The sequence below is a fragment of the Streptomyces sp. 3330 genome (assembly GCF_031456635.1).
In the GTDB taxonomy this organism is placed as follows: Bacteria; Actinomycetota; Actinomycetes; order Streptomycetales; family Streptomycetaceae; genus Streptomyces.
This window is the reverse complement of sequence record NZ_JAVDVA010000037.1, coordinates 1-56,012: the sequence shown is the minus strand read 5'-3', so window position 1 is coordinate 56,012 and position 56,012 is coordinate 1. Positions and strand designations below refer to the sequence as shown.

Annotated in this window: 50 protein-coding genes, 2 tRNA genes and 1 pseudogene (1 of these 53 running past the window's edge); 28 read left to right on the top strand and 25 right to left on the bottom strand. The window is 72.2% G+C overall.

Annotation, left to right across the window (positions count from 1 at the left end):
* Positions 1 to 613, bottom strand: the 5' portion of a protein-coding gene (locus J2X68_RS36795; RefSeq protein WP_310436961.1) for an AI-2E family transporter. Its footprint begins 440 nt before the window's first position; only the first 613 of its 1,053 coding nucleotides appear in the window; its start codon is at positions 611 to 613; its stop codon lies off the left edge, out of view.
* Positions 614 to 784: 171 nt separating this feature from the next.
* Between J2X68_RS36795 and J2X68_RS36790 the strand changes: the two genes are divergently transcribed.
* Positions 785 to 1,750 (top strand): Bro-N domain-containing protein, encoded by a 966-nt coding sequence (locus J2X68_RS36790; protein WP_310436960.1) that lies wholly within the window; start codon positions 785 to 787, stop codon positions 1,748 to 1,750.
* Positions 1,751 to 1,830: 80 nt separating this feature from the next.
* On the opposite strand, the gene J2X68_RS36785 is transcribed toward J2X68_RS36790, so the two are convergent.
* Together J2X68_RS36785 and J2X68_RS36780 are read right to left on the bottom strand one after the other, a co-directional pair.
* A complete protein-coding gene (locus tag J2X68_RS36785; protein WP_310436959.1) occupies positions 1,831 to 2,811 on the bottom strand; it encodes a pirin family protein in 981 nt (326 codons plus the stop codon).
* 251 nt (positions 2,812 to 3,062) lie between these two features.
* Entirely contained in the window at positions 3,063 to 3,545 is a 483-nt protein-coding gene (locus J2X68_RS36780) for an SseB family protein (RefSeq protein WP_028806966.1), read from the bottom strand.
* A 206-nt stretch (positions 3,546 to 3,751) separates the two neighbouring features.
* On the opposite strand from J2X68_RS36780, the gene J2X68_RS36775 reads away from it, so the two are divergent.
* The 3 genes from J2X68_RS36775 to J2X68_RS36765 all read left to right on the top strand — a co-directional run bounded on the left by J2X68_RS36775 (position 3,752) and on the right by J2X68_RS36765 (position 7,356).
* Entirely contained in the window at positions 3,752 to 5,593 is a 1,842-nt protein-coding gene (locus J2X68_RS36775) for an acyl-CoA dehydrogenase (RefSeq protein WP_310436958.1), read from the top strand.
* Positions 5,594 to 5,692: 99 nt separating this feature from the next.
* Positions 5,693 to 7,015, top strand: a complete 1,323-nt coding sequence (locus J2X68_RS36770; protein ID WP_310436957.1) for a M18 family aminopeptidase — start codon at positions 5,693 to 5,695, stop codon at positions 7,013 to 7,015.
* Between the two features lie 92 nt (positions 7,016 to 7,107).
* Entirely contained in the window at positions 7,108 to 7,356 is a 249-nt protein-coding gene (locus J2X68_RS36765; RefSeq protein WP_310436956.1) for a DUF6458 family protein, read from the top strand.
* 12 nt (positions 7,357 to 7,368) lie between these two features.
* Here the strand turns inward: J2X68_RS36765 and J2X68_RS36760 are convergent, their stop codons facing one another.
* Positions 7,369 to 9,204 (bottom strand): NHL domain-containing thioredoxin family protein, encoded by a 1,836-nt coding sequence (locus tag J2X68_RS36760; protein ID WP_310436955.1) that lies wholly within the window; start codon positions 9,202 to 9,204, stop codon positions 7,369 to 7,371.
* A gap of 29 nt (positions 9,205 to 9,233) precedes the next feature.
* Positions 9,234 to 9,626 carry a cupin domain-containing protein gene (locus J2X68_RS36755; protein ID WP_310436954.1) on the bottom strand — a complete coding sequence of 131 codons (393 nt, stop codon included), beginning with the start codon at positions 9,624 to 9,626 and terminating at the stop codon, positions 9,234 to 9,236.
* A 51-nt stretch (positions 9,627 to 9,677) separates the two neighbouring features.
* On the opposite strand from J2X68_RS36755, the gene J2X68_RS36750 reads away from it, so the two are divergent.
* Complete coding sequence (locus J2X68_RS36750; protein ID WP_310436953.1) at positions 9,678 to 10,688, top strand: helix-turn-helix domain-containing protein; 1,011 nt, start codon at positions 9,678 to 9,680, stop codon at positions 10,686 to 10,688.
* On the top strand, positions 10,685 to 11,179 hold the full coding sequence (locus tag J2X68_RS36745) for an LURP-one-related family protein (protein ID WP_310436952.1): 495 nt from the start codon (positions 10,685 to 10,687) through the stop codon (positions 11,177 to 11,179). The genes J2X68_RS36750 and J2X68_RS36745 overlap by 4 nt, the downstream gene beginning before the upstream one ends.
* A gap of 64 nt (positions 11,180 to 11,243) precedes the next feature.
* On the opposite strand, the gene J2X68_RS36740 is transcribed toward J2X68_RS36745, so the two are convergent.
* On the bottom strand, positions 11,244 to 12,068 hold the full coding sequence (locus tag J2X68_RS36740) for a carbon-nitrogen family hydrolase (RefSeq protein ID WP_310436951.1): 825 nt from the start codon (positions 12,066 to 12,068) through the stop codon (positions 11,244 to 11,246).
* Between the two features lie 192 nt (positions 12,069 to 12,260).
* Here J2X68_RS36740 and J2X68_RS36735 point away from each other — a divergent pair, with 192 nt between their 5' ends.
* Positions 12,261 to 13,085 carry a maleylpyruvate isomerase family mycothiol-dependent enzyme gene (locus J2X68_RS36735; protein WP_310436950.1) on the top strand — a complete coding sequence of 275 codons (825 nt, stop codon included), beginning with the start codon at positions 12,261 to 12,263 and terminating at the stop codon, positions 13,083 to 13,085.
* Positions 13,086 to 13,167: 82 nt separating this feature from the next.
* Here the strand turns inward: J2X68_RS36735 and J2X68_RS36730 are convergent, their stop codons facing one another.
* Positions 13,168 to 14,070 carry a D-alanyl-D-alanine carboxypeptidase gene (locus J2X68_RS36730; protein WP_310436949.1) on the bottom strand — a complete coding sequence of 301 codons (903 nt, stop codon included), beginning with the start codon at positions 14,068 to 14,070 and terminating at the stop codon, positions 13,168 to 13,170.
* A 256-nt stretch (positions 14,071 to 14,326) separates the two neighbouring features.
* Here J2X68_RS36730 and J2X68_RS36725 point away from each other — a divergent pair, with 256 nt between their 5' ends.
* From J2X68_RS36725 to J2X68_RS36705, 5 genes are all read left to right on the top strand, one after another.
* Complete coding sequence (locus J2X68_RS36725) at positions 14,327 to 14,998, top strand: GntR family transcriptional regulator (RefSeq protein WP_310436948.1); 672 nt, start codon at positions 14,327 to 14,329, stop codon at positions 14,996 to 14,998.
* A 62-nt stretch (positions 14,999 to 15,060) separates the two neighbouring features.
* Entirely contained in the window at positions 15,061 to 16,308 is a 1,248-nt protein-coding gene (locus J2X68_RS36720; RefSeq protein ID WP_399041720.1) for a nitrate/nitrite transporter, read from the top strand.
* A 271-nt stretch (positions 16,309 to 16,579) separates the two neighbouring features.
* Positions 16,580 to 16,652: transfer RNA gene (locus tag J2X68_RS36715), tRNA-Trp, on the top strand.
* A 5-nt stretch (positions 16,653 to 16,657) separates the two neighbouring features.
* Positions 16,658 to 16,729, top strand: a tRNA-Pro gene (locus J2X68_RS36710).
* 3 nt (positions 16,730 to 16,732) lie between these two features.
* Entirely contained in the window at positions 16,733 to 19,054 is a 2,322-nt protein-coding gene (locus J2X68_RS36705) for a hypothetical protein (protein WP_310436946.1), read from the top strand.
* A gap of 277 nt (positions 19,055 to 19,331) precedes the next feature.
* Here the strand turns inward: J2X68_RS36705 and J2X68_RS36700 are convergent, their stop codons facing one another.
* Genes J2X68_RS36700 through pdhA (J2X68_RS36690) form a run of 3 tightly spaced genes read right to left on the bottom strand, consistent with a single transcriptional unit; the run spans position 19,332 to position 23,059 of the window.
* Complete coding sequence (locus J2X68_RS36700) at positions 19,332 to 20,831, bottom strand: dihydrolipoamide acetyltransferase family protein (protein ID WP_310436945.1); 1,500 nt, start codon at positions 20,829 to 20,831, stop codon at positions 19,332 to 19,334.
* A 10-nt stretch (positions 20,832 to 20,841) separates the two neighbouring features.
* Positions 20,842 to 21,834 carry an alpha-ketoacid dehydrogenase subunit beta gene (locus tag J2X68_RS36695; RefSeq protein WP_310436944.1) on the bottom strand — a complete coding sequence of 331 codons (993 nt, stop codon included), beginning with the start codon at positions 21,832 to 21,834 and terminating at the stop codon, positions 20,842 to 20,844.
* A gap of 1 nt (position 21,835) precedes the next feature.
* The gene (pdhA, locus tag J2X68_RS36690; protein WP_310436943.1) at positions 21,836 to 23,059 is read right to left on the bottom strand and encodes a pyruvate dehydrogenase (acetyl-transferring) E1 component subunit alpha; all 1,224 of its coding nucleotides are present in this window, start codon (positions 23,057 to 23,059) and stop codon (positions 21,836 to 21,838) included.
* 352 nt (positions 23,060 to 23,411) lie between these two features.
* Between pdhA (J2X68_RS36690) and J2X68_RS36685 the strand changes: the two genes are divergently transcribed.
* The 3 genes from J2X68_RS36685 (at position 23,412) to J2X68_RS36675 (ending at position 26,015) form a co-directional block, all read left to right on the top strand.
* Positions 23,412 to 24,092: a response regulator transcription factor gene (locus J2X68_RS36685; protein ID WP_310436942.1), complete on the top strand. Its 681-nt coding sequence runs from the start codon at positions 23,412 to 23,414 to the stop codon at positions 24,090 to 24,092.
* Between the two features lie 99 nt (positions 24,093 to 24,191).
* Positions 24,192 to 24,596, top strand: a complete 405-nt coding sequence (locus J2X68_RS36680; RefSeq protein ID WP_310436941.1) for a pyridoxamine 5'-phosphate oxidase family protein — start codon at positions 24,192 to 24,194, stop codon at positions 24,594 to 24,596.
* Between the two features lie 132 nt (positions 24,597 to 24,728).
* Positions 24,729 to 26,015, top strand: a complete 1,287-nt coding sequence (locus J2X68_RS36675) for a phosphotransferase (RefSeq protein ID WP_310436940.1) — start codon at positions 24,729 to 24,731, stop codon at positions 26,013 to 26,015.
* 87 nt (positions 26,016 to 26,102) lie between these two features.
* On the opposite strand, the gene J2X68_RS36670 is transcribed toward J2X68_RS36675, so the two are convergent.
* Positions 26,103 to 27,620 (bottom strand): protein kinase domain-containing protein, encoded by a 1,518-nt coding sequence (locus J2X68_RS36670; protein WP_310436939.1) that lies wholly within the window; start codon positions 27,618 to 27,620, stop codon positions 26,103 to 26,105.
* Positions 27,621 to 28,032: 412 nt separating this feature from the next.
* On the opposite strand from J2X68_RS36670, the gene J2X68_RS36665 reads away from it, so the two are divergent.
* Positions 28,033 to 29,667 carry a protein kinase domain-containing protein gene (locus tag J2X68_RS36665; protein WP_310436938.1) on the top strand — a complete coding sequence of 545 codons (1,635 nt, stop codon included), beginning with the start codon at positions 28,033 to 28,035 and terminating at the stop codon, positions 29,665 to 29,667.
* A gap of 84 nt (positions 29,668 to 29,751) precedes the next feature.
* On the opposite strand, the gene J2X68_RS36660 is transcribed toward J2X68_RS36665, so the two are convergent.
* Positions 29,752 to 30,300: a bacterial proteasome activator family protein gene (locus tag J2X68_RS36660; protein WP_310436937.1), complete on the bottom strand. Its 549-nt coding sequence runs from the start codon at positions 30,298 to 30,300 to the stop codon at positions 29,752 to 29,754.
* Between the two features lie 164 nt (positions 30,301 to 30,464).
* Here J2X68_RS36660 and J2X68_RS36655 point away from each other — a divergent pair, with 164 nt between their 5' ends.
* Complete coding sequence (locus J2X68_RS36655; protein ID WP_310436936.1) at positions 30,465 to 31,001, top strand: hypothetical protein; 537 nt, start codon at positions 30,465 to 30,467, stop codon at positions 30,999 to 31,001.
* A 26-nt stretch (positions 31,002 to 31,027) separates the two neighbouring features.
* Here J2X68_RS36655 and J2X68_RS36650 read toward each other — a convergent pair whose 3' ends face one another.
* Positions 31,028 to 32,020, bottom strand: a complete 993-nt coding sequence (locus J2X68_RS36650; protein WP_310436935.1) for an NAD(P)H-quinone oxidoreductase — start codon at positions 32,018 to 32,020, stop codon at positions 31,028 to 31,030.
* A gap of 149 nt (positions 32,021 to 32,169) precedes the next feature.
* Here J2X68_RS36650 and J2X68_RS36645 point away from each other — a divergent pair, with 149 nt between their 5' ends.
* Entirely contained in the window at positions 32,170 to 33,213 is a 1,044-nt protein-coding gene (locus J2X68_RS36645; protein WP_310436934.1) for an ATP-binding cassette domain-containing protein, read from the top strand.
* Positions 33,210 to 34,058, top strand: coding sequence for an ABC transporter permease (locus tag J2X68_RS36640; RefSeq protein ID WP_310436933.1), 849 nt, complete (start codon positions 33,210 to 33,212; stop codon positions 34,056 to 34,058). Before J2X68_RS36645 ends, J2X68_RS36640 begins: the two co-directional genes overlap by 4 nt.
* A 30-nt stretch (positions 34,059 to 34,088) precedes the next feature.
* On the opposite strand, the pseudogene J2X68_RS36635 reads toward J2X68_RS36640, so the two are convergent.
* Positions 34,089 to 34,787: pseudogene (locus J2X68_RS36635) on the bottom strand (potassium channel family protein); the annotation flags it as partial.
* Positions 34,788 to 34,907: 120 nt separating this feature from the next.
* On the opposite strand from J2X68_RS36635, the gene J2X68_RS36630 reads away from it, so the two are divergent.
* Positions 34,908 to 36,026, top strand: coding sequence for an NAD-binding protein (locus J2X68_RS36630; protein WP_310436932.1), 1,119 nt, complete (start codon positions 34,908 to 34,910; stop codon positions 36,024 to 36,026).
* A gap of 78 nt (positions 36,027 to 36,104) precedes the next feature.
* Here the strand turns inward: J2X68_RS36630 and J2X68_RS36625 are convergent, their stop codons facing one another.
* The 5 genes from J2X68_RS36625 to pdhA (J2X68_RS36605) all read right to left on the bottom strand — a co-directional run bounded on the left by J2X68_RS36625 (position 36,105) and on the right by pdhA (J2X68_RS36605) (position 41,996).
* Positions 36,105 to 37,532: a molybdopterin molybdotransferase MoeA gene (locus J2X68_RS36625; protein WP_310436931.1), complete on the bottom strand. Its 1,428-nt coding sequence runs from the start codon at positions 37,530 to 37,532 to the stop codon at positions 36,105 to 36,107.
* Positions 37,529 to 38,449: an NTP transferase domain-containing protein gene (locus J2X68_RS36620; protein ID WP_310436930.1), complete on the bottom strand. Its 921-nt coding sequence runs from the start codon at positions 38,447 to 38,449 to the stop codon at positions 37,529 to 37,531. Before J2X68_RS36620 ends, J2X68_RS36625 begins: the two co-directional genes overlap by 4 nt.
* Positions 38,450 to 38,530: 81 nt before the next feature.
* Positions 38,531 to 39,850 carry a dihydrolipoamide acetyltransferase family protein gene (locus J2X68_RS36615; RefSeq protein WP_310436929.1) on the bottom strand — a complete coding sequence of 440 codons (1,320 nt, stop codon included), beginning with the start codon at positions 39,848 to 39,850 and terminating at the stop codon, positions 38,531 to 38,533.
* Positions 39,850 to 40,854: an alpha-ketoacid dehydrogenase subunit beta gene (locus J2X68_RS36610; RefSeq protein ID WP_310436928.1), complete on the bottom strand. Its 1,005-nt coding sequence runs from the start codon at positions 40,852 to 40,854 to the stop codon at positions 39,850 to 39,852. The genes J2X68_RS36615 and J2X68_RS36610 overlap by 1 nt, the downstream gene beginning before the upstream one ends.
* Positions 40,851 to 41,996, bottom strand: coding sequence for a pyruvate dehydrogenase (acetyl-transferring) E1 component subunit alpha (gene pdhA, locus J2X68_RS36605; RefSeq protein ID WP_310436927.1), 1,146 nt, complete (start codon positions 41,994 to 41,996; stop codon positions 40,851 to 40,853). The genes J2X68_RS36610 and pdhA (J2X68_RS36605) overlap by 4 nt, the downstream gene beginning before the upstream one ends.
* Before the next feature lie 190 nt (positions 41,997 to 42,186).
* On the opposite strand from pdhA (J2X68_RS36605), the gene J2X68_RS36600 reads away from it, so the two are divergent.
* Entirely contained in the window at positions 42,187 to 42,783 is a 597-nt protein-coding gene (locus J2X68_RS36600) for an Lrp/AsnC family transcriptional regulator (RefSeq protein WP_399041718.1), read from the top strand.
* A 3-nt stretch (positions 42,784 to 42,786) separates the two neighbouring features.
* Here the strand turns inward: J2X68_RS36600 and J2X68_RS36595 are convergent, their stop codons facing one another.
* Complete coding sequence (locus J2X68_RS36595; protein ID WP_310436925.1) at positions 42,787 to 43,377, bottom strand: TetR/AcrR family transcriptional regulator; 591 nt, start codon at positions 43,375 to 43,377, stop codon at positions 42,787 to 42,789.
* A complete protein-coding gene (locus J2X68_RS36590) occupies positions 43,374 to 44,891 on the bottom strand; it encodes a 3-hydroxyacyl-CoA dehydrogenase (protein ID WP_310436924.1) in 1,518 nt (505 codons plus the stop codon). The genes J2X68_RS36595 and J2X68_RS36590 overlap by 4 nt, the downstream gene beginning before the upstream one ends.
* Before the next feature lie 159 nt (positions 44,892 to 45,050).
* Between J2X68_RS36590 and paaN the strand changes: the two genes are divergently transcribed.
* Positions 45,051 to 46,769: a phenylacetic acid degradation protein PaaN gene (gene paaN, locus J2X68_RS36585; RefSeq protein ID WP_310436923.1), complete on the top strand. Its 1,719-nt coding sequence runs from the start codon at positions 45,051 to 45,053 to the stop codon at positions 46,767 to 46,769.
* 50 nt (positions 46,770 to 46,819) lie between these two features.
* On the opposite strand, the gene J2X68_RS36580 is transcribed toward paaN, so the two are convergent.
* From J2X68_RS36580 to J2X68_RS36570, 3 genes are read right to left on the bottom strand one after another with little or no spacing between them, the layout of a single operon-like run.
* Entirely contained in the window at positions 46,820 to 47,596 is a 777-nt protein-coding gene (locus J2X68_RS36580) for a TrmH family RNA methyltransferase (protein ID WP_310436922.1), read from the bottom strand.
* Positions 47,593 to 48,807 carry an HTTM domain-containing protein gene (locus J2X68_RS36575; protein ID WP_310436921.1) on the bottom strand — a complete coding sequence of 405 codons (1,215 nt, stop codon included), beginning with the start codon at positions 48,805 to 48,807 and terminating at the stop codon, positions 47,593 to 47,595. The genes J2X68_RS36580 and J2X68_RS36575 overlap by 4 nt, the downstream gene beginning before the upstream one ends.
* Positions 48,804 to 49,550 carry a DUF5819 family protein gene (locus J2X68_RS36570; RefSeq protein ID WP_310436920.1) on the bottom strand — a complete coding sequence of 249 codons (747 nt, stop codon included), beginning with the start codon at positions 49,548 to 49,550 and terminating at the stop codon, positions 48,804 to 48,806. The genes J2X68_RS36575 and J2X68_RS36570 overlap by 4 nt, the downstream gene beginning before the upstream one ends.
* A gap of 710 nt (positions 49,551 to 50,260) precedes the next feature.
* Here J2X68_RS36570 and paaA point away from each other — a divergent pair.
* From paaA to J2X68_RS36540, 6 genes are all read left to right on the top strand, one after another.
* Positions 50,261 to 51,274 (top strand): 1,2-phenylacetyl-CoA epoxidase subunit PaaA, encoded by a 1,014-nt coding sequence (paaA, locus tag J2X68_RS36565; RefSeq protein ID WP_310436919.1) that lies wholly within the window; start codon positions 50,261 to 50,263, stop codon positions 51,272 to 51,274.
* Entirely contained in the window at positions 51,271 to 51,558 is a 288-nt protein-coding gene (gene paaB, locus J2X68_RS36560; RefSeq protein WP_054242083.1) for a 1,2-phenylacetyl-CoA epoxidase subunit PaaB, read from the top strand. The genes paaA and paaB overlap by 4 nt, the downstream gene beginning before the upstream one ends.
* The gene (paaC, locus tag J2X68_RS36555; protein WP_310436918.1) at positions 51,555 to 52,277 is read left to right on the top strand and encodes a 1,2-phenylacetyl-CoA epoxidase subunit PaaC; all 723 of its coding nucleotides are present in this window, start codon (positions 51,555 to 51,557) and stop codon (positions 52,275 to 52,277) included. The genes paaB and paaC overlap by 4 nt, the downstream gene beginning before the upstream one ends.
* Positions 52,271 to 52,951: a 1,2-phenylacetyl-CoA epoxidase subunit PaaD gene (gene paaD, locus J2X68_RS36550; protein WP_310436917.1), complete on the top strand. Its 681-nt coding sequence runs from the start codon at positions 52,271 to 52,273 to the stop codon at positions 52,949 to 52,951. Before paaC ends, paaD begins: the two co-directional genes overlap by 7 nt.
* Entirely contained in the window at positions 52,951 to 54,012 is a 1,062-nt protein-coding gene (locus J2X68_RS36545) for a 2Fe-2S iron-sulfur cluster-binding protein (protein ID WP_310436916.1), read from the top strand. The genes paaD and J2X68_RS36545 overlap by 1 nt, the downstream gene beginning before the upstream one ends.
* 207 nt (positions 54,013 to 54,219) lie before the next feature.
* Positions 54,220 to 55,365 (top strand): acyl-CoA dehydrogenase family protein, encoded by a 1,146-nt coding sequence (locus J2X68_RS36540; protein ID WP_310436915.1) that lies wholly within the window; start codon positions 54,220 to 54,222, stop codon positions 55,363 to 55,365.
* Between the two features lie 64 nt (positions 55,366 to 55,429).
* On the opposite strand, the gene J2X68_RS36535 is transcribed toward J2X68_RS36540, so the two are convergent.
* Entirely contained in the window at positions 55,430 to 55,759 is a 330-nt protein-coding gene (locus J2X68_RS36535) for a rhodanese-like domain-containing protein (RefSeq protein ID WP_020130613.1), read from the bottom strand.
* Positions 55,760 to 56,012 lie beyond the last annotated feature (253 nt).

Here is a 56,012-nt window from a genome sequence, read left to right as displayed (position 1 = left end):
TGAACCCCTCCACGGCCCGGAAGGCCCGCCGGGCCATGGCCTCCAGGGTGTCGCCGGTGCCGCGCGGAGCGGCGGAGCGCAGCGCGCCGATCGCCCGGTGCGAGTCGCGCAGGAAGAAGAAGACGAGCAGCAGCGCGAGCACGGCCATGGCGATGCTCTCGCCGACGACACCCACTCCGCTGATGACGTTGGAGGCGGCCGTGCCGCCGAACTTGGTCAGCAGCTCCTTCGCGTTGGAGGCGAGGTCGTCGAGCGAGGTCCCGTCGGCCCCGAAGTGCTCGGCGACGCCCCGCGCCGCCGATCGGAGCGCGGCGGCGATCTGATCCCCGCTGTCGATCAGCGCGGCGACGACGATGTACACCGCCCCGCCGACCACGGCGACGACGGCGACGCACGTCAGCCCCGCCGACACCGACCGGGCCACCCCCACGTTGACGAGTCTGCGGTGCAGCGGCCTGAGCAGCGCGGTCCCGAGCAGCGCGAGCAGCACGGGCGTGACGGCCGTGCGCAGCTCGGCGCACAGCCGGATCCCCACGTACCCGACGCCCGCCGCGAGCAGGATCACGGCGCACCAGGCGGCGAACCGGCGGGCGGGAACGGGGAGCAGGTGCACGGGTTCAGCGGATCACGGCCCGTTTCCCCTGTCCTGCGCGGCGGTCCACCCGGGTGACGCCCCGTCAGGGGCGAGCAGAATCGATGCGTCACCTCCTTCGGATGAACATCCTTGCTCCGCACGTGCGTTGCCCCTGCATATGCCTATTTTTCGTGGCGGAGGTGATGCTCGATGCACGGGCAGAACAACACACGGCCGCCGGACCAGGCGACGGCACAGCGGGACGCGATCGACGTCGACGACTTCGTGTTCGCGGCGACGGGAGCGCGGCTGCGGAGGCTGACCACACCGGGCGGTGAACACTGGTTCGTGGCGGCGGACGCGGCCACGCAACTCGGGTACGCAAACACGCGTCAGGCGCTCCTCGCGCATGTCACAGCAGATTGCACAAGGTCACTGGCCGAGATTGCACAAGGCGTCTGTACAGCAGACATCTCGCGCAAACTTGCAGCTCACAGGCTGCAGAAGTCGATGAAGATGGTGAATCTGAAGGGGCTCGTCAGGCTCGTCAACGGCTGCACCAAACCCGCCTGCGAGCCCTTCAAGGCATGGGTGTCCGATGTCATCCAGACCGTGCAAGAGCAAGGCTCCTACACCCTGGAACCAGCCCCCGTGCAACCCGCCCCCGCTCCCGCCCCCGCCGGCGGTACCGCGTACGTCATGCCCGAGCAGGTCGTCGACGCGATCGTGCGTCTCGAAGCGAGGAACATCCAGGCCGACGAGCTGCTGGCCGCCGCCCGGGAGGAGCAGACCTTCCTCCTCCGCCGGATCAGCGACAGCCAGGACATGATCGCCCAGGCGCTCGTGGAGATCGCCCAGACGCTCAAGAGCCACCGTCCGCGATCGGAGCCGGCGCTCGAGAGCCACGACGCGGGACCGAGGCTGACGCCCCGGCAACTCCTGGCCCGCTGGCAGGAGAAGAATCTCGTCTTCACCGAGGACATCCACGCCGTGGCCGCCTACCTGGCGCCCGCGCTCGTCCGGGGCGAGGCCCGTCACCGGATCGAGGTGATCGCCACGCGCACGGGCATCACCCAGGCCCGGGTCCACGACTGCCTGCGCACCCTGCTGAAGCGCGGGTGCATGCGGCAGACCGGCTGCGCCGCCGACGGAACGCCCATCTACGTGCTGCCGTAGCGGCGTCGCCCCGAGACGGGGCAGGCCCGAAGTCGCAAGACGAAATTGCGGCTTCGGGCCTTCTCGTAACATACCGGAACTCAGGCGGTCTTCGGGCCACCCGCCGTCATCCCGTGCACCGCCGGGACCGTGCCCAGCCGGCCCTTCTGGAAGTCCTCGAAGGCCTGCTGGAGCTCGTCCTTGGTGTTCATCACGAACGGACCGTAGTGCGCCATCGGCTCCCGGATCGGCTGCCCGCCCAGCAGCACGACCTCCAGGTCGGGCGTGTGCGCGTCCTGCTTCTCGTCCGCGCGGACGGTCAGCGAGGAACCCGCGCCGAAGACCGCCGTCTGGCCCAGGTGGATCGGCCGACGCTCGGCGCCGACCGCGCCACGGCCCGCCAGGACGTACGCGAGACCGTTGAAGTCCTCGCGCCACGGAAGAGTGAGTTCCGCGCCCGGCGCGAGGGTCGCGTGGACCATCGTGATCGGGGTGTGGGTGATGCCGGGCCCGGCGTGACCGTCCAGCTCGCCCGCGATGACCCGCAGCAGCGCGCCGCCGTCGGGGCTGGTCAGGAGCTGCACATGGCCGCCGCGGATGTCCTGGTACCTCGGCGCCATCATCTTGTCCTTGGCCGGCAGGTTCACCCACAGCTGGAGGCCGTGGAAGAGACCGCCGGACATGACCAGCGACTCCGGCGGCGCCTCGATGTGGAGCAGGCCCGAGCCGGCCGTCATCCACTGGGTGTCGCCGTTGGTGATGGTGCCGCCGCCGCCCTGGCTGTCCTGGTGGTCGAAGATCCCGTCGATGATGTAGGTGACGGTCTCGAAGCCGCGGTGCGGGTGCCAGGGGGTGCCCTTCGGCTCGCCCGGCGCGTACTCCACCTCACCCATCTGGTCCATCATGATGAACGGGTCGAGGTGACGGTAATTGATCCCGGCGAACGCTCGGCGTACCGGGAAGCCCTCACCCTCGAAACCGCTGGGCGCGGTCGTGACGGTGAGCACGGGACGTGCGACCGCGTCGGCCGATGCCGTGACGCGCGGCAGGGTCAGCGGGTTCTCGACGGTCACTGCGGGCATGTCCGTACCTCCTTGGGCGATGTGCGACCCAGTTTAGTTGAGCATTGAACTTTCTGCTACCCGTAACGAGGGAAGCCCGGAGGGCATTCCCGTGGAGAGGCGACCACGCAGGGGCGATGACGCGGGGGAACCCTATGGCATGGCTGTGAAGGGAAAAGGACGATCCCCGGCCGCCCGAAGGCCCGCCGGGGATCAGAAGAAGAGGGAGGAGGGAGGGAGAAGGAAGGGGAGAGGGAGCGGAACGAAGACCCTCAGCCGTACATCCGCCGCATCGCGAACTCGACCATCTGCTCGACCGCCTTCGCGTCGAACACCATCCGGTGCTCACCCTCCATGTCGAGGACGAAGCCGTACCCGGTGGGCAGCAGGTCGATCATCTCGGAGCCGGTGATCACGAAGTACTTGGACTCCTTGCCCGCGTACCGGCGCAGCTCCTTGAGCGAGGTGAACATCGGGATCACCGGCTGCTGGGTGTTGTGCAGGGCGAGGAAACCCGGGTTGTCACCACGCGGGCAGTAGACCTTCGAGGTCGCGAAGACCTGCTGGAAGTCCTCCGCGGCCAGCTGCCCGGTGGTGAAGGCCCGCACCGCGTCCGCGAGGGACGGCGGGGACGGCTCCGGGTAGAGCGGCGGCTGCTGACCGTACCCGCCGTGGCCGCCGGGCATCTGCTGCTGCGGCGGGGCGTACTGCTGCTGTGCAGCACCGCCGTCCATGGGCTGGCCGTATCCGTACATGGGCGCAAGCGTACCGAGCGCGCCCGGCGGCCGGGGCGGTACGGGGGCCCCTTCCGCGGCGCGGGAGACGCGTCACGCGTCACAGATGGCCGGTTCGGGGTTGCGACTTATTACCGACGGGTAGCATCATCGGTAGCTACTTGTTGGTACGTGAACTAGCGCGAGGATCCAGTCCCTCGCCGATCTCTCTTTACGGAGCCGTCGCCATGGGGCACTACAAGTCGAATCTCCGCGACATCGAGTTCAACCTCTTCGAGGTACTCGGGCGCGACAAGCTGTACGGCACCGGCCCGTTCGGGGAGATGGACACCGAGACCGCGAAGAGCATCCTCGAGGAGCTGACCCGCCTCTCGGAGAACGAGCTGGCGGAGTCCTTCACCGACGCCGACCGCAACCCGCCCGTCTTCGACCCGGAGACGAACACCGCGCCGGTCCCCGCGTCCTTCAAGAAGAGCTACCAGGCCTTCATGGACTCCGAGTACTGGCGTCTGGGCCTGCCCGAGGAGATCGGCGGCACCACCGCGCCGCCGTCCCTGATCTGGGCGTACGCGGAGCTGATCCTCGGCGCCAACCCGGCCGTGTGGATGTACTCCTCCGGCCCGGCCTTCGCCGGCATCCTCTTCGACGAGGGCAACGACGTCCAGAAGAAGATCGCGCAGATCGCCGTCGACCGGCAGTGGGGCTCCACGATGGTCCTCACCGAGCCGGACGCCGGCTCGGACGTGGGCGCCGGCCGCACCAAGGCGGTCCAGCAGGAGGACGGCTCCTGGCACATCGAGGGCGTGAAGCGCTTCATCACGTCCGGTGAGCACGACATGTCGGAGAACATCCTCCACTACGTGCTGGCCCGTCCCGAGGGCGCCGGACCCGGCACCAAGGGCCTGTCCCTCTTCATGGTCCCGAAGACGCTCTTCGACTTCGAGACCGGCGAACTGGGCGAGCGCAACGGCGTCTACGCCACCAACGTCGAGCACAAGATGGGCCTGAAGGCCTCCAACACCTGCGAGATGACGTTCGGCGACCGGCACCCGGCCAAGGGCTGGCTGATCGGCGACAAGCACGACGGCATTCGCCAGATGTTCCGCATCATCGAGTTCGCCCGCATGATGGTCGGCACGAAGGCGATCTCCACGCTCTCCACCGGCTACCTCAACGCCCTGGAGTACGCCAAGGAGCGCGTCCAGGGTCCCGACCTGGCGAACTTCATGGACAAGGCCGCCCCGAAGGTCACCATCACCCACCACCCCGACGTGCGCCGCTCGCTGATCACCCAGAAGGCGTACGCGGAGGGCATGCGCGCCCTCGTCCTCTACACGGCCTCCATCCAGGACGCGATCGCCGTGAAGGAGGCCGACGGCGAGGACGCGAAGGCGGAGCACGCGCTCAACGACCTGCTCCTGCCGATCGTCAAGGGCTACGGCTCCGAGAAGGGCTACGAGCAGCTCGCCCAGTCGCTCCAGACCTTCGGCGGCTCCGGGTTCCTCCAGGAGTACCCGATCGAGCAGTACATCCGCGACGCCAAGATCGACACCCTGTACGAGGGCACCACGGCGATCCAGGGCCAGGACTTCTTCTTCCGGAAGATCGTCCGCAATCAGGGCGCCGCGCTGAACTCCCTCGCCGAGGACATCAAGAAGTTCCTGGCGCTGGGCACCGGCGGCGAGGAGCTGGCCGACGCCCGCGAGCACCTGGCCAAGGCCGCCGTCGAGCTGGAGGCCATCGTCGGCCTGATGCTGACCGACCTCGCGGCCACCGAGCAGGACGTCAAGAACATCTACAAGGTGGGCCTGAACACCACCCGCCTGCTGCTCGCCTCCGGTGACGTCATCGTCGGCTACCTGCTCCTCAAGGGCGCCGCGATCGCCGCCGAGAAGCTGGAGTCGGCCGCCACCAAGGCCGTCTCCGCGAAGGACGTGGCCTTCTACACCGGCAAGATCGCGGCGGCGAAGTTCTTCGCGGCCGACGTCCTGCCGGGCGTCACCCTGGCCCGCAAGATCGCCGCGGGTGTCGACCTCGACCTGATGGAGCTGGACGAGGCCGCGTTCTAGGACGCATCCGCACAACCGCGCAGCACTCCACATTGTCCTCACGAGAGCCCGCTCCCCATCACCGGGAGCGGGCTCTCGTACGTCGTTAAGGTGAACCCCATGAGCGCACCCTCCCGCTTCGACCGCGGCCACACCGACGACCTCATGACGTTCCTGACGGCGAGCCCGTCGCCGTACCACGCCGTGGCGAACGCGGCCGAGCGCCTGGAGAAGGCCGGGTTCCGGCAGGTCTCGGAGACGGACGCCTGGGACGCGGAGACCTCGGCCGCCTCGGCGTCGGGGAGCGGTGGCAGGTACGTGCTGCGCGGCGGCGCGATCGTGGCCTGGTACGTGCCCGAGGGCGCCGCGCCGCACACGCCGTTCCGGATCATCGGCGCGCACACCGACTCCCCCAACCTGCGCGTCAAGCCGCTGCCCGACACCGGAGCGCACGGCTGGCGCCAGGTGGCCGTCGAGATCTACGGCGGTCCGCTGCTCAACTCCTGGCTCGACCGCGACCTGGGCCTGGCGGGCCGGCTGACCCTGCGGGACGGCTCGACGCGCCTGGTCGACGTGGCCCGGCCGCTCCTGCGGGTCCCCCAGCTCGCCATCCACCTGGACCGGGCGGTCAACACCGACGGCCTCAAGCTCGACAAGCAGCGCCACCTCCAGCCCGTGTGGGGCCTGGCGAACGACGTGCGCGACGGCGACCTGATCGCGTTCCTGGAGCAGGAGGCCGGGCTGGCCGCGGGTCAGGTCACCGGCTGGGACCTGATGGCGCACTCGGTGGAACCGCCCGCCTACCTGGGCCGCGACGAGGAGCTGGTGGCCGGCCCCCGGATGGACAACCTGCTGTCCGTGCACGCCGGTACGGCGGCGCTGACGGCCGTGGCGACCGGCGGCGAGGGCCTGCCGTACATCCCGGTGCTGGCCGCCTTCGACCACGAGGAGAACGGCTCGCAGTCGGACACCGGCGCGGACGGGCCGCTGCTCGGCAGCGTGCTGGAGCGTTCGGTGTTCGCGCGCGGCGGGTCGTACGAGGACCGGGCGAGAGCCTTCGCGGGCACCGTCTGTCTGTCCTCCGACACCGGTCACGCCGTCCACCCCAACTACGCGGAGCGGCACGACCCCACGCACCACCCGCGTGTCAACGGCGGCCCGATCCTCAAGGTCAACGTCAACAACCGCTACGCGACGGACGGTTCGGGTCGCGCGATCTTCGCCGCCGCGTGCGAGAAGGCGGGCGTGCCGTTCCAGAACTTCGTCTCCAACAACTCCATGCCGTGCGGCACGACCATCGGTCCGATCACCGCGGCCCGGCACGGCATCCGCACCGTCGACATCGGCGTGGCCATCCTGTCGATGCACAGCGCGCGGGAGTTGTGCGGCGACGCCGACCCGTACCTGCTGGCCAACGCGCTGACGGCGTTCCTGGAGGGGTAGCAAGTCGGCCGCCGGGCATGGGAGTCGGGCGTCGGGGTACCCGGATCCGGTGGTGACCGGAGTGGCCGGTACACCGGACAGGAGACAACATCATGGGCCTCGGCGGATGCATCCTCCTCATCGCCGTGGGAGCCATTCTCACGTTCGCGACCGACTGGGACATGCAGGGCGTCAACCTCGATCTGGTCGGCGTCATCCTGATGATCGTCGGGCTGATCGGCGTGACGACGTTCAGCAGCATCGCCCGGCGCCGCCGGGTGATGGTGCCTCCGACCTCGACCACCGTGGTCGAGACGGAGCGGCACCAGCGTGACGGCTACAACGGCGGCTACGGCGTCTGACCATGACGCGGGTCAGTCGTCCCTCACGGCAAGGACCAACGGCAACCGGTCCGCCCCGCCTTCGGTGAGGCGGACCGGAACACCCCAGTCCTGCCGGTGGACATGGCAGGCGGGGTACTCCGCGGCCGGATCGTCGTCGCACGAGGCGGCCATGGCCGAGACGTGCAGCACGCCGTCCGCGACCGCCGGATCGAGTTTGAGCGTGCGGGAGAGGTCCGTGCCCGCGCCCCCGCCCTCGAGCAGCAGCTCGGGCGGAGTGGCGGAGACCAGCAGCCGGGTCGACGGACCGTTCCTGTCGTCCGGCTTCCGGCCGGCCGGCGCCCGGAAGATCACGTCCAGCCGCAGGGTTCCCGGCGCGACCTCGGTGGCGGCGCGCCCGGCGCGGTGGGCGACCGCGGCCCCCTCGACGGTCTCCCGCGGAAGCCGCAGCCGGGTCAGCCGGTGCCGGGCCGACTCGACGACCACGATGTCCTCGCCGGCCAGCACGGCGCCGCTGGGCTCCCTCAGATCCGTCGCCAACGTGGTGACCTCCCCGGTCGCCGGGTCGTAGCGGCGCAGGGCGTGGTTGTAGGTGTCGCTGACGGCGACCGAGCCGTCGGGGAGGGCGGTGACGCCCAGCGGGTGCTGGAGCAGCGCCCGGCCGGCGGCGCCGTCCCGGTACCCGAAGTCGAACAGGCCGGTTCCCACGGCGGTGTGGACGGCCCCCGCCCGGTCGACCCAGCGCAGCGCCGAGGTCTCGGAGTCGGCGAGCCAGAGCCTCTCCCCGTCGCGGGCCGCCGCGAGGCCCGACGGCTGGGCGAACACGGCCTCGGGGCCCGGCCCGTCGAGCAGCCCCTCGTCGGTCGTGCCGGCGACGACGCCCACGGTGCCCTCGGCCGGGTCGTACGCCCACAGCTGGTGGACACCGGCCATGGCGATCCACACCCTGCCGCCGAAGAGCGCCACGTCCCAGGGCGAGGAGAGAGCGATCTCGCGGGCCGGGCCGGAGGCCGGCGACCCCGGCCACCACTGCTTCCCCGTACCGGCCAGGGTCGTCACCTCTCCCGAGCCGAGATCGAGGCGGCGCAGGGCGTGGTTGACGGTGTCCGCGACGACCACGGCGCGGTCGTCGAGCAGGGCCAGTCCCTGCGGCTCGTTGAAGGCGGCGGTGTCCGCCGTGCCGTCGGCGAGGCCCCGCGCCCCGGACCCGATCCGCCGCACCACGCTCTCCGCGTCCCGCCCCAGCTCCACCAGCTGATGCCGGGTGGTGTCGCTGACCAGGAAGTTCCCGCTCGGCAGGAGAAGCGCCCCGCCGGGGAAGCGCAGCGCGGTCGGCTCGGGCTCGGGCGCCACGTACGGCCCGTCGCCGCGCCGCAGGGTGCCCTTGGCCCCGTGCTCGGCCTCCAGCTCGGTCACGAGCCGGTCGATGGCGCGCACATACCCCTCACCGGAGTGCTGCGCGACGACGTACCCCTCCGGGTCGACGACGACGAGGGTCGGCCAGGCGCGCACGGCGTACTGCTTCCAGGTGGCGAGCTCGGGGTCGTCGAGGACGGGGTGGTGCACGCCGTACCGCTCCACGGCGTCGACGACCGCCCGGTGCTCGGCCTCGTGGACGAACTTCGGCGAGTGCACCCCGAGGACGACGACCGTGTCCCGGTGCTTCTCCTCGAGCTCCCGCAGCTCGTCCAGGACATGCAGGCAGTTGATGCAGCAGAACGTCCAGAAGTCGAGTACGACAATGCGTCCCCGCAGGTCGGCGAGGGTGTACTGGCGCCCGCCCGTGTTCAGCCAGCCGCCCTTGCCGATCAGCTCGGGCGCGCGGACGCGGGCGCGGCGGCGGGTCGGGGCCGGGGCGGGGTCGGTCATGACCCAAGAGTGCCACCGGCCGCCGGCCGTCACGCCAGGGCGTGGCCCGTGGTGGCGTCCACGTGGTCCGGGACCTCCTCGTGGCGGTCGCCGACCGTCGAGGTGCCGGTGGGCTCCAGGAGGAGGATCTGGCTGGGCACGGGCGCGTACGGCTTGTGTTCGGTGCCGCGCGGGACGGTGAAGACGGAGCCCTTGGAAAGCGTCACGGTGCGCTCGCCCGCCGGCTCGCGCAGGGAGATCCGCAGCTCCCCCTCCAGGACCAGGAAGAACTCGTCCGTGTCGTCGTGGACGTGCCAGAGGTGCTCGCCCTCGACATGGGTGACGCGCACGTCGTAGTCGTTGACGGTGGTGACGATGCGCGGGCTCCACCGGTCGGTGAAGGAGGCGAGCGCGGCGGGGAGGGAGACGGGTTCGTTGGTCATGCCCTCATCGTGGAGTGGGCCGCACGGCCGTGCGAGTGCTAGGAATCGCACATGACGCAAGAATCCTCTCAGCGGGCCGTGGGCGCGACGCACAAGGTCGCCGTCATCGTGGACGAGGGCACCAACCCGTTCGAGGTCGGCGTCGCCACCGAGCTGTTCGGGCTGCCCCGGCCCGAACTCGGGCTGGCCCGGCCGCTGTACGAGGTCGTGCTGTGCACGCCCGCGCGCGAGGTGCGGATGAACCACGGGTTCTTCACGATGACCGGCGGGCACGGCCTGGAGGCGGTGGACTCGGCGGACACCCTGGTGGTGCCGGGCCGGCCGGACAACGTCGTGCCGCGCGGCCCCGCCGTCCTGGACGCCATCCGCCGCACCCACGCGCGCGGGGCGCGGGTCATGAGCTTCTGCACCGGCACCTTCGCGCTCGCCGAGGCCGGGCTGCTCGACGGACGCCGGGCCACCACCCACTGGATGTGGGCCGAGGCCTTCCGCGCGCTGCATCCGAAGGTGCGGCTGGAGTCCGACGTCCTCTTCGTCGACGAGGGCGGCATCCTCACCGCCGCGGGCAGCGCCGCCGCGCTCGACCTCGGGCTGTACGTCGTGCGGCGCGACCACGGCGCGGAGGTCGCCAACGCCGTCTCGCGCCGGCTGGTGTTCGCCGCGCACCGGGACGGCGGCCAGCGGCAGTTCGTGGAGCGCCCGGTGCCGGACGTGACCGACGAGTCGCTGGCGCCGCTGCTGGCGTGGGCGCAGGCACGGCTGGGGGAGGCGCTGACGGTGGCGGAGCTCGCGGCACGGGCGGCGGTGAGCCCGGCGACCCTGCACCGGCGGTTCCGGGCGCAGCTCGGCACCACCCCGCTCGCCTGGCTGACGGCGGAGCGGGTGGCGCTCGCCTGCCGGCTGATCGAACGGGGTGAGCAGCGGCTGGACGTGGTGGCGGCCAGGAGCGGGCTGGGGACCGCCGCGAACCTGCGCGCACGCGTGCGGCGCGAGACCGGACTCAGCCCATCGGCCTACCGGCGGCGTTTCGGACCGGCCGCCGGGGAAGCCGTAACCCCATGAGATTCCTCGTACGCGACCGGCTCCTCGGCTTCGGTGACGACTACTGGATCGAGGACGACCACGGCAACAAGGTGTACCTCGTCGACGGCAAGGCGATGCGGCTGCGGGAGACCTTCGAGCTGAAGGACATCCAGGGGCGGGTCCTGATCGACATCCACCAGAAGATGTTCGCCCTGCGGGACACGATGGTGATCGAACGGAACGGCGAACCGCTGGCCACGATCCGGCGCAAGCGGCTGTCGCTGCTGCGCAACCACTACCGGGTGGCCCTGGCGGACGGCCGCACCGAACTCGACGTCAGCGGCAAGATCCTGGACCGGGAGTTCGCGGTCGAGTACGACGGCGAACTGCTGGCCGTCGTGTCCCGGCGGTGGCTGCACGTGCGGGAGACCTACGGCGTCGACGTCGTACGGGAGGACGCGGATCCGGCGCTGCTGATCGCGGTGGCGGTGTGCGTCATCCACCTCGCCGACAAGGACGACGAGGACTAGGCCGAAACCGGGAACGCCCATACCTGGGAGCCGGGAGCGCCCGTACCGGGAAGGCCGGGGGCGACTAGGCGCGGCGGCCAGGGGTGGGCAGGCCGAGCACCCGGTCCTTGAGGGCCGGGAACTGCTCCCGGGTCGTGGCGACCCTCGACGGGTCGAACTCGACCGTCAGGACCTCCTCGCCGGAACCCGCCTCCGCCAGCACCTCGCCCCACGGATCCACCACGATCGAGTGACCCGCCTGCGGAACTCCGGCATGCGTCCCGGCCGTTCCACAAGCGAGCACGAACGCCTGGTTCTCGACCGCCCGCGCCCGGGCCAGCAGCGTCCAGTGCCCCCTGCGGCGCTCCGGCCAGCCCGCGGGGATCACGAGGGTCTCGGCGCCGGCGTCGACGAGACCGCGGAAGAGTTCGGGGAAACGGAGGTCGTAGCAGGTGGCGACACCGACGGTCGTCCCGGGGAGGCGGAAGGTCACCAGTTCCTCGCCCGCGCCCATCAGCACGGCCTCGCCCTTGTCGAAGCCGAAGCGGTGGATCTTGCGGTAGGCGGCGGCAAGCTCACCGGAGGGGGAGAAGACGAGCGACGTGTTGTACAGCGCACCCGCGCCCGCGGAACCGGAGCCGGACGGCGCGCGCTCCGGGATCGAGCCCGCGTGCAGCCACACGCCCGCCTCGCTCGCGGCCTTGGCCATCGCCTCGTACGTCGGCCCTTCCAGGGGCTCGGCCTCGACGGCGAACTCCTCGTAGGCGAACGCGCCGGTGGTCCACAGCTCCGGCAGCACCACGAGGTCGGCCGCACCGGCCTGCTCCCGCACCAGCGAGGCGACCCGGACCCGACGCGATTCGACCGATTCGCCCTCTTCTACAGCGATCTGGATCAAAGAGGCGCGCACACTACCACCGTCCTGGCATTCGAGTCGTCCACACGGGCCTACGATCGTCACACGAAAGCACTGCCGGGGTGCCTCACAGCAGCGTAACTTAACGTTCCGAGACACCCGCCGACAGCTGCCGACACCGCCACCTCCCGCTGGCAACGCCGCCACAACCCACCCGAGTACCGACCGCCGAGGGGTCCCGTTTCCGTGAGTCTGCATCCCACCCTCCAGCCCTACGCCGACGCCTGGACCCACTCCATCGAAGCGATATCCGAGCTGGTGCTGCCGCTGGTGGAGGCGGACTGGAACCGCCGGACGCCGTGCCCCGGCTGGTCGGTGCGCGACATCGTGTCGCACGTCATCGGGCTGGACTGCGAGATGTACGGCGACCCGCGGCCCATCCATACCCTGCCGCGCGACCTGTACCACGTCACCAACGACATCCAGCGCTACATGGAGATGCAGGTCGACGTCCGCCGCCACCACACGGCGCCGGAGATGACGTCCGAGCTGGAGTACACGGTCATCCGCCGCAACCGCCAGCTGCGCAACGAGTCGCGTCAGCCCACCACGATGGTGCGCGGCCCGCTCGGCACCGAGCTCACGCTCGAGGAGTCCATGCGCAAGCACGCGTTCAACGTGTGGGCGCACGAGCAGGACCTGCGCGCCGCCCTCGGCCGCCCCGGGAACCTCGACTCGCCGGGCGCGCACATCGCCCGGGACGCGCTGCTCGCCGAGCTCCCGGCGGTCGTCGCCGAGAAGGCCGACGCCCCGCGCAGCTCCGCGGTCGTCTTCGACGTGCACGGGCCGATCGAGTTCCTGCGCACCATCCGCGTCGACATCCAGGGCCGCGGCACCCTGGAGACGGCGCCGGCGCTCGGCCCGGCGGCCGCGTTCACCCTCGACTGGGAGACGTACGTGCGGCTGGCCTGCGGCCGGGTGTCGGCGGAGGCGGTCGCCGACCGGGTGAAGGCGGAGGGCGACCCGGAGCTGACGGCGGCGATCCTGCGGAACTTCGCGGTCACCAGGTAGCGGGCGGCACCTCTCGGCAGAACGGGCCCGTCGTGACGATCACGACGGGCCCGTTCCATGGGCGCTACCGGCCGAGCGGGTGTCAGCCCAGCTTGGCGAAGCCGAAGTTCAGCAGCTTCGTCGCGTCGGCGGCACGCACCGACGCGCTGGTGGAGGCCAGCACCGTGCCGACGACGGTCTTGCCGTTGCGGGTGGCGGCGAAGACGAGGCAGTACTTCGCCTCCGGGCCGGAGCCCGTCTTCACACCGATGGTGCCGCTGTAGCTGCTCAGCAGCGTGTTGGTGTTGGTCCAGGCCGCCATGGTGCGGGTGGAGCCGGTCTTGGTGATGGTCTTGGCGGTGTACGACTTCGTCTTGACGACCGCACGGAAGTTCGCGCTCTTCAGCGAGTTGCTGGCGAGCTTCGTCAGGTCCTTGGCGGTCGAGTAGTTCGAACCGTTGCCGATGCCGTCGAACGAGTCGAAGTGCGTCCGGGTCATGCCGAGCGCCTTCGCCTTGTTGTTCATCTTGGCGATGAAGTTCTTCACGCGCGCGGCCCGCGTCGAGCCCGTGCCGAACTTGTCGGCCAGGGCGTACGCGGCGTCACAACCGGACGGCAGCATCAGCCCGTAGAGCAGCTGACGGACCGTGACCTTGTCGCCGACGATCAGGCGCGCGGACGAAGCGCCCTTGGCCACGATGTAGTCGCTGTAGGCCTTCTGGATGGTGACCTTGGTGTCGAGATTCAGGTTGGACTGCGACAGCACGACGTTGGCCGTCATGATCTTCGTCGTGGAGCCGGTGGACAGCTTGGTGTCCATGCCCTTGTTGTACAGCGCGGCGCCGTTCGCGTTGTTCATCACGTAGCCGGTCTTGGCGGCGATCGTGGGCGTCGTGACGGCTTGTGCGGGCGCCGCGGTGAGAGCTCCGGTCGCGAGCACAGCGCCGACCGTGACGGCGACGGATGCGGCCCTGCGGACTCGGATGCCCTTGGTGGCGGTTATCAACTGAAATACCCCGATTACGTCGAATGCCCCTGCGATGCGGCCAAGTTGAAGGGGAAAGAAGAAGGGGCCGCATGTGTGTGACACGTAAGTAGCACAGAAAGTTGTGCGCTTGCTGGGCCGAATTTCCGATTACTTGACCCGCCCGTTGCCCGGCCTCCGCCCGGCCCGCTCCCCGCACCCTTCCCCGCCCTCGCGCCACGGGTCCGCATGCTGGACCGGTCCCCCCTTGCGTACGTGTTGTATCTATCCTGTGGGCATGCCTTCGTCCGCCCCGCCCGCCCCCGCTCCCGTGAAGCAACCGCCCGCCGCCGACCGCGTGTACACCCACGTCAAGCAGGGTGTGCTGGACCGCCGCTACGAGGGCGGCACCCTCCTCACCGAAGGCGAGCTCGCCGACGCCGTGGGCGTCTCGCGCACCCCGGTGCGCGAGGCGCTGCTGCGGCTGGAGGTGGAGGGGCTGATCAAGCTCTACCCGAAGAAGGGCGCCCTGGTCCTGCCGGTCTCCGCGCAGGAGATCGCGGACGTCGTGGAGACCCGGCTGCTGGTCGAGGAGCACGCGGCGCGCAAGGCGGTCCCCGCGTCCGCCGCGCTGATCGAGCGGCTGGAGGAGCTGCTCGCGCAGCAGAAGGCACAGGCGGCGGCGGGCGACCTGGCCGGCGCCGCCGTGACGGACCGCTGCTTCCACGCGGAGATCGTCCGCAGCGGCGGCAACGACATCCTGTCGAGGCTGTACGACCAGCTCCGCGACCGCCAGCTGCGCATGGGCGTCGCCGTGATGCACTCCCACCCCGACCGGATCGCCAAGACGCTGGGCGAGCACGAGGAGATCCTTGGGGCGCTGCGCTCCGGTGACGCCGAAGCCGCCGTCGAGATCGTGCACCGGCACGTCGGCTGGTTCTCGCACCTGGCCCGCGGGGAGGTCCGATGAGCGCCGGCCCGCGCAGCGTGAACTCCACCCTTCCGGGTGATCCCCCGGGCGGACGACGCGCGATGGCCGTCTGGGGGATCGGGGTCTCGGTCTACTTCGTCGCGGTCATCTTCCGCACCTCCCTGGGGGTGGCCGGTCTCGACGCCGCCGACCGCTTCCAGGTCAACGCCTCGGCCCTGTCCACGTTCTCGATCCTCCAGCTCCTGGTCTACGCGGGCATGCAGATACCGGTGGGCCTGCTGGTCGACCGGCTCGGCACGAAGAAGGTGCTGACCATCGGCGTCGTGCTGTTCACGGCCGGTCAGCTGGGCTTCGCCTTCTCCCCGTCCTACGGCACGGCCCTCGCCTCACGCGCGCTGCTCGGCTGCGGGGACGCGATGACGTTCATCAGCGTCCTGCGGCTGGGGACCAGGTGGTTCCCGGCGCGCCGCGGACCGATGGTCGCGCAGCTGGCCGGGCTGGCCGGGATGGCGGGCAACCTGGTCTCCACCCTGGTCCTGGCCCGCCTCCTGCACGGCATCGGCTGGACGGCGGCCTTCGCGGGCAGCGCGCTGGCGGGAGTGGTCGTCCTGGTCCTCCTGCTGCTGTTCCTGAAGGACCACCCCGAGGGGCACGAGCCCGAGCCGTTCCCGCACCGCGGCGCGGCCTACGTCCGCCGCCAGATCGTCGCGTCCTGGCGCGAGCCGGGCACCCGCCTCGGCCTGTGGGTGCACTTCACCACGCAGTTCCCGGCGATGGTGTTCCTGCTCCTGTGGGGCCTGCCCTTCCTGGTGGAGGCACAGGGACTGTCGCGGGCGACGGCCGGCGAACTCCTGACCCTGGTGGTGCTGAGCAACATGGTCGTGGGCCTGATCTACGGCCAGGTCGTCGCCCGCCACCACGAGGCCCGGCTGCCGCTGGCCCTGAGCACGGTCGGGGCGACCGCCCTGATGTGGGCGGCCACGCTCGCCTACCCCGGCGACCGGGCGCCGATGTGGCTGCTCGTGACGCTCTGCGCCGTCCTGGGCGCGTGCGGCCCCGCCTCCATGCTCGGCTTCGACTTCGCCCGCCCGGCCAACCCGCCCGAGCGCCAGGGGACGGCGTCCGGCATCACCAACATGGGCGGCTTCGTGGCGTCGATGACGACCCTCTTCGCGGTCGGCGTGCTGCTGGACGCGACCGGTGACGACTACACGATCGCCTTCTCCTGCGTCTTCGTCCTCCAGGCCCTCGGCGTCAGCCAGATCCTGCGGCTGCGCAGCCGCGCGGCCCGGCGCGAGCGGGAGCGACTGGTCGCGAGCCGCGTGGAAACGGTGCACGTACCGGCTTAGGGGTTCGGCGAACTCTGCGAGCCCGGCGGGACTGACGGGCCTGAGGGGGCTGACCGGCCTGACGAGGCCGGCGAGCCCGGCGAGCCTGACGGGCGTGACCAGCCGCGCGGGACGAGCGAGCCCGGCGGGACCGGCAGGCCCGGAGTGTGCGGGCGCCTCGGAGGGCTAGGGCGGCCCGGAGGGCTAGGGCGGCCTGCTGGGCGTCCGGGGCTGTGCGGGGGCGAAACACGGTTGTCCGGACGGCCGTTCGACGTCTACCGTCGGGCCTCATCGACGTGTAGCTCAGTAGCCAGAGCGCCGGGCTCCAGACCCGGAGGGCGCAGGGGCGGAACCTGCCACGTCGGCTCATCGACGTGTAGCTCAGCAGCAGAGCACCGGGCTCGGGACCCGGAGGGCGCGGGGGCGGCACCCGCCACGTCGGCTTATGAACGACGACGCTGACCAGCAGCACCTCGCAGAGGCCGACCCCGGATACGCCTCCGGCCAACTGGCCAGGGCGCTCAGGACCGCGCTCACCCACGAAGACCCCGCCACCCGGCAGCGCGCCGGGGAACGCGGGCGCGCCTGGCGCTCCGTGCTGACCGGCATGGCGAACGGCCTGCTCACCATCGGCTCCCGCACCCCCGTCCGGGATCTGCCCGCGTGGGTGACGCCCGAGGTGCTGCGGGGCGGCTTCGCCACCGGCGCGCCGAGCGCCGGCGGTCCCCTGACCGCGTACGAGGCCGAGGCCGCGCGCCGGGCCGGGGTGCCGCCGGACCGGCAGGCGCTGTTCGCCCACTGGCTGTCCGAGGACGGGCTGGCCCGGCTCGGCGAACTCCTCGACGACGGACGGTACGAGGTGACCGTCCCCGAGGAGGCCGCCCTGCTCACCGTCGCCTGGCTGGCGCGGGCCGGGGAGACGGACGCGGCGCTCGCGCTCGTCGAGGAACTCGCCCCGTTCGCGGGACGGCTGCGGTTCACGCCCCGCCCGTCCACCCGCCCGGCGCCCGACCCCGGCACCGTCCACCGCCGGACCGTCGCCGAGGCCGGTGAGAGCCTGGCACGACGGCGTACCAGCGAGGCGGTGGAGACGCAGCGGGAGGCGCTGGCCGTGTGGCAGCCGTTCGGCGACGAACTGCTCGCCCACTGGCTGGAGACCGCCGAAGCCGGTCAGCCGTCCCGGGTGCTGACGCGCGTCCCCGACGCCGCCTGGCGCGAACACGGCGCCCACCTGCTGCGCCGCTACCGCGACCTGGCCGCACGTCACACCTACTGCACCAAGCACCTCAAGCCGAAGGGGAACCTGGGGATCCTGCGCGGGGCGCTGGAGGAGACCGTCGCCGGGCGGGAGCTGGACGCGCGCCGGCTCGGGCTGCTGCGGCACGCTGTCACGTCCATGGTGCGGCGGCGCGGGCTGCCCGGCTCCCCGGAGCTCACCGCGCTGCGCCGGGAGCAGGCCGCGCAGGCGGCACTTCCCTCGCACCGCGCGCTGGCCCGACTGGTGCTGCGCCGGTTGTCCGGGCTGGACCAGCGGGCGGGCGTGGCCGATGTGGCGCCGCTCGTCGCCGCGGTCGGCGAGGACGAGGCACGGGAGACGGGACTGCCCGCGGGCACGGTGCTTCCGGCCGGCGTCCGGCGGCCCGTGGAGGCCGCGCTGAGCGCGCCCCTGGGCACCCTCGTGGAACGCGGGGTCGTGCCCTCGGCCGAGGTGCTGGCCGAGCTCGTACCGCAGCTCGTCGCCGCCACCACCGCGCAGGCCTACCCCGACCGGGCCCTGCGCACGCTGGCGGCCGCTCACCACCGGGCGTTCGCGGGCCGCCGTTCGCTGCTGCTGCTGAACCTCGAGCGGCAGGTACGGGCGGAGGAGCTGCCGTGGGTGCGGGCGGTGGCCGGACAGCGCGCGGACGGCGAGGCGGGCGCGGTGTCGGCCGCCGCGATGCGGCAGCTCGGCGAGCTGGCCGTGCAGGCCTTCCCGGGCACGATCCTGCCCAATCCCCTGATCCGTGAGCTGTCCGTGCTGGCCCGCCAGGCCGAGCTGGGCGCTCCGCTGGTCGAGGAGCTGGCCGCGGACATCTTCATGGGCACCTTCAGCCCGAAGTTCCTCGCCGCGGCCCGGATCGCGGCGGAACTGCTGGGCGGCGGCTCGCTGTACGAGCGCTACTACGCCATCGACTACCGGGCCGTCCGCAATCTGGCGATCGTCGAGACCGGTGCGGCGCTGACGAAGTCGTACGGGGCCAGGACCTCGCCCGGGTTCGCGAAGCTGTGCGTCGCGCGGGCCGAGGCCGGCTCTTCCCGGTCGCGGCGCGGAGACGGATCGGTGGCGGCGAACGGCAAGGTGATCGAGCAGGCGCAGATCCTCACCACGCACAACCTGGCCACCCTGGTCCACCGGGTCGGCATCGACCCGGCCGGGGGCTGGGCGGACCTGGCCCGCCGCGGCTTCGTCACCGTGTGCCGGCTGACCGGACGCGTGCACGGCAACCCGCGCCCGCTGGGCACGATCAAGGACGTGGCCTACGCCTGGCGGCAGATGCTGTTCCATCTGTCGCTGTGCACCCCCGGCGAGCGGGCCCGCACGCTGGCGGGGCTGTCCGAGGAGCTGACCCGGCACCCCGGCCATGTGGCGGCCCGGCTGGCCCCCGCCCTGACCGGCCTGCACCAGGTCGCCGAGGGCGGCCGGGCCGACGAGGGCACCGGCCGCATGCTCCTCGGCTGGACCACGGACGGACACTGGCTACGCCCGAACCCGACCGCGACGGTCTGACACGACCGGCTCGGGACCACCGGATCCGAGATCGGGGTCCGGGACCGCCGACTCCGAGGCCACCGGGCCAGAGACCAAGGCCCGGGACCACCGGCTCCGGGACCACCGAGTCCCAGACCTCCGGGCCTGAGACCACCGGTCCGTCCCGCAGATCCAGGACAACCATGCCCGGACCCCGGACCCCGGACCCCGGCCCCCCGGTCCGGGTCCAGGGCCAGGGCCAGGGCCAGGGCCGCGCCCCCAGGGAGCGCGGCCCTGTCGGCAGGGGGCGCCGCTCCTAGCTCCAGGTGATCAGCTTCTTGGGCTGTTCCAGGATCGCGGCCACGTCCGCCAGCACCTTGGAGCCCAGCTCCCCGTCCACCAGACGGTGGTCGAAGCTCAGCGCCAGCGTGGTGACCTGACGCGGCTTCACCTTGCCCTTGTGGACCCACGGCTGGAGCTTGATCGCTCCGATCGCGAGGATCGCGGACTCGCCGGGGTTGAGGATCGGGGTGCCGGTGTCGACGCCGAAGACGCCGACGTTGGTGATGGTCACCGTGCCGCCCTGCATGGCGGCCGGGGACGTCCGGCCCTCCCGCGCCGTCGAGACCAGCTCGGCCAGGGACTCCGCCAGCTGCGGCAGCGTCTTGGCGTGGGCGTCCTTGATGTTCGGGACCAGCAGGCCCCTGGGGGTCGCGGCCGCGATGCCCAGGTTGACGTAGTGCTTGACCACGATCTCCTGCGCCGCCTCGTCCCAGGACGCGTTGATCTCCGGGTTGCGCTTGATGGCGACCAGCAGGGCCCTGGCGATCAGCAGGAGCGGGTTGACCCGCAGGCCCTGCATGTCCTTGTCCTGCTTGAGCTCCTCGACCAGCTTCAGCGTGCGCGTCACGTCGATCGTCACGAACTCGGTGACGTGCGGCGCGGTGAAGGCCGAACCGACCATCGCCGCGGCCGTCGCCTTGCGGACGCCCTTGACCGGGACCCGGGTCTCGCGGCCCGTGTCGTACGACGGCACGGACACGGCCGCGGGGGCCGTGACCGGAGCCTGCGTCACCTGCGGCGCCGGCTCGGCCACCGGGGCGGCCTGGGTCGCCGGAGCGGCCGGGGCGGCGGCCGCGTGGACGTCCTCGCGGGTGATGATGCCGTCCGGACCGGACGGGACCACCGTGGCGAGATCGACGCCGAGATCCTTGGCCAGCTTGCGCACCGGCGGCTTGGCCAGCGGGCGCTCCCGTACGGCGGGCGCGGCGCTGTGGCCGTTGAGCTCCGCCTGGATGGCGTCCGGGACCTGCGGGGCCGCGGTCTCCGCGCCCTTGCGCGGACGGCGCTTGGTGGAGGACGCGGCCACGCCGTAGCCGACGAGGACCGGCTGGCGGCCCGAACCCACCGACTTCGCGGCCTCGGCCTCGGGCGGCGCCGCCTGCGGTGCCTCCGGCTGCCGCGCCGGGGCGGCCGGGGCCTGCGCGGGCGTCTGCACGGCCGCCTGCGTCGGCACCTCGGCGACCGGAGCCGCCGCCGGGGCGTCGCCCGCCCCTCCCGACACGTCCACGGCAATGATCGACATGCCCACGTCGACCGTGGTGCCCTCGGGGAAGTGCAGCGCGCGGACCACCCCGTCGTAGGGGATGGGCAGTTCGACGGCGGCCTTGGCCGTCTCGACCTCGCACACCACCTGGCCGTCCGTCACCGTGTCGCCGGGCTGGACGTACCACTTGAGGATCTCCGCCTCGGTGAGCCCCTCGCCCACGTCGGGCATCTTGAACTCGCGTACGGACGCTTCCGTCATCGTCGTCACGACCCTCTCCTCAGTACGCCAGGGCACGGTCGACGGCGTCGAGCACCCGGTCCAGGCCCGGCAGGTACTCCTCCTCCAGGCGCGCCGGCGGGTACGGGGCGTGATAGCCGCCGACCCTGAGCACCGGGGCCTCCAGGTGGTAGAAGCAGCGCTCGGTGATCCGGGCGGCGATCTCCGCGCCCGAACCGAAGAACACCGGCGCCTCGTGGACGACGACCAGGCGGCGGGTCTTCTCGACCGACGTCTGGATCGCGTCGAAGTCCAGGGGGGACACCGAACGCAGGTCCAGGACCTCCAGGTTCTTGCCCTCCTCGGCGGCCGCGGCGGCGACCTCCTGGCAGAGCTTCACCATCGGGCCGTAGGCGACGAGGGTCAGGTCCGTGCCCTCGCGGACGACCTGGGCCTTGTGCAGCGGGCCGGGGATCGCCTCGGGGTTGACCTCGCCCTTGTCCCAGTAGCGCCGCTTCGGCTCGAAGAAGATCACCGGGTCGTCGCTCTGGATGGCCTGCTGCATCATCCAGTACGCGTCGGACGCGTTGGACGGCGAGACGATCTTCAGGCCCGACACGTGCGCGAAGAGGGCCTCCGGCGACTCCGAGTGGTGCTCGACCGCGCCGATGCCGCCGCCGTAGGGGATGCGGACGACGACCGGCAGCTTGACCTTGCCGAGCGAGCGCGCGTGCATCTTGGCGAGCTGGGTGACGATCTGGTCGTAGGCCGGGAACACGAAGCCGTCGAACTGGATCTCCACCACCGGGCGGTAGCCGCGCAGGGCCAGGCCGATCGCGGTGCCGACGATGCCGGACTCGGCGAGCGGGGTGTCGATGACGCGGCTCTCGCCGAAGTCCTTCTGCAGGCCGTCCGTCACCCGGAAGACGCCGCCGAGCTTGCCGACGTCCTCACCCATGATCAGGACCTTGGGGTCGGTCTCCAGGGCGCGGCGCAGCGACTCGTTGATCGCCTTGGCCAGGGCCAGGTTCTTGGACGTCACGGTCTCCGCCATCTCAGTTTCCCCCCGAACCCGCGGCGAAGCCGCTCTCAGATTCCGTCGCGAACGATGCCTGGTAGGCCGCGAACTGGGCCCGCTCCTCGTCGACGAGCGCGTGTCCGTCCGCGTACACGTTCTCGAAGATGGCGAAGCGGTCCGGGTCCGGCATGGCGCGGACCGCTTCGCGCACTCGCCTGCCCAACGCCTCGCTCTCCGTCTCGAGTTCCGCGAAGAATCCCTCGTCCGTGTGGTTTGACGCCTCCAGGTGGCGGCGGAGGCGCAGGATCGGGTCCTTCGCCTCCCAGGCCTCGCGCTCCTCGTCGGCCCGGTACTTCGTCGGGTCGTCGGAGGTGGTGTGGGCGCCCATGCGGTACGTGTACGCCTCGACGAGGGTGGGTCCCTCGCCGGCGCGGGCCCGGTCCAGCGCCCACCGGGTGACGGCGAGGCAGGCCAGGACGTCGTTGCCGTCGACGCGGACGCCGGGGAAGCCGTAGCCCTGCGCGCGCTGGTAGAGCGGCACCCGGGTCTGCTTCTCGGTGGGCTCGGAGATCGCCCACTGGTTGTTCTGGCAGAAGAACACGACCGGCGCGTTGTAGACCGCGGAGAAGGTGAAGGACTCCGCCACGTCGCCCTGGCTGCTCGCGCCGTCGCCGAAGTAGGCGATCACCGCGCTGTCGGCGCCGTCCTTGGCGACACCCATGGCGTAGCCCGTGGCGTGCAGCGTCTGGGAGCCGATGACGATCGTGTAGAGGTGGAAGTTGTTGCCGTTGGGGTCCCAGCCTCCGTTGTTCACCCCCCGGAACATGCCGAGCAGGTTGGTCGGGTCGACCCCGCGGCACCAGGCGACGCCGTGCTCGCGGTAGGTCGGGAAGACGTAGTCGTCGTCGCGCAGGGCCCGGCCGGAGCCGATCTGGGCGGCCTCCTGGCCGAGCAGCGAGGCCCACAGACCCAGCTCGCCCTGGCGCTGGAGGGCGGTGGCCTCCGCGTCGAAGCGGCGGGTGAGCACCATGTCGCGGTAGAGGCCGCGGAGCTCCTCGGGTGTGACACCGGCGACGTACTTGGCGTACTCGGCGTTCTTCGCGTTCTTGACCCGCTTGCCCTCCGGCGTCAGCAGCTGCACGAGCTCGGGCTCTGCGGACTTGCTGGCGGTGGTGCGGGTGGTGCGCTCGGCGCCGGTGGTGCCGGCCTTGCTTCCGGCGCTGCGTCGCGGCTTGCGCGCGGCAGTGCTCTCCACGGTCACGTGTGCTCCTCCGTCGGTCCGGCCCCCGGGGTTGCCGGGTGACTGGGGGTCCCCCCGGCTCTTCAGGAGCCCGGGGGAGCGGCTCACCTGTTCCGGCACCCGTGCACGGGGTGTGTGTCACTTGGTCGGAACAGGCGTGACAGGTGCCCCGGCGAGCGCCCTGCGGTCATCACGTTACCCAGTGCTTCACATTTCTGTGAAACCCCTCTTGACCTGCGTTTTTGCTTGGATTTCCAAGTAAATCGGCAAAGTCGGGAGAGACCCAGGTCACAGCCTTGCAGGAGGCCGGAGCAACGGCACGTTATCCCGGGCACCCAGTCCACGGGAAGACTCCGTATGTGAGACTGACCGCGTGCGCGAAGAAGGAAAAATCACCGTTTTTCTACTCGACGACCATGAGATCGTCCGGCGCGGGGTCCGCGAGATGCTCTCGATGGAGAGCGATCTCGAGGTGGTCGGCGAGGCCGGCACGGCGGCCGACGCGCTGGTGCGCATCCCGGCCACCCGGCCCGACGTCGCGGTGCTCGACGTACGGCTCCCGGACGGCAGCGGCGTGGAGGTGTGCCGCGAGATCCGCTCCCGGGACGACTCCGTCAAGTGCCTGATGCTGACCTCGTACGCCGACGACGAGGCCCTCTTCGACGCGATCATGGCCGGCGCCTCGGGTTACGTCCTGAAGGCCATCCGCGGCGAGGAGCTGCTGACGGCCGTACGGGACGTCGCCGCGGGCAAGTCCCTCCTGGACCCCGCCGCCACCGCGCGCGTGCTCCAGCGGCTGCGTGAGGGCGCCCCGAAGGGCGACGACCGGCTCGCGCACCTCACCGACCAGGAGCGCAGGATCCTCGACCTGATCGGCGAGGGCCTCACCAACCGCCAGATCGGCACGGAGCTGCACCTCGCCGAGAAGACGATCAAGAACTACGTGTCCAGCCTGCTGTCCAAGCTCGGCATGCAGCGCCGCTCCCAGGCGGCCGCGTACGTGGCCCGGCTGCAGGCGGGCGCGCAGGCCGGGTCGCGGACGGGGAGCGACTAGGAGCGGCCGGAGGGCGGACCCGCCTTCAGGGACTTACGTCCCGCCCGGAGGGGTCGGTTGCCTCTGTGGCGGCCCGCACCGGCCGCGCACAGTGGTCGCATGCCGACCGACGAACGACGCGCCGTCGACCTGCTCGCCCGCACCGAGTACGGCCGGGTGGCCGCCAGCCTGCGCGCGATGCCCTTCCTGGCCTGCGCCCGCCACATCGTGGCCGACGGCCGCCTGCTGCTGCGGATGCACCGCGGTCATGGCCACCACCGGGCGTGCGTCGGGCATGTGGTCGCCTACGGCTCGGACAACCTGAACCGGGCGCGGCCGGACTCCGCCGAGGGCCGGTGGTCGGTGGAGGTCGTCGGGACGTGCGCGGCCGTGGAACCCACCGCCGCCGAACTGGAGCTTTTCGGGCCCGCGCCCCGGTCGGTGGACGGCGGCGTCCCGTACGACCCGGTCTATCTGCGTGTGATCCCGCAGTTCGCGACCGTGCACGACCACGGAGCGATCTGAAAGTCCCGGAGCGACGTCGGGCGCACCGCCGCGGCGACCTGGAGCGACCACCTGTGACCATTGTTGATCTTTAGTGACTTTCTGTGACAATGCCCAGCTCACAGCCTTGGATCGTGCCCTAGCATCGGGCGCGTGCCGCGCTCCTGTGTACCCCCTTTAGTACTCAACGCGCCCCCTCTGGGCGCCCTGCTCCGCCGGTACGCCGCCGGCACCGCGCTCACCTGTGAGCCCGTCGACGAGGGGCTGCTGAACCGCGGCTACCGACTGCGGACCACCCGGGGCCGCTACTTCCTCAAGCACCACTTCGACCCCGACACCGCCGACCCCGCCTCCATCGCCCGCCAGCACCGGGCCACCGAGCGCCTGGCCGACCTCGGCGTCCCGGTCGCTCCCCCGCTGCCCGGCCACGACGGCCGCACGGTCGCCGTCGTCGGCGGCCACGCCTACGCCCTCCACCCCTGGATCGAGGGCCGCCACCGCCACGGCGCCCAGCTCACCCCCGGCCAGTGCGGCCGCCTGGGAGCGCTGCTGGGCGTGGTGCACGCCAGCCTGGAGCAGGTGATGCGGGCGGCCCACGGCGAGCTCCTGCCGCCCGCTCGCGGCGGGCACGTGCCCCGCGGACTCGGGGTGGGCCCACCACTCGACCCGCCGCCGACCCGCGAACCTGAGACCGCCCCTGAGACCACCCCGCACGCCCCTGAGCGGGGCTCCGAGCGCGACCCGGGGTGCGACCGGGGACGCGGACCGGGGTGCGCCCCCGAGGGCCGCGGCGGGCCGCCCGAGCGCCCCGCCCGCGCCGGGCACCCCACCGCGGCCCGGCGCGGCACGCCCGCCGTGGCCGCCGACCCCGCCCCGAGTCCCGACCCCGCCGACACCTTCGTCCTCATCGACGACCTCCTCGCGCGCGTGCGCCGCCATCACCCCGCCGACTCCTTCGACGAGCTCGCCCGCCATCGCCTGCTGGAACGGCGCGCACTGCTGGAACGGCACGCGGACCGGCGGCCCCCGCACAGCGGGCCGGTCGGCTGGGTGCACGGGGACTTCCACCCCTTCAACCTGCTCTACCGCGGGGACGCCCCGGCCGCCATCGTCGACTGGGACCGGCTGGGCGTGCAGCCCCGCGCCGAGGAGGCCGTGCGCGCCGCCGCGATCTTCTTCGTCCGCCCCGACGGCACCCTGGACCTGCCGAAGGCGAGGCAGTACGCACGCGCCTACCGACGCGCGGCCGGGGCCACGCCCTCCGAACTCGCGGCGGCCGTGCACCGGGTGTGGTGGGAGCGTCTCAACGACTTCTGGATGCTGCGCTGGCACTACGAGCGCGGCGACACCCGCGCGGACTCCCAGTTCCCGGCGGCCTCGGCCCTGGCCGTGTGGTGGACCCGGGAGTACGACGCGGTCTGCGGCGCGTTCGCGGACTGACCCGGGCCCCACGGACACGACACGCGCGCGTGGAGCCCGGTGAGGGGCCCACGCGCGCGTGAGGCGGTCGTGGCGTGTGCCGGTCGGTCAGCCGATGCTGCCCAGCGTGGTGCCGCCCTGGTCGGCCCCGCCCGTCTCGGTGTCCGTGGGCTGGTCGCTCGGCTCGGTCTCCGTGTCGGTCGGCTCGTCCGACGGCTGGGGCTCCGTCTCCTGGTCGGTCGGCTCGCTGCTGGCCGACTCGGACGGGGTGTACTCCGGAGTGTCCGAGGGCGTGTACGACGGCGTCCAGTTCGAGTCGGAGTTCGAACCGGAGTTGTCGTCCGAGGTGTCGTCCGTGGACGTGTCGGTCTCCTCGTCGCTCGGCGTCGCCGAGGCGGCGTCGTCCGTCGCGGACCGCGAGACGGACGGCGTCGGCGAGGTGTCGGTGCCGCCGCTGCCCTTCCCCTGGCCGTTCAGCGCGAGCGCGACGCCCGCGGCGATGGCGATCACCGCGAAGACGGCGAGGATCCACAGCTTGCCGCGGCCGCTGCCCTTGTTGCCGTGCCCCTCGAAGCCGCCGTCGTCCCCGCCGCCGTAGCCGGTGGGCAGGATCGGCTGCGGGATCTGCGAGGTGCTGGAGCCGTCGGCGCCGTGCGCCAGCGGGGTCGTGCTCGCGAAGCCGCCGGCGGGCGTGCCGCGGCCGTCGTGCGCGCCGACCGGGCCGGTGTTCCAGGTGCCGGTGTGGCCGCCCTGGTCGTACAGCATCTGGAGCCCGTACTGGACCAGACCGCGCATCTCCTCCGCCGTCTGGAACCGGTCGTCGGGGTCCTTGGCCAGGGACCGCATGACGAGCCCGTCGAGCTCTGGGGGGCACTGCCCGTCCGAGGTCTGCGACGGCGGCACCGGGATGTCCTGCACGTGCTGGTAGACCACCGACAGCGGCGTCTCGCCGGTGAACGGGGGCCGCAGCGCGAGGAGTTCGTACAGCAGGCAGCCCGTCGCGTACAGGTCGGAGCGGTAGTCGACGGCCTTGCCGAGCGCCTGCTCCGGGGAGAGGTACTGCGGGGTTCCCATGACCATGCCGGTCTGGGTCATCGTCGTGGACGCCCCGTGCAGGGCGCGCGCGATGCCGAAGTCCATCACCTTGACCGCGCCGTTGTGCGTGATGATCACGTTCGCCGGCTTGATGTCACGGTGCACGATGCCGTGCTGGTGCGAGTAGGCGAGGGCCTCCAGCACTCCCGAGGTGATGATCAGGGCCTGCTCGGGGCCCGGCGCCTCGGCGTTGAGGAGAAGGTCGCGGATGGTGCGTCCCTCGACGATCTCCATCACGATGTACGGCACGCTCTGGCCGCCGACGAAGTCCTCGCCGGAGTCGTACACGGCGACGATCGCGTGGTGGTTGAGGCCGGCCACCGACTGGGCCTCGCGTGTGAAGCGGGCCTTGGACACGGGGTCCTCGGCGAGATCGGCGCGCAGCAGCTTCACCGCGACGGTGCGTCCGAGGCGTACGTCCTCGGCCGCGAACACCTCGGCCATGCCGCCTCGGCCGAGTCTGCGGGTCAGCCGGTATCGGCCGTCCCCAACCAGCCCGCCGTTGCCCCAGTTCTCCGGCGCATCTGACATACCGCCGCCAGTCGCCTCGGGGTCGGACGGGCCCTGAGCGCGCTGCTGTGCCATCAGTCCTCGCCGTCGTTTCTGCCCGCGGAACGCGCGGTGTTGTTACGGTCTCCGTCGGCCACGCTACAGCCTCCGCGCAAGCCTCCGGCCCGGGGCGATCCCCGGGACATCGCCCGGGCGCCACCCGGACACCGGTCCGAGACGGACCGGTCATCAAACCCGTACTCCGTACCGACGTGCAAATTCTGTGTACCGGCGGTACGGCACCTGTAACGCTTCCGCGACGCTTCTTTCTCGTAGGGTCACGGAACGGGCACCGAGCTTGACGTGTCAGTGCCCTACGGCAGACTTGGCCGGGAATAGCACTTTCGATCAACGACAGTCAACGGCGCCTGAGGGCCTACGGGGGACGCAGAAGATGAGCCAGGACGGCGCGCAGGGCCGGTATGCGGGGCGGGCGCTCGCCGCCGGCCGGTATCAGCTGCGCGACTTGCTCGGCGAGGGCGGCATGGCCTCGGTGCACCTCGCCTACGACGCCGTGCTCGACCGTCAGGTCGCGGTGAAGACCCTGCACACCGAACTCGGCCGTGAGCAGGCCTTCCGCGAGCGGTTCCGCCGCGAGGCGCAGGCCGTGGCCAAGCTCACGCACACCAACATCGTCTCCGTCTTCGACACGGGCGAGGACGACGTCGAGGGATTGACGACTCCGTACATCGTCATGGAGTACATCGAGGGCCGCCCGCTCGGCTCGGTGCTCGACGAGGACGTGCGGCAGCAGGGCGCGATGCCCGCCGACAAGGCGCTGAAGATCACCGCGGACGTGCTGGCGGCGCTGGAGATCAGCCACGAGATGGGGCTCGTCCACCGCGACATCAAGCCCGGCAACGTGATGATGACCAAGCGCGGCGTGGTCAAGGTGATGGACTTCGGCATCGCCCGTGCGATGCAGTCCGGCGTCACCTCGATGACGCAGACCGGCATGGTGGTCGGCACCCCGCAGTACCTCTCGCCCGAACAGGCCCTGGGGCGTGCGGTGGACGCCCGGTCCGACCTGTACTCGGTCGGCATCATGCTGTTCCAACTGGTCACCGGGCGGCTGCCGTTCGAGGCCGATTCGCCGCTTGCGATCGCGTACGCGCACGTGCAGGAGGAACCGGTGGCTCCCTCCTCGATCAACCGGGCGCTGCCGCCGGCCGTCGACGCGCTGATCGCCCGGGCGCTGAAGAAGAACCCGAACGAGCGCTTTCCGACCGCCGTCGCCATGCGCGACGAGTGCCTGCGGGTCGCCGCCTCCTTCCAGGCGGCCCCGCCCAGCATCGTCCCGGGCGCGCAGACGTCGAGCGGCGCGGGCGTCGGTTCCGCGGTGTTCCCGCCGATCGGCCCGGGCACCCCGGCGCCGCAGGCCGGCGTCCAGACGCCCTACCAGCCCGCGCCCACCCCGAACCCGTACGGCACCCCGACGCCGTCGGCCTCCTACGGTTATCCGCAGCAGGGCTACCAGACGCCCGCTCCGGCGTACGGCCACCAGCAGGCCCCGCACACCCCGGCCGCTTACAACCTGAGCCCGCAGCCGTCCACCACGGTGTCCTCGGGCGGCGGTGACCGCCGGAACAGCAAGGCGGTGCTCATCGGCTCGGCCGTCGTCGCGGTGGTGGCGGTCGGCGGCCTCATCGCCAGCCTCGCCGTGGGCGGAGGCGGTGACGACGACGCCAAGGGCGGCACCACCAGCTCCTCGCCGTCGGCGACGAAGGCGGAGGGCTACCGGGCGCCGGACACCTCCAAGACCATCGAGTCGACGGAGTGCTCCGAGCCGCAGGAGTCGTACAACGACCCGGACAAGGTCCGGGTGCCGAACTTCAAGTTCAAGTACATCGGCTCGGTCAAGGAATGCTTCCAGGCCGCCGGCTGGCAGTACAAGATCACGAAGGTGGACGAGAACACCTACGGCGACGGGGCGGTCATGGACCAGTTCCCCTCCGCCGGGACGGACGTCGACCCGAAGGACATGCCCGAGATCGAGATCAAGGTCTCCACGGGCAACCCGGCGTCGTGACCGCCTGACGTCATGACAGAAGGGCCCGGCGCCGGAACGCTTGGCCCTTCTCGTGTGTACGGCTGCGGGTGACGGTCCCGCGCTCTAGAGGTACGGCCCGCCCGTGCGACCGCCCGCCGCCCGCGGATCGTCGACGCCCTCGTGGCTCGCTCCCGGCGGCAGCGCCCGGCGCATCTGCTCCAACTGGGCCCGTGCGGCCATCTGCTGGGCGAAGAGGGTGGTCTGGATGCCGTGGAAGAGGCCCTCCAGCCAGCCGACCAACTGGGCCTGCGCGATACGCAGTTCCGCGTCGCTCGGGGTCGAGTCCTCGTTGAACGGCAGGGAGAGCCGCTCCAGTTCCTCGACCAGCTCCGGCGCCAGTCCGTCCTCCAGCTCCTTCACCGAGCTCGAGTGGATCTCCTTCAGCCGGGCCCGGCTCGCCTCGTCCAGCGGAGCCGCGCGCACCTCCTCCAGCAGCTGCTTGATCATGCTGCCGATCCGCATGACCTTCGCCGGCTGCTCGACCTGCTCGGTCACCGGGATCTCGCGGGAGTCGTCGTCTGCGTCGATGTCACCGAGCGCCATGCCGTCCTGACCTACGACCAGGATCTTCTGGGCGTTCTCCGGCGACCTTTCGTTCCTCGGCATCTCCATGCCGTCATTCTCTCGCACGTCCCCACCTCATCACCGTGGCACCCCCCGGTGAAAGGTGATCCACTGTTTCCGTTCGGCGGAGTCCGGAATGCGACGACAGTTCCCCGATGTGAGGCTTGTTGCGTCTTTTCTTGGCGACCGGGCATCGGGAGGGGGTCACCGACGTGACTCCATGGCAGCAGGCGTTGTGCGCGAAGCGGACCGGCGTGGGCGTCGCGGTGGGCACGCTGGGCGTGCTCCTGCTGCCCAGCGGAGGCGTCTCGTCGTCCGCGGCCGCCGCGCCGCACGCCCCCGTGACGGCGTCCGCCACCCCCGCCCCCTCCTCCGCCGAGCCGGACCGGGCCGGGAGCCGGGCGGGCGAGGGCCGCCAGCGGCCCGGACGGGCGGGCGACCACGTGGACGAGGAGGCCGAGGAGGAGGCGGACGCGGAGGCGCAGGACCCGGGGGGCGAGGACGGGACGGGTGCGGACGCGGGCGAGGGGAGCGACGACGAGCTGCCCGACGGCGCCGCCGCCTCCGCGTCGCCGCAGGCCGCCGATCCCGTGCCCTCCGGGGCGCCGCAGGACGCGGCGCGGCATCCCGTGGCGCAGCCGGAGCGGACCGGGCCGGTGCTGCAGATCCTGCCGCTGGGCAGCGGACTCGTCCTCATCGGCCTCGGCATCGCCCTGGCCCTGGCCGCCCTGCGGCTGCGCCGCCCCTGAGGCCGCGCCGCACCCCGGGCGCCGCGCTAGTTGCTGCTTCCCGGCGTGACCAGCAGGACCTTGCCGACGTGGCTGCTGGCCTCGACGATCCGGTGGGCCTCCGCCGCGCCGCTCATCGGGACCTCGCGGTCGACGACGGGGCGGACGTGACCGGCGGCGAGCAGCGGCCAGACGTGTTCGCGCACGGCGGCCACGATCGCGGCCTTCTCCTCCAGGGGACGGGCCCGCAGCGAGGTCGCGCTGATCGCGGCGCGCTTGCCGAGAAGCGCGCCGATGTTCAGCTCGGCCTTGATGCCGCCCTGCATGCCGATGATGGCGAGGCGGCCGTTGACGGCGAGCGCCTGGACGTTGCGGTCCAGGTACTTCGCGCCCATGTTGTCGAGGATGACGTCGGCGCCCGCGCCGTCCGTGGCCTGCTTCAGCTCGGCGACGAAGTCCTGCTCGCGGTAGTCGATCAGGATGTCCGCGCCCAGTTCGGCGCACCGGTCCAGCTTCTCCTTGGTGCCCGCGGTGACGGCGACCCTGGCGCCGACGGCCTTGGCCAGCTGGATCGCCATGGTCCCGATGCCGCTGGAGCCGCCGTGCACGAGCAGCGTCTCGCCGGGGCGCAGGTGGGCGATCATGAAGACGTTCGACCAGACGGTGCTGGTCACCTCGGGGAGCGCGGCGGCCCGCCGCAGGTCGACGCCCTCCGGAACCGGCAGCAGCTGACCGGCCGGCACGGCGACCTGCTCCGCGTATCCGCCGCCCGCGAGCAGCGCGCACACCTCGTCGCCGACGGCCCAGCCGGAGACGCCGGGGCCGATCTCGACGATCCGGCCGGAGCACTCCAGGCCGGGATAGCGGGGGGCGCCGGGCGGCGGATCGTAGAAGCCCTGCCGCTGAAGGATGTCGGCCCGGTTGACGGCGCCGGCCACCACCTCGACCAGGACCTCGCCCGTGCCGGGTACGGGGTCGGGGACCTCGTCCCACACCAGCGCCTCGGGACCACCAGGTTCGGGAATCGTGATCGCATGCATGAAAGGGACGCTACTCCTCCCCCGAACGCTCCCGATCATGATCCCCGGCGCGACGGTGAGAGCGGCGAAAAGGAGATGCGATCACCGATGAGTTCGGGCGACGGTAAAGGTCTCCCCATGCGTAGCCCAAGTACGCGGAAGGAACCCCCATGAGCCAGCACACCGCCGGCCTGGCGATCGAGACTGCGGGCCTGGTCAAGACGTTCGGCGAGACCAGGGCCGTGGACGGCGTCGACCTCGCCGTCCCCACCGGCACGGTCTACGGCGTCCTCGGCCCGAACGGCGCCGGCAAGACGACCACCGTGAAGATGCTCGCCACGCTGCTGCGCCCGGACGGCGGCCAGGCCCGGGTCTTCGGCCACGACGTGGTCCGGGAGGCGGACGAGGTGCGCGGTCTGGTGAGCCTGACCGGCCAGTACGCGTCCGTGGACGAGGACCTCACCGGCACCGAGAACCTGGTGCTGCTCGGCCGGCTCCTCGGGCACGGCAAGAAGGCGGCCCGGGAGCGGTCCGCGCAGCTCCTCACCGCGTTCGGTCTCACCGAGGCGGCCGGAAAGCAGGTCAAGCACTACTCGGGTGGCATGCGGCGCCGGATCGACATCGCCGCGTCCATCCTCAGCACGCCCGACCTGCTCTTCCTCGACGAGCCGACGACCGGGCTCGATCCGCGCAGCCGCAACCAGGTGTGGGACATCGTGCGGGCGGTCGTCGCCCAGGGCACCACCGTGCTGCTGACCACGCAGTATCTGGACGAGGCCGACCAGTTGGCGTCCCGGATCGCCGTCATCGACCGGGGCCGGGTCATCGCCGAGGGCACGAAGGGCGAGCTGAAGGCCTCCGTCGGCGCCGGTTCCGTCCATCTGCGGCTGCGCGACGCCGAGCAGCGGCCCGCGGCCGAGCAGGTGCTGCGGCTGGCCCTGGACGCCGACGTCCAGCGGGATCCGGACCCGGTGGCGCTGACCGCCCGGCTCGACGCGGCGGCGGGCGACACGGCGGCCGCCCAGGCCGCCCGGGCCCTCGGGGAACTGGCCCGGGCCGGGGTCGTCGTCGACAACTTCTCCCTGGGGCAGCCCAGCCTGGACGAGGTGTTCCTCGCCCTCACCGGACACGACACGAAGACCGACAGCGGGCCCGGGACCCCGGCCGACGCCGGAACCCCGGCCCACGACGAGAAGGGCGAGGTGCGGGTATGAGCACCGTGACCAGCACGGACGTCCAGGATCTCGCCCCCGTCAGTGCCGAGTCGCTGGCCGCGCTGCTCGTCGCGCAGGAGCGCCCGCCCCGCCCGAGCGCCCTCTCCGCCTCCCTCACCTTCGGCTGGCGGGCCATCCTCAAGATCAAGCACGTGCCGGAGCAGCTCTTCGACGTCACCGCGTTCCCGATCATGATGGTGCTGATGTACACGTACCTCTTCGGGGGCGCCCTGGCCGGGTCCCCCGAGGAGTACATCCAGTTCCTGCTGCCGGGCATCCTGGTGATGTCGGTCGTGATGATCACGATGTACACGGGTGTCTCGGTGAACACCGACATCGAGAAGGGCGTCTTCGACCGCTTCCGGTCGCTGCCCATCTGGCGGCCGTCCACGATGGTCGGCTACCTGCTGGGCGACGCCCTGCGCTACACGATCGCGTCCGTCGTCATGCTCACCGTCGGCATCGCCCTCGGCTACCGGCCCGACGGCGGGCTCATGGGCGTGGTCGCCGGAATCGCCCTGCTGGTCGTCTTCTCGTTCGCGTTCTCGTGGATCTGGACGATGTTCGGGCTGCTGCTGCGCACCGAGAAGTCGGTGATGGGCGTCAGCATGATGGTGATCTTCCCGCTCACGTTCCTGTCCAACGTGTTCGTCGACCCCCGCACCATGCCGGGCTGGCTCCAGGCGTTCGTCAACAACAGCCCGGTCACCCATCTGGCCTCGGCGGTGCGGGGACTGATGGCGGGTGACCGACCCGGCGCCGAGATCGCCTGGTCGCTGGGGTGGGCCGCGCTGTTCGTGCTGGTCTTCGGGCCGGTGACGATGCGGCTCTACAACCGCAAGTGACGCCGCCGGGCGGCGCCCGAGGGCCGCGCCTCAGGCCGGCGGCAGCGGCGGGACCCCGGGCATGCCGGGAGCCCCGAGGGGGGTCCGGGTACGCTCCGGGCCCACCCGCACGATCGTGACCACCCGGTCGGTCGGTTCCAGCACGCCGATCGCCGGGTCGTCGTAGGCGAGGACGCGGTGCCCGCGGACGACGCTCACCACCAGGTCGTCCGTCTCCCGCGGTCCGCGGCCCGTCTCCGCCTTCGTGACGGGCCGTTCGACCAGGTCGAGTCCGTCGCCCTGCTGGATGAGGTCCTCCATCACCCTGCCCGCCGCGGGGCTGAGCACGGAGAGGCCGAGGAGCCGGCCGGCCGCGCCGGCGCTGGTGATGACCTCGTCGGCGCCCGACTGCTTGAGCAGCGGGGCGTTCTCCTCCTCGCGGACCGCCGCCACGATCTTCGCCCGGGGGTTGAGCTGGCGGGCCGTCAGCGCCACGAGGACGGCCGTGTCGTCCCGCTGGGTCGCGATGACGATCCGTCCCGCCCGCTGCACCTCGGCACGCCGCAGCACATCGCTGCGGGTGGCGTCCCCGACCACGCCCTCGTAACCCTCGGCCGTCGCCGCGTCGATCACCTTCGCGCTGGGGTCGATCACCACGACCTGCTCCCTGCGCAGACCCGCCGCGCAGGCCGTCCGGATCGCGGACCGCCCCTTCGTACCGAAGCCGACGACGACAGTGTGGTCGCGCAAGGGGACCTCCGGGATCATGGATATCTGTGGGCTCATGGACACGTGTTGCTTCATGACGGGCACGAGCCCGCCGGGAACCATGGTGCCCACCGATCGGATCACCGTCACAGGGGGCACACGATGAAGGACCACGAACGACAGCCGGCCGGCCCGGCCAGGCTCTCCCTCTTCAGGTCCCTGTGGTACCGCTCGCGCAGCGAAGCCCGCGACGACGCCGAGGCGGGACGCTCCATCACCATGCCCATGCGCATCGGCGTCCCCCCGCTCCAGCAGGTGCTGCGGCGTCTCGCCATGGGCCTGCTGGTGCTGGCCGTCACCACGCTGATCGTCTACGCCGACCGCGACGGCTACAACGACAACTCGGACGGGACCGTCGACCTCCTCGACGCCGCCTATTACGCCACCGTGACGCTCTCCACCACGGGCTACGGCGACATCACTCCGGTCAGCAGCACGGCCCGGCTGATCAACATCCTCGTCATCACGCCGCTGCGCGTGCTGTTCCTGATCATCCTGGTCGGCACCACCCTGGAAGTGCTCACCGAGCGCACCCGCCAGCAGGTCCGCGTGCACCGCTGGCGGACCCGCATCAGCAACCACGTCGTGGTCGTGGGCTACGGCACGAAGGGCCGCCACGCGGTGGAGACCCTCGTCGGACAGGGCATCCCCAAGGACCGGATCGTCATCGTGGACGCCCAGCGCAAGTCCGCGCTCGCCGCCGGCGACGACGGCCTGGTGTCGGTGACCGGGGACGCCACCCGCTCCGAGACGCTCCTCAAGGCGGAGGTCCAGAACGCCGCCCGGGTGATCGTCGCCCCGCAACGGGACGACACGGCCGCCCTGGTCACCCTCACCGCCCGGCAGCTCAACCGGCGCGCCACGATCGTCGTGGCCGCCCGGGAGGACGAGAACGTGCCCCTGCTCAAGCAGAGCGGCGCGGACACGGTGATCACCAGCTCCAGTTCCGCCGGCCGGCTGCTCGGCGTCTCGATGGTCAGCCCGACCGTGGCCAAGACCCTGGAGAACCTGATGACCCTCGGCAACGGCCTGGACCTCATCGAGCGGCCGGTCGGCAAGGCGGAGGTCGGCGAGGCGCCCCGCACGTGCTCGGACCAGGTCGTGGCCGTCGTCCGGGGCAAGGAACTGCTGGACTACACCGACCCCCGGCTCACCCGTCTCCAGCTGGGGGACCGTGTGATCACGGTCAGCCGAGCCGTGCCGGCCCCCGAAGAGGTATGAGGGTGTTTCACGTGAAACGGGGACGAGCCCGACGCCATACGGCCGTTTCACGTGAAACACCGGTGAATCAGGGCTGTTTCACGTGAAACAGGCGTCCATCCCGGCCGTCGCCCAGGGCAGGTCGAGGAGCTCCGTCTCCTGACCTGCGCGGGCGCCGCCGGGCGGCACCACGGCGAGGGCGTCCGCCGCCGCGATACCGCGCAGCATGGCCGGGCCGTTGTAGTGCAGCGGCACGGCATGGTCACCTCGCAGGACGACCGGGACGAGCCGGGTGTCGTAGGGGTGCCCGTGCACCGATTGCCGCAGCGGCAGCGCGTACGGCTCGGGAGCCGGCCGGGCGGCCAGGGTGCGCAGCAGCGGCTCGGCGAGCGTGAGCAGGCCGGAGACGGCCGCGAGAGGGTTGCCGGGCAGGCCGACGAGGTGCTGGTCCTCCTTGAGGCGGGCCAGCAGCATCGGGTGACCGGGCCGCACCCTGACGCCGTCGACGAGGAGTTCGGCGTCGAGTCGGCGCAGGACGGGGTGCACGTGGTCGACGGGACCCGAGGCGGTGCCCCCGGTGGTGACGACGAGATCGGCGCCGGATGCGGTGACGGCCTTGTGCAGGGCCTTCGCGTCGTCGCCGAGCCGGCGCACGGCGATGACCTCGGCGCCCACCGCCCGCAGCCACGGGGGCAGCATCGGACCGAGGGCGTCCCGGATGAGGCCGTCGTGCGGGCGGCCCTCGGTCAGCAGCTCGTCGCCCAGGACGAGCACCTCGACCCGGGGCCGGGGGACGGCGGCCAGCGTGTCGTACCCGGCGGCCGCGGCGAGGCCGAGGACGGCCGGGGTCACCACCGCCCCGGCGCGCAGCAGCTGGTCCCCGCTGCGGCACTCCTGCCCCCGCGGGCGGATGTCCTGGCCGTGCTGCATCTCGCGGGTGGGGTGCAGTCGGCCGTTGTCGTCGGTCCGCCCGTGCTCGCTGCGCAGCACCGCCGTCGTGTCCGGGGGGATGCGGGCGCCGGTGGCGATCCGCACGGCCTCGCCGTCGGCCAGCGGCGCGGGAGCCGCGCTGCCGGCCAGCACGCCGTCCTCCCGTACGCGCCAGGGGCCCGGGCCGGCGACCGCCCACCCGTCCATCGCCGAGGTGTCGAAGGAGGGCAGGTCGGTGAGGGCCGTCAGCGGGGCGGCCAGCACGAGGCCGAGCGCGTCCCCGAGGGTCACGGAGACGGAGGCGAGGCGGGCGGCGCCGGACCGCGCGGCGCGGGCGGCGATCGTCCGGGCCTCGGGCCAGGCGGTGGCCCGGTGGCGGTGCTCGGCAGCATCACCCCCGTGACCGGTCTCCGGGGACCGGGCCGGGGAGGAGGCGGAGGGGGCAGACGGCGTGCCGTTGCCGCCGCCCGCGCGCTGTTCGGAGCCGTGGCCGCCGGCGGGGCGGGCGGTGCCGTTGCCGTCCTTCACGAGGGCGAGCGCCTCCTCGACGTCGAGGTCCTCGGCGTCGAGGCCCTGCCGGGTACCGCGGGCGGTCATCCGGCGTCCGGTCCCGAGCCGCCGCTCTGTCCGGCGGACCGCTCCCCGGCCGCCTGCTGCCCGGGCTTCTCCTGCTCCGCTTCCTCCGCCCAGCGCAGTGCGAGCGCGGCGGCCTTGCGGGCGGCCTCGGCGACGGCTTCGGGGCCGCCCCGGGCCTGCGCGGCCGCGTAGCCGACCAGGAAGGTGGTCAGCGGGGCCGCGGGCCTGGCCACCCCGTGGGCGGCGTCGCGGGCGAGGTCGAGGAGAGCGCCGGTGTCGACGTCCAGGTCGATGCCCAGCTCGTCCTTGACTGCGGAAATCCATTCATCCAACACGTGGTCATGCTCCCTGATGCGGGCCCTGGCGGCGGCGATGTCGTCCCAGGTGTCGCAGTCGAACGACGCGACCGGGTCGGGGACGCGGGCGAGGTCGAGTCCGGCGGTCAGCCGGCGCAGCGGCAGCCCGGCGAGGCCGCCTTCGGCGGCGGCGAGCGCCGCCAGTTCGCGGCGCAGGGCGGCCGTGCGGTACGCGGCGACGAGCGGCTGGTCACGGCCGTCGGCGTCGGTGAGCAGCACACCCTCGGCCGCGCCGGCGCGCAGGGCGGTCAGCAGCCGCCGCACGGTGTCCGCCGCGAGGAAGGGCAGGTCGGCGGAGAGGACGAGGACGTCGTCCGCCGCGGTGTGGCGCAGCCCGGCGTCGAGCGCGGCGACGGGCCCCGCGCCGGGCGGGTCCTCGCGCGCCCAGCGCACGGGCCGCGCGGTGGGACGGGGGTCGGCGACGACGACGGTGGTGTGCGCGTCGGCACAGGCGCCGAGCACCCGGTCGAGCAGCGCGCGGCCGCCCACCCGCACGCCCGGCTTGTCCGCGCCGCCGAGCCGGCGGGCGCCGCCACCGGCGAGCACGACGGCGTCGTGGGCGGCGGGCTCGTTCGAGGTCACCCCCCGAGTATGCGGGCCGTCCCCGGGATGCGGGCCCCCCGGATCACGGGAAACGCGCGAATCGCCGGGGCCCGCCCGCTGTCACAGGGTGCGCAGCAGCACCGCCGGCCGCTCCACGCAGTCCGCCACGAAGCGCAGGAAGCCTCCCGCCGTCCCGCCGTCGCACACCCGGTGGTCGAAGGTGAGCGAGAGCTGGACGACCTGGCGCACCGCCAGCTCGCCCTCGTGGACCCACGGCTTGGGGACGATGCGGCCGACGCCGAGCATGGCCGCCTCGGGGTGGTTGATGATCGGCGTGGAGCCGTCGACCCCGAACACCCCGTAGTTGTTCAGGGTGAAGGTGCCGCCGGTCAGGTCGGCGGGGGTGAGACGGCCGTCCCGGCCCGCCTCGGTGAGCCGGGCGAACTCGGCGGTGAGTCCTTCGGCGTCCCGGGCGTGCGCGTCGCGGACGACGGGCACGACGAGTCCCCGCTCGGTCTGCGCGGCGAAGCCGAGGTGGATCTGGTCGAACTGGACGACCTCGCGGGCCGCCAGGTCGACGGTGGAGTTGAGCTCCGGGAAGCGGGCCAGCGCCGCGGTGCAGATACGGGCGAGCAGGGCGAGAAGGGAGATCTTCGGACCTCCGGACGCGTTCATCGCCGCCCGGGCCCGCATCAGCTCCGTCGCGTCGGCGTCCACCCAGCAGGTCGCGTCGGGGATCTCGCGTCGGCTGCGGGAGAGCTTGTCCGCGACGGCGCCCCGGACACCCTTGAGCGGGATACGGCGGCCTCCGGAGAGAGCGGGCGACGCGGGCGACGGCGCCGCCTGCTCCCGGGGGGCGGTCCCCCGCAGGGCGCTCTCCACGTCCGCCCGCAGGATCAGCCCGTCGGGCCCGGAGCCGGTGAGCTCGCGCAGGTCCAGGTTGTTCTCCCGGGCGAGCCTGCGCACCAGGGGGGAGATCACGGGGACGGGGCCGTCGGGCGCGGCGGCCGGGACGCTGGGGACGACCGGGGCAGCCGGAGCGGGGGCGGCGACGGTCACGGAAGCGGCGGGTTCGGGCCGCGCCGACCGGACGCGGCGCCGGCGCGCGGGCGCCTCCGAGGTGCCGTAGCCGACGAGCACGTTGCCCGACCCCTCGGCCTCCCTGGCGGGGACGTCCGGGCCACCGGAGGCCGGCGCGCCGACCGCGACCGTGATCAGCGGGGCGCCGACGGGCAGTTCGGTGCCCTCCTCGCCGAAGCGGGCGGTGACCACACCGCCGTAGGGACAGGGCACCTCGACCATCGCCTTGGCCGTCTCGACCTCGACGACCGGCTGGTCGACGGCGACGACGTCGCCGACCTGGACCAGCCAGCGGACGATCTCCGCCTCGGTGAGTCCCTCTCCGAGGTCGGGAAGCTTGAACTCCAGGACCTGTGCCATCAGTTGTCCGCCTCCCACTGCAACCGCGCCACGGCGTCCAGGATGCGGTCGACGCCGGGCAGGTGGTGGCGCTCCAGCATCGGAGGCGGGTACGGGAGGTCGAACCCGGCGACGCGCAGCACCGGCGCCTCCAGGTGGTGGAAGCAGCGCTCCGTGACGCGGGCCGCGATCTCCCCGCCCGGGCCGCCGAAGGAGCCCGACTCGTGGACGACGACCGCGCGGCCGGTGCGCCGTACCGAGGCGCAGACCGTCTCGTCGTCGAAGGGCACCAGGGAACGCAGGTCGACGACCTCGAGGTCCCAGCCCTCGGCGCGCGCCGCCTCGGCGGCTTCGAGGCAGACCGGGACCGACGGCCCGTAGGTGATCAGCGTGGCGCTGCGGCCCGGACGCCGCACCACCGCGCGGCCGATCGGTTCGACAGGCTGCGGCTCCTCCGGGTTCCAGGAGTCCTTGGACCAGTACAGGCGCTTGGGTTCGAGGACGACGACCGGGTCGTCGGAGGCGATGGCGGCGCGCAGCAGGCCGTAGGCGTCGGCGACCGTGGCGGGCGTGACGACGTGAAGGCCCGGGGTCGCCATGTAGTACGCCTCGGAGGAGTCGCTGTGGTGCTCGACGCCTCCGATGCCGCCGCCGTAGGGCACCCGGACGGTGATCGGCAGCGGCATACGGCCGCGGGTGCGGTTGCGCATGCGGGCGACATGGCTGATGAGCTGCTCGAACGCCGGGTACGCGAAGGCGTCGAACTGCATCTCCACGACCGGGCGCAGTCCGTACATCGCCATGCCGACGGCGGTGCCGAGGATGCCCGCCTCGGCGAGCGGGGTGTCCGTGCAGCGGTCCTCGCCGAACTCCTCGGCGAGACCGTCGGTGACCCGGAAGACACCGCCGAGGGTGCCCACGTCCTCGCCCAGGACGTGCACGGACGGGTCGGCGGCCATCGCGTCGCGGAGCGCGCGGGTGAGGGCCTGCGCCATGGTGGCGGGCTTGAGGGCGACGGTGGTCATCGGTGCGTACCCTCCTGGTCGGCGTGCTCGGCCTCGATCTCCGCCCGCAGCAGGTCCCGCTGTTCCCGCAGTTGGGGGGTGGGTTCGGCGTACACGTGGGCGAACAGGTCCATGGGGTCGAGGACCGCGTCCTGGTTCATGCGGGCGCGCAGGTCGGCGGCCATCTCCTCGGCGGCGTCCCGCGCGGACTGCTTCGCGTCCTCGTCGAGCAGCCCGCGCGCGGTGAGCTCGCGCTCCAGCAACTGGATCGGGTCGTGTTCGCGCCAGGTCTCGACCTCGGCGTCGCCGCGGTAGCGGGTGGCGTCGTCGGCGTTGGTGTGCGCCTCGATGCGGTAGGTCACCGCCTCCACGAGGGTGGGGCCGCCGCCCTCACGCGCGCGCCGCACGGCGTCCGTCAGCACCTCGTGCACGGCCGCCGCGTCGTTGCCGTCGACCAGGCGGCCCGGCATGCCGTACCCGACGGCCTTGTGGGCCAGCGAGGGCGCGGCGGTCTGCTTGGCGAGCGGCACGGAGATCGCGAAGCCGTTGTTCTGCACGAGGAAGACGACCGGGGCCTGCCAGACGGCGGCGAAGTTCAGCGCCTCGTGGAAGTCGCCCTCGCTGGTGCCGCCGTCGCCGACCATGGCGAGCGCGACCACGTCGTCGCCCTTGAGACGGGCGGCGTGCGCGAGGCCCACGGCGTGCGGGAGCTGGGTGGCGAGCGGGGTGCACAGGGGCGCCACCCGGTGCTCGTACGGGTCGTAGCCGGTGTGCCAGTCGCCGCGCAGCAGGGTGAGGGCCTCCACGGGGTCCACCCCGCGCGCGACGACGGCGAGGGTGTCGCGATAGCTGGGGAAGAGCCAGTCCCGCTCCTGGAGCGCGAGCGCGGCGGCGACCTCGCAGGCCTCCTGGCCGGTGCTGGAGGGGTAGACGGCGAGTCTGCCCTGCTTGGTGAGGGCGGTGGCCTGGACGTTGTAGCGGCGGCCGCGCACCAGCTGGGCGTACAGCCGGCGCAGCAGTTCCGGGTCCGCCTGCGCGGCCGCCTCGGTGCCGAGGACGCGGTACGGCTCCGTGTCGGGCAGCAGCGGCGCGGGGTCGGTACGGGGCTGCCAGGCCGGCGGCGGGGTCGGCCGGTAGGCGCCCCGCTGCTCCATGACCGTCATGACGGCACCTCCTCGTAGGAGTGGCTACGGGAGACGCGTCGGTTGTGATGCGCCTCACCTACCGATTGTTCGGTCGTCGGCACATTTTGGCTACAGGGCCCCTCAGGCTGTGGACAAACGGTTCTCCACAACCTGAGATGGCTGCAGTACGTCCATGACAGGGAGGCAGGGGGACATGGCACCTGAACAAATGGCCGAAGGGCCGGAGAACGGCGCCGCGCCGCCTCCGGGCAACCCTCCGCCACCGACCGGTGCCCCGTCGCCGACTGCCCCGTCCCCGGGTACCCCGTCACCGGCCGGCGCCCCCTCACCGGGCGGCACGCCGCCGCCGCTGCCGCCACCGCGTCCGCTGGACGCCATCGATCAGGACATCCTGCAGATGCTCCAGGCGGACGGCCGCGCCTCGATACGGTCGGTCGCGGAGCGGGTCCACGTCTCGCGCGCCAACGCCTACGCGCGGATCAACCGGCTCATCGAGGACGGCGTCATCCGCGGCTTCGGCGCCCGGGTCGACCACGAACGCGCCGGGCAGGGCACGAGCGCCTACATCACCCTGAAGATCGTGCAGAACTCCTGGCGGACCGTGCGCGAGCAGCTCAGACTGCTGCCCGGCGCCTCCCACATCGCCCTCGTGGGGGGCGATTTCGACGTCCTGCTGCTGGTGCACACGCCGGACAACAGGGCGCTGCGCGAAGTGGTGCTCACCCGGCTCCAGTCCATCCCCGAGGTGCTCAGCACGCGCACGCTGCTGGTGTTCGAGGAGGAGGACCTGGAGCCGCAGGGATGAGCCCTACGGGGCCGTGCGCAGCCCCTCGAAGACCAGCCGCACGACGGCGTCGGCGACCTCGCTCTCGACCATCCCCCGGCCGCCCGGCCGGTACCACTCGACGATCGAGTTGATCATCCCGAAGACCAGCCGGGTCGCGAGCCGCACCTCCATGTCACCGCGTATGTCCCCGTCGGCGGCCGCCGCCCTCAGCAGCTCGGCGACCCGGTGGTCGAAGTCGCGGCGTCGCTCCAGGGCCCACCGCTCGGTGTCGGTGTTGCCGCGCACGCGCAGCAGCAGGGTCACGTACGGCAGTTCGCCGATGAGCACCTCGACCATGCGCCGCACGACGTACTCCAGGCGCTCCGAGGCGTGCCCCGTGCGCGCGTGCTCCTCCTCGAGGATCCCGAAGAGGCCGTCCAGGGCCCGGCTGACGGCCCGCCGCAGCAGCTCCTCCTTGCCGGCGACATGGTGGTAGATCGACGACTTGGAGATGCCGGCCGCCTTGGAGAGGTGCTCCATGGAGGTGCCGTCGTAGCCGCGCTCGTTGAAGACCTGGACGGCGACGGAGAGCAGGGTCTCCGGGGTGTACGTGTCGCGCTTGGCGGTGGTCACGAGGCGCCCTCCCGCTTCTCGGCGGCGTAGGAGTGGCGGTACAGCGCGAGAGAGGGCGCGTACCGCCCGGAGGGGTCGCGCTCGTGCAGGTCGTCCAGCAGGGAGCAGGCCCAGGTGCGGCCCAGCCTGCGGCTCCATTCGAAGGGGCCGAGGGGGTAGTTCACGCCCAGGCGCATCGCGGTGTCGATGTCCTCCTCGGTGGCCACGCCCTTGGCCACGGCGTCGTGCGCGAGGTCGACGATCCGCGCGACCGTACGGGCGACGATCATGCCCGGGACGTCACCGATGACGCTGACGTCCTTGCCGAGCGCCTGGAACAGGCCGATCGCCTCGGACATCGTCTGCGAGGAGGTGTCCTGGGAGGCGGACAGGGCGATGCGGGTGGCCTTGCGGTAGTCCAGGGCGAGGTCGAAGTAGACGACGTCCCGGAACTCCACGGACGTCTGGCCGTCGGCGAGGGCGAGCTGGCCGTCGCCGGGCAGCACCAGGCGGGTGCCGTGGTCCTCCTCCTCCTCGCGGACCTGGATGCCCGCCTCGCGGATCAGCGCGAGCAGTTCGGAGGCGGGGCCCAGATTGCCCTCGGCGACGACGTACGCGGGCGGCTGGGCCTTCTCCGCGGTGTGCGGTTCGGCCGCCGCGGCGGCCCCGGCGGAGTAGTCGTACCAGCCCTGGCCGGTCTTGCGGCCGAGGCGGCCCGACTCGACCAGGCGCCGCTGGGCGAGCGAGGGGGTGAAGCGCACGTCCTGGAAGAAGGACCGCCACACGGAGTGCGTGACGGACTCGTTGACGTCCTGTCCGATCAGGTCGGTCAGCTCGAACGCGCCCATCTTGAAGCCGCCCGACTCGCGCAGGACCGCGTCGATGGTGGCCGGGTCGGCGCCCTGCGCCTCGAAGACGGCGAACGCCTCGGCGTAGAAGGGCCGCGCGATGCGGTTGACGATGAAGCCGGGGGTGTCGGCGCAGGCGACCGGCGTCTTGCCCCAGGCGCGGGCGGTCTCGTACGCGCGCGTGGCCGACGTGACGTCGGTGGCGTACCCGGAGACGACCTCGACCAGCGGCAGCAGCGGCGCCGGGTTGAAGAAGTGCAGCCCCACCAGGCGGCCCGGGTTGCGCAGGGCGCCCCCGACGGCGGTCACCGACAGGGATGAGGTGTTGGTGGCGAGCAGACAGTCCTCGCCGACCACGTCCTCCAGCTGCCGGAACAGCTCCTGCTTGGCCTCCAGGAGCTCCACGACGGCCTCGACGACCAGGGAGCAGTCGGCGAGGTCGGCGAGACTCTCCGCGGGCCGCAGACGGTCACGTGCCTCGTCCCGGTCGGTGGCGGCGAGGCGGTCCTTCTCGACGAGCCGGTCCAGACGCGCGCCGATGGCGGCGGCCGCCTCGCGGGCGCGGCCGGGCACGGCGTCGTACAGCCGCACGGGGTGGCCGGCGACGAGCGCGACCTGGGCGATGCCCTGGCCCATGGTGCCGGTGCCGACGACGGCCACGGGGCTGTTGAGGTCGAGTGCTGTCATGTGCGCGATCCTCCCGCACGGGGTTTTCCACAGATGCGGCAGGCCCCCTTGTCCCGACCGATCGTTCGGTTACTCTAACCCTGACCGGCTGTTCCTGCCCAGGTTTCCGCCAGGTCATGAGCTCGACGGAGAGTTCTCAAGACGAGGAGTTGGTCCCGCATGGCCGCCGCCGAACCGACCGCGCACGCTCTGATCGCCCAGCACCGGCCCACCCTCGATCAGGCCCTGGAAGCGATCCGTACCCGCGCGTACTGGTCCCCGCACCCGGAACACCCCAAGGCCTACGGGGAGAACGGCAGCCTCGACGCCGCGGCCGGCAAGGCCGCCTTCGACGCCGTCCTGCACACCCGCCTCGACCTCGGCCAGCCCGGCACCGACGACTGGGTGGGCGGCGAGATCTCGCCGTACGGCGTCGAACTCGGCGTGACCTACCCGCACGCGGACGTGGACACGCTGCTGCCCGCCATGCGCGCCGGGCAGGGCGCCTGGCGGGACGCGGGAGCGGAAGTGCGCGCGGTGGTCTGCCTGGAGATCCTCAAGCGGATCAGCGACCGGACGCACGAGTTCGCCCACGCGGTCATGCACACCTCCGGCCAGGCCTTCATGATGGCGTTCCAGGCGGGCGGCCCGCACGCGCAGGACCGCGGCCTGGAAGCCGTGGCGTACGCGTACGCCGAGCAGGTCCGCACGCCCGGCACGGCGGAGTGGAGCAAGCCCCAGGGCAAGCGCGACCCGCTCGCGATGACGAAGACCTTCACCCCGGTCCCGCGCGGTGTCGCCCTGCTCATCGGCTGCAACACCTTCCCGACGTGGAACGGCTATCCGGGCCTGTTCGCCTCCCTGGCCACCGGCAACGCGGTCCTGGTCAAGCCCCACCCGCGCGCGGTGCTGCCGCTCGCGCTGACCGTGGGCGTGGCCCGCGAGGTGCTCGCCGAGGCCGGATTCGACCCGAACCTGGTCGCGCTGGCCGCCGAGCGCCCCGGCGAGGGCATCGCCAAGACCCTGGCCACCCGCCCCGAGATCAGGATCGTCGACTACACCGGCTCGACCGCCTTCGGCGACTGGCTGGAGGCCAACGCCCGCCAGGCGCAGGTCTACACCGAGAAGGCCGGCGTCAACACGGTGATCGTGGAGTCCACGGCGAACTACAAGGGGATGCTCGCCAACCTGGCGTTCTCGCTCTCCCTGTACAGCGGCCAGATGTGCACCACTCCGCAGAACCTGCTGATCCCCCGCGACGGCATCCGCACCGACGAGGGCGCGAAGACCTTCGACGAGGTCGTCGCCGACCTCGCCCGATCGGTCGACGGCCTCCTCGGCGACGACGCGCGCGCGAACGCGCTGCTCGGCGCGATCGTCAACCCCGACGTCAAGGCCCGCCTGGAGGCCGCCGCGGGTCTCGGCGAGGTCGCGCTCGCCTCCCGCGAGGTGAGCAACCCGGAGTTCCCGGACGCGATCGTGCGCACCCCGGTGCTCGTCAAGCTCGACGGGGCGCGCAAGTACTGGGAGGGGACGGACGACGAGGCCGCCTACATGGGCGAGTGCTTCGGCCCGGTCTCCTTCGCCGTCGCCGTCGACTCCGCGGCCGACGCGGTCGCACTGCTGCGGCGCACGGTGCGCGAGAAGGGCGCGATGACGGTCGGCGCGTACACCACCGACGCGGAGATCGAGCGGGCGATCGAGGAGGTCTGCCTGGAGGAGGCCGCCCAGCTGTCCCTCAACCTCACTGGCGGGGTCTACGTCAACCAGACGGCCGCGTTCTCCGACTTCCACGGCTCGGGCGGCAACCCGGCGGCCAACGCGGCTCTCACCGACGGCGCGTTCGTCGCCAACCGCTTCCGGGTGGTGGAGGTCCGCAGGGACGCCGAGGACGCCTAGGACGCCTGGGACGCCTGGGACGTCCGGGGCCCGTCCGCCGGGCGGGCCCTCTAGGGGACGTGCGGTGCGCCCCCGGTGGCGCTCCAGTGGTACAGCGTCATGGCCACACTGGTCGCGAGGTTGTAGCTGGAGACCTGGGGGCGCATCGGCAGGGCGAGCAGATGGTCGGCACGCGCGCGCAGTTCGGCGGAGAGCCCGCTGCGCTCCGAGCCGAAGGCCAGAAGGGCGTCGTCCGGCAGCTCGACGCCCCGGAGGTCGTCACCCTCCGGGTCGAGGGCGAACACCGGGCCGGCCGGCAGTTCGTCGACGGCCAGCCGCTCCACGGCGGTCGCGAAGTGCAGCCCCGCCCCGCCGCGCACCACGGTCGGATGCCAGGGGTCGAGAGTGCCGGTGGTGACCACCCCGGTGGCCCCGAAACCGGCGGCCAGCCGGATCACCGCGCCCGCGTTGCCGAGGTTGCGCGGATTGTCCAGGACCACGACGGGAGTGGCGCGCGGCGCGTGCCCCAGCCGTTCCAGGTTGACCTCGCGGGAGGGCCGTACGGCCAGGGCGGCGACCGCCGTGGGATGCGGACGCGGCACCAGGGAGACGTACGTCGCCTCCGGGACCTCCGTCAGCAGCGCGTCCAGCGCGTCGCGCACGTCCGGGGCGAGTGCGTCGGCGAGGGCGAGCGTCGCCCGCCGGTCGGCGGTGACCGCCACCGGAATCTCGGCCCCGAAACGCACGGCGTGCTTGAGGGCGTGGAAGCCGTCGAGCAGGACGCAGGCCTCGGCGAGCCGCCGCCACCGGCCGATCGGATCGGAGCCGGCGGTCACGGGGTCGGTCATGCCGTGAAGCCTACGCGCGCGTGCTCGGGGTCCTCCTGGACCCGCGGCTCCGGTGCCGCCGCCGTACGGCCGACGTCGGGGAACAGCCGTCCCCGCGCGCGGGACGCCCATCCGCCCACCCGGTGCAGGAAGGTCGTCGGCAGGAAGACGGCGTCCGTCGCGATCATCGCCAGCGAGAAGAACGGCAGCCCGAGCACCACGGCGATCACCGCGTGCTCGGTCATCATCAGGGCCAGCAGGATGTTCTTGAGCCGCCGGTTGGCGAGCGTGAACGGGAAGGCGACCTGCACGACGACCGTGCCGTAGGTGGCCAGCAGGACCATCGTGCCGCTGCCGGCCAGCAGGTCGGCGAGCGCGGGCCAGGGCGAGAAGTAGTCCAGGTGCAGCGGGTAGTACGCGGCGGTGCCGTCCTGCCAGCGCGAGCCCTGGATCTTGTACCAGCCGGCCGTCGCGTAGATCAGACAGGCCTCGGCCATGATCACGACCAGGGCGCCGTTGTGCAGGATGTTGCCGATCACGTCGAGCAGGACCCGGGGCTCCGCCGACTTCGTGCGGCGGCCGACGGCCCACCACAGGCCCTGCGCCGCCCACGCCGCCCACAGCAGGGCCGGAATGGTCCAGGCGCTGTGGAAACGGCCCGTCACGGTCACCGTGACGAGGACGAGCCCGGCCACCGCCCACAGAGCGGGGCCCACCCGGTCCGTGACCCGCTCCCCACGCGCGCGTGCCTCCTGCGCGCGCTTCTCCCGCCGCGCGTCCAGCGACCACACCCGGCCGCACCGCAGGAACACGAGGTAGACCGACATCAGGTGCAGGACGTTGTCGCCGCCGTCGCCCATGAAGACGCTGCGGTTCTGGAGCGACAGCACCCCGACCATGAACAGCACCGACATCGCGCGGGTGCGCCAGCCGAGGAGCAGCAGCGCGGCGGAGAGCAGCGCGAGCAGGTACACCGCCTCGAACCAGCCCTGCCCGTCCGACCACATCAGCGTCGTGAACGCGCCGTTGGTGTCGATCAGCTGCCGGGCCAGCTCCCAGTCCCAGGGACCGTCGGGGCCGTACAGCTCCTGCCGGTGGGGGAACTCGCGCAGCAGGAACATCAGCCAGGTGAGGCTGAAGCCGATCCGGACCACGGCGCTCTGGTACGGCGCGAGCGCCGACCCGGTGACGCGGGCGATGACGGCGGACACCGTCAGGGAGAAGCGGTTCACCTCGTGCCTCCCTCGGGCTCGCCGTTCGGCACCGTCCACCAGGACAGCTTGCGGTACACCGGGCTCGTCGACACCTTCTCGGTGCTCCACTTCGGCGGGGTCACGTTGGTGGACTGCGAACGGACCTGGACCCGCTCGACGACACCGCCGTCACCGGCCGCGCCGCCGCGCTCCAGACGCAGCACGACGATGCGGCGCAGGTAGGTCTCGGAGAGGGCGCCGCGCAGGCCGACGGGGCGGTTGCCGTTGTCATGCGTGGCGGTGAAGAAGTCCCAGGCGCGGCGCAGCTCGTTCTGCTGGGTGTGGCTGGGCAGCGGATTGCCGTCGATGGCCCGCCCGTCCTGCGCGGACAGGTCGTACCAGCCGGTGGTGCGCGATCCGCCGTCCTCGGTGCGGATCTGGGCACGGACCTGGACGGCGATGTTCTGCTGAAGCGGGTTCGGCGCGAAGAGCTTCCAGTTCTGCTCGAACTCCGGGTATATCCAGTCGTCGATCGCCTCGCCGTGCGCCTTGCTGACCGTGTTCGACGGCGCGACGTGCAGGAAGACCATCCCGACGTGCACACAGACGGCCACCGCGACGACGGCCAGCGCCAGCGCGGCGCCGACCTGATAGCGCGGGGAGAGGGCGGCCACCCCGGTACGGGACTCCGGCCGCCGTGGCACGCCCACAGGCCCGGCGACGGGCTCGGCGACGGGCTCGGCGACCGGCTCGACGCCGGCTTCACCGACGGGATCGCCCACCGGATCACCGACACCGACGGGACGGACGGGACGGGTGGTACGGACGGGCTCGGCCCCTTGAGTGGCGTCCGAGCCGGCGGACTCTCGTCGAGATACGGAACCGGAGTCCGCAGGCTCGGCCCGGAAGCCGGGACCGGAGTCCGCAGGCTCGGCCCGGGAGGCAGGGGCGGAGTCCCCGGCAGCAGCGCCCCTGGAAGCGGGCCCGGAGCCCACGTCCTCGGCAGCGGAAGCGGGCTCGGAGTCCACGTCCTCGGCAGCGGAAGCGGGCCCGGAGTCCACCTCCTCGTTCCGGAAGCCAGGCTCAGGACTCGAGATCGCGGCTCGGGGGCGGGGAACGGTGTCCCGGGCGGGCGGCGACTGCGCCTCCGCCTCCCTCGACGTGTTCGGCCCCTGTGGAGAGCCGGACCCTCCGTCGTGCACGTCCATTCCGCCCCGTTCCCCGATGCCGGTCGTCCTCGTGCTGCGTCGCGCAATCGCGAACGGTACTCAGCCTCACCCGTTCGGCGCAGCCCCCTCCCCGTGACGCCCTGGCCGGGATGGGCCGGGGCAGGTTTTCCACAGGGGATGCCCGCAGGTTATCCACAGCGGTTGACACCTTACGACGGCCGTCCCACCATGGAATCGCACGGACCGAACGATCGGTCGGGAGAAGGCTCGGGCAGAGCCGAGGCCGAGGCACCGCGCCGAGGCCCAAGGTCAAGGGGGACCGCATGGCGACAGCAGCCGCGCACCAGACGGCCCGCACACAGCCGCACACCGGGCAGGACGGCGAAGTCGGCGCCGACGAGGCGTACGCGCGCGTCTTCGACGCCACCGTGGCCGCGGACGAACGCATCGAGCCACGCGACTGGATGCCCGACGCCTACCGCGCGACGCTGGTCCGCCAGATCGCCCAGCACGCCCACTCCGAGATCATCGGCATGCAGCCGGAGGCCAACTGGATCACCCGCGCGCCCTCCCTGCGCCGCAAGGCCATCCTGATGGCCAAGGTCCAGGACGAGGCGGGCCACGGACTCTATCTGTACAGCGCGGCCGAAACCCTCGGCGCCAGCCGCGAGGACCTGCTCGACAAGCTCCACTCCGGCCGCCAGAAGTACTCCTCGATCTTCAACTACCCCACGCTGACCTGGGCGGACGTCGGCGCGATCGGCTGGCTGGTGGACGGCGCGGCGATCACCAACCAGGTGCCGCTGTGCCGCTGCTCCTACGGCCCGTACGCACGCGCGATGGTCCGCGTCTGCAAGGAGGAGTCCTTCCACCAGCGCCAGGGGTACGAGCTCCTGCTGGCCCTCAGCCGAGGCACCCCGGAGCAGCACGCGATGGCGCAGGACGCGGTGGACCGCTGGTGGTGGCCGTCGCTGATGATGTTCGGCCCGCCCGACGACGAGTCCGCGCACTCCGCGCAGTCGATGGCCTGGAAGATCAAGCGCCACTCGAACGACGAACTGCGCCGGCGCTTCGTCGACATCTGCGTCCCCCAGGCGGCCTCGCTCGGCCTCACGCTCCCCGACCCGGACCTGAAGTGGAACGAGGAGCTGGGGCGCCACGACTTCGGAGCCATCGACTGGACCGAGTTCAAAGAGGTCCTCAAGGGCAACGGCCCGTGCAACGAACAGCGGATCACACAACGCAGGCGCGCACACGACGAGGGCGCGTGGGTACGAGACGCGGCCGCCGCCTACGCGGCCAAGCACAGCTCTGGGACGGAAGTGGAGCAGGCATGACGAACACCGACTGGCCCCTGTGGGAGGTCTTCGTGCGCTCCCGGCGCGGCCTCTCCCACACCCACGCCGGCAGCCTGCACGCGCCGGACGCCGAGTTCGCGCTGCGCAACGCGCGCGACCTCTACACCCGGCGGGGCGAGGGCGTCTCGATCTGGGTCGTGCCGTCCTCCGCGATCACGGCCTCCTCGCCGGACGAGAAGGACCCGTTCTTCGAACCGAGCGCCGACAAGCCGTACCGGCATCCCACGTTCTACGAGATCCCGGAAGGGGTGAAGCACCTGTGACCACGACGACGCACACCCACACCGCCGCCCTCGCCCTCGGCGACGACGCCCTGGTGCTCTCGCACCGCCTGGGGGAGTGGATGGGCCACGCGCCCGTGCTCGAGGAGGAGGTCGCCCTCGCGAACATCGCCCTCGACCTGCTGGGCCAGGCGCGGATCCTGCTGTCCATGGCGGGCGACGAGGACGAGTTGGCCTACCTGCGCGAGGAACGCGCCTTCCGCAACCTTCAGTTGGTCGAGCAGCCCAACGGCGACTTCGCCCACACCATCGCCCGCCAGCTGTACTTCTCCACCTACCAGCACCTGCTGTACGCGCGGCTGGCGGCCGTGGAGGGCCCGTTCGCGGGACTGGCGGCGAAGGCCGTCAAGGAGGTCGCCTACCACCGCGACCACGCCGAGCAGTGGACACTGCGGCTCGGCGACGGCACCGAGGAGAGCCACGAGCGGATGCAGCGGGCCTGCACGGCGCTGTGGCGGTTCACCGGGGAGATGTTCCGCCCGGTGGACGGCCTCGACCTGGACGGGGCGGAGCTGGACGCGGTCTGGCTGGAGTCGGTGCGGAGCGTGCTGGGGCGGGGCGGGCTGGCCGTGCCCGAGGGGTCGCGCACCGGAGCCTGGAGCGCCGGCGCGGGCCGCGAGGGCCTGCACACCGAGTCCTTCGGCCGGATGCTCGCCGAGATGCAGCATCTGCACCGCAGTCACCCGGGTGCGTCATGGTGACGCTCACCCCGCTGGAGGCGGAACTCCTGGAGGTCGCCGGCGCGGTGCCCGACCCCGAACTGCCCGTGCTCACCCTCCGCGAACTCGGCGTCCTGCGCGCGGTGCACGTACGCGACGCGGACTCCGTCGACGTCGAGCTGACCCCCACCTACACCGGCTGCCCGGCGGTGGAGGCGATGTCCCTGGACATCGAACGGGCGCTGCACGCACACGGAGTCCGGGAGGTCACCGTGCGCACGGTGCTGTCGCCCGCCTGGTCGACCGACGACATCTCCGCCGAAGGGCGCCGCAAACTGCAGGAGTTCGGCATCGCGCCGCCCCGCGTGCGCACGGCAGCCGAACCGGTCGGCATCACCCTGGGCCCCACCCGAACCCTCGCCACGGCCCCCACGGCCCCCGCCACAGCCACCGCCACGACGACCGGGAAGACGCCCGGACCAGGCGCCCACGCGGACTCGGGCGCGGGCACGGACGTGGACGTGGACATGGACACGCGTCCAGGAACGGACCCGGGCGCCGCCGCGGGCGGGGGCGGGACCCTGGAGCCGATCCGCTGCCCGCACTGCGGCTCCGCCGACACCGAGCTGCTCAGCCGCTTCTCCTCCACCGCCTGCAAGGCGCTGCGGCGCTGCCTCGCCTGCCGTGAACCCTTCGACCACTTCAAGGAGTTGTGATGGCCCGCTTCCACCCGCTCCAGGTGGCCGCGGTGGACCACCTCACCGACGACTCCGTCACCCTCACCCTCGCGGTCCCCGAGGCGCTGCGCGAGGAGTACCGGCACTTGCCGGGCCAGCATCTCGCCCTGCGCCGCGTGGTCGACGGGACCGAGGTCAGGCGGACGTACTCGATCTGCTCTCCCGCACCCGATCCCGACAGCGCGGGGCCCGGAACGCTGCGGGTGGGCGTGCGGCTGGTCGAGGGCGGGGCCTTCTCGACGTACGCGCTGAAGGAGATCGCCGTCGGCGACGAGCTGGACGTGATGACGCCCGCCGGCCGGTTCACCCTCACCCCCGCGCCCGGCCGGTACGCGGCGATCGTCGGCGGCAGCGGGATCACTCCGGTGCTGTCGATCGTCTCCACGCTGCTGGCCCGGGAGCCGGCGGCGAGCTTCTGTCTCATCCGCAGTGACCGGACGGCCGCGTCGACGATGTTCCTGGAGGAAGTCGCCGACCTCAAGGACAGGTACCCGGAGCGGTTCCAGCTGGTCACCGTGCTCTCCCGCGAGGAGCAGCAGGCCGGGCTGCCGTCCGGTCGGCTCGACCGGGAACGGCTGACCGGGCTGCTGCCGTCACTGCTGCCGGTGGCGCAGGTGGCGGGATGGTTCCTGTGCGGGCCGTTCGGCCTCGTCCAGGGCGCGGAGCAGGCCCTGCGGGAGATCGGGGTCGCGCGGTCCCGGATCCACGAGGAGATCTTCCACGTGGAGGTCACGGCGCCCGCGGCGCGCGTGGCGGCGCCCGCCCACAGCACCGTGACCGCCCGGCTCGACGGCCGGGGCGGCAGCTGGCCCGTGCGGGACGGGGAGTCGGTCCTGGAGACGGTTCTGCGCAACCGGCCGGACGCGCCCTACGCCTGCAAGGGCGGGGTGTGCGGGACCTGCCGGGCCTTCCTGGTCTCCGGCGAGGTGCGCATGGACCGCAACTTCGCGCTGGAGCCGGAGGAGACGGACTCCGGCTATGTGCTGGCCTGCCAGTCGCATCCGCTGACGGAGACGGTGGAGGTGGACTTCGACCGCTGACGGGACGCGGCGAGGGGCCGGGAGCCGGCTGGAGGCCGCTGAGGGGCCGGCGAGGGGCGGCAACGGACGACGACCGACCGGCCGTTGCTCCTCCCCGTTCCTCCTCCCCTCCCACGGCTGTTCCCTCGGACCGACCGTTCCCTTCTTCTAGAACCTGTTCTATCTTGACGCTCCGTCAGATCAGCTGACCCGTCGGGAGGACAGGCCGTGGACTTCACCTTCACCGAGGAGCAGCAGGCAGCGGCGGAGGCGGCGCGAGGGGTGTTCGCCGGGGTCGCCCCCGACGGGGTGCCGAGCCCCGCGCTCACCAGGGGCGCCGTGGCCGACGACTTCGACCGCGCCCTGTGGGCCAGGCTCGCCTCCGCGGACCTGCTGAGCCTGCTGCTGGACGAGGAGTCCGGCGGCGCGGGCCTCGACGCCATCGCGCTCTGTCTGGTGCTGCGCGAGGCGTCGAAGGTGCTGGCGCGGGTGCCGCTGCTGGAGAGCAGCGCGGCCGCGGCCGCCCTGCAGGCCTTCGGCGGAACGGAGTTGAAGTCGTCCCTGCCCGCCCGGGCCGGCCGGGGCGAGATCGTCCTCACCGTCGCCGCCAACGGCCGCACCGGCCACGACCCGGCCGAACTCGCCGTGACCGCACGGCGGAACGACACGGCCGACGCCGGTGAGTGGGTGCTGGACGGGGTGCAGACGATGGTGCCCTGGGCGTACGACGCCGATGTCGTCGTCGTACCGGCCCGCACCGGGGACGGCCGGAGCGTCCTCGCCGTCGTCGCACGCGATCATGAGGGAGTCGCCCTCGCGGAGCAGATCTCCACCACCGGCGAGCGGCTCGGCGAACTGCGACTCGAATCGGCGAGGATCGCCGACCGGGACGTCGTCACCGCCGACGGCGCCTGGGAATGGCTGCGCGCCCTGCTGACCACGGGGACCTGCGCGCAGGCGCTCGGTCTCGGCGAGCGCGTACTGGCGATGACCGGCGAGTACGCCGGCAAGCGAGAGCAGTTCGGACACCCCATCGCCACGTTCCAGGCCGTCGCCGTGCAGGCCGCCGACCGCTACATCGACCTGCGCGCGATGGAGGTCACGCTGTGGCAGGCCGCGTGGCGGATCGCCTCCGGGGCGCCGGGTGCGCTGCCGGCCTCCGGGGATGTCGCCGTGGCCAAGATCTGGGCCGCGGAAGGCGTGCGGCGGGTCGTGCAGACCGCGCAGCATCTGCACGGAGGCTTCGGCGCCGACGTCGACTACCCGCTGCACCGCTATCACGCCTGGGCCAAGCATTTGGAACTGTCGCTCGGCCCGGCCGCGGCACACGAGGAAGCCCTGGGCGACCTGCTCGCCGCCCACCTCCTCGGCTGACCCCCGCCCCCGGCCCGCGGAACCCGCCGAACCCGCCGACCGGAGGCCCTGTGAACGGGACCCCCTACAGCACGGAGCCCGGGTTGCCCTCGTCCGTGACGACCGGGCGGCCCGCGGCGGCCCAGATCTGCATGCCGCCGTCGACGTTCACGGCGTCGATGCCCTGCTGGACGAGGTACATCGTGACCTGGGCCGAGCGACCGCCGGAGCGGCAGATCACATGGACCCGCCCGTCCTGCGGAGCCGCCTCGGTCAGCTCGCCGTAGCGGGCGACGAACTCGCTGATGGGAATGTGCAGTGCCCCTTCGGCGTGACCCGCCTGCCACTCGTCGTCCTCGCGGACGTCCAGCAGGAAGTCGTCGTCCTTGAGGTCGCCGACCTCGACCGTGGGCACACCAGCTCCGAAACTCATGCGCCCGACGCTACCCGACCGGGCCGACGGCCCGACCGGTCCGAGGTCAGCAAGATGATCCGAGGGAAACGGCCTAGCTGTTCTGTCTCGGGAGGTTGTGGATGGGTGAGCCAGGTCTCGGCTGAGGGATCTTGAACAGATGAGGGCCTTCCGGTTCGGTGTGGATTGCGACGTCGACACCTGACCGAAAGGCCCTCGTGCCCCACCGTAATGCACCCCTGACCGAGACCGGCCG

Excerpts from the sequence above, each read along its gene's own strand:
- J2X68_RS36790 (WP_310436960.1), top strand. The coding sequence starts at position 785 with ATGCACGGGCAGAACAACACACGGCCGCCGGACCAGGCGACGGCACAG.
- J2X68_RS36785 (WP_310436959.1), bottom strand. The coding sequence starts at position 2,811 with ATGCCCGCAGTGACCGTCGAGAACCCGCTGACCCTGCCGCGCGTCACG.
- J2X68_RS36780 (WP_028806966.1), bottom strand. The coding sequence starts at position 3,545 with ATGTACGGATACGGCCAGCCCATGGACGGCGGTGCTGCACAGCAGCAG.
- J2X68_RS36775 (WP_310436958.1), top strand. The coding sequence starts at position 3,752 with ATGGGGCACTACAAGTCGAATCTCCGCGACATCGAGTTCAACCTCTTC.
- J2X68_RS36770 (WP_310436957.1), top strand. The coding sequence starts at position 5,693 with ATGAGCGCACCCTCCCGCTTCGACCGCGGCCACACCGACGACCTCATG.
- J2X68_RS36765 (WP_310436956.1), top strand. The coding sequence starts at position 7,108 with ATGGGCCTCGGCGGATGCATCCTCCTCATCGCCGTGGGAGCCATTCTC.
- J2X68_RS36760 (WP_310436955.1), bottom strand. The coding sequence starts at position 9,204 with ATGACCGACCCCGCCCCGGCCCCGACCCGCCGCCGCGCCCGCGTCCGC.
- J2X68_RS36755 (WP_310436954.1), bottom strand. The coding sequence starts at position 9,626 with ATGACCAACGAACCCGTCTCCCTCCCCGCCGCGCTCGCCTCCTTCACC.
- J2X68_RS36750 (WP_310436953.1), top strand. The coding sequence starts at position 9,678 with ATGACGCAAGAATCCTCTCAGCGGGCCGTGGGCGCGACGCACAAGGTC.
- J2X68_RS36745 (WP_310436952.1), top strand. The coding sequence starts at position 10,685 with ATGAGATTCCTCGTACGCGACCGGCTCCTCGGCTTCGGTGACGACTAC.
- J2X68_RS36725 (WP_310436948.1), top strand. The coding sequence starts at position 14,327 with ATGCCTTCGTCCGCCCCGCCCGCCCCCGCTCCCGTGAAGCAACCGCCC.
- J2X68_RS36720 (WP_399041720.1), top strand. The coding sequence starts at position 15,061 with ATGGCCGTCTGGGGGATCGGGGTCTCGGTCTACTTCGTCGCGGTCATC.
- J2X68_RS36705 (WP_310436946.1), top strand. The coding sequence starts at position 16,733 with ATGAACGACGACGCTGACCAGCAGCACCTCGCAGAGGCCGACCCCGGA.
- J2X68_RS36695 (WP_310436944.1), bottom strand. The coding sequence starts at position 21,834 with ATGGCGGAGACCGTGACGTCCAAGAACCTGGCCCTGGCCAAGGCGATC.
- J2X68_RS36680 (WP_310436941.1), top strand. The coding sequence starts at position 24,192 with ATGCCGACCGACGAACGACGCGCCGTCGACCTGCTCGCCCGCACCGAG.
- J2X68_RS36670 (WP_310436939.1), bottom strand. The coding sequence starts at position 27,620 with ATGTCAGATGCGCCGGAGAACTGGGGCAACGGCGGGCTGGTTGGGGAC.
- J2X68_RS36665 (WP_310436938.1), top strand. The coding sequence starts at position 28,033 with ATGAGCCAGGACGGCGCGCAGGGCCGGTATGCGGGGCGGGCGCTCGCC.
- J2X68_RS36660 (WP_310436937.1), bottom strand. The coding sequence starts at position 30,300 with ATGGAGATGCCGAGGAACGAAAGGTCGCCGGAGAACGCCCAGAAGATC.
- J2X68_RS36650 (WP_310436935.1), bottom strand. The coding sequence starts at position 32,020 with ATGCATGCGATCACGATTCCCGAACCTGGTGGTCCCGAGGCGCTGGTG.
- J2X68_RS36645 (WP_310436934.1), top strand. The coding sequence starts at position 32,170 with ATGAGCCAGCACACCGCCGGCCTGGCGATCGAGACTGCGGGCCTGGTC.
- J2X68_RS36640 (WP_310436933.1), top strand. The coding sequence starts at position 33,210 with ATGAGCACCGTGACCAGCACGGACGTCCAGGATCTCGCCCCCGTCAGT.
- J2X68_RS36630 (WP_310436932.1), top strand. The coding sequence starts at position 34,908 with ATGAAGGACCACGAACGACAGCCGGCCGGCCCGGCCAGGCTCTCCCTC.
- J2X68_RS36625 (WP_310436931.1), bottom strand. The coding sequence starts at position 37,532 with ATGACCGCCCGCGGTACCCGGCAGGGCCTCGACGCCGAGGACCTCGAC.
- J2X68_RS36615 (WP_310436929.1), bottom strand. The coding sequence starts at position 39,850 with ATGGCACAGGTCCTGGAGTTCAAGCTTCCCGACCTCGGAGAGGGACTC.
- J2X68_RS36610 (WP_310436928.1), bottom strand. The coding sequence starts at position 40,854 with ATGACCACCGTCGCCCTCAAGCCCGCCACCATGGCGCAGGCCCTCACC.
- pdhA (WP_310436927.1), bottom strand. The coding sequence starts at position 41,996 with ATGACGGTCATGGAGCAGCGGGGCGCCTACCGGCCGACCCCGCCGCCG.
- J2X68_RS36600 (WP_399041718.1), top strand. The coding sequence starts at position 42,187 with ATGGCCGAAGGGCCGGAGAACGGCGCCGCGCCGCCTCCGGGCAACCCT.
- J2X68_RS36590 (WP_310436924.1), bottom strand. The coding sequence starts at position 44,891 with ATGACAGCACTCGACCTCAACAGCCCCGTGGCCGTCGTCGGCACCGGC.
- paaN (WP_310436923.1), top strand. The coding sequence starts at position 45,051 with ATGGCCGCCGCCGAACCGACCGCGCACGCTCTGATCGCCCAGCACCGG.
- J2X68_RS36580 (WP_310436922.1), bottom strand. The coding sequence starts at position 47,596 with ATGACCGACCCCGTGACCGCCGGCTCCGATCCGATCGGCCGGTGGCGG.
- paaA (WP_310436919.1), top strand. The coding sequence starts at position 50,261 with ATGGCGACAGCAGCCGCGCACCAGACGGCCCGCACACAGCCGCACACC.
- paaB (WP_054242083.1), top strand. The coding sequence starts at position 51,271 with ATGACGAACACCGACTGGCCCCTGTGGGAGGTCTTCGTGCGCTCCCGG.
- paaD (WP_310436917.1), top strand. The coding sequence starts at position 52,271 with ATGGTGACGCTCACCCCGCTGGAGGCGGAACTCCTGGAGGTCGCCGGC.
- J2X68_RS36545 (WP_310436916.1), top strand. The coding sequence starts at position 52,951 with ATGGCCCGCTTCCACCCGCTCCAGGTGGCCGCGGTGGACCACCTCACC.